We start from the raw sequence: 57,671 nt of genomic DNA, 5'->3' as shown, positions 1-57,671 counted from the left end.
CAGCGTTTAGCGCCAGCAGGTTGGTCTGCTGCGAGATGCTGGTGATCACTTCCAGAATCTGCCCGATGTTCACCGTGTTGCTGTTGAGGGTTTCGATGTTGCCGCAGGAGTCGCTGATTTTTGCCGACAACTGCTGCATCGCGTGGATGGTTTTATCCACAACCTGCTGGCCGTCGACCGCCAGGCTGCGCGCATCGCTGGAGTGCTGCGAAGCAAGGGCGGCGTTCTGAGCGATTTCCTGAGCGGCGGCACCGAGCTGGTTGATCGCCGCGGCCACGCTGTTGGTGCGGCTGGCCTGCTGGTCGGAGTTGTACATCGACGAGTTCGATGCGGCAACCACGCGCAGGGCGACTTCGTTGACCTGGCCGGTGGCCGAGGACACTTCGCGGATCGAGGTGTGAATACGCTCGACGAAGCGGTTGAACGACAGGCCCAGCGCGCCGAACTCGTCGTGGCCGTGGATCACCAAGCGCTTGGTCAGGTCGCCTTCGCCTTCGGCGATGTCATGCATGGCGCGACCCATGGTCAGCAGTGGCTGCATCAGCACTCGGATCAGCATGCCGAGCAGGGCGATGATGATCACCACCGCGATCACCATGGCGATCAGCGCCGAGGTGCGGAATTCGCTGAGCATCGAGAACGCGGTGTCTTTGTCCAGCACCAGCGCCACGTACCAGTCGGCCGATGGCACGCCGTTAACGCGGGTGAAGGAGATCAGTTGAGTCTTGCCGTCGAATTCGACTTCTTTCAGGCCCGGGCTGACTTTCGGTGCGCCGTTTGGATAAGCCTCGGCGAGGGTTTTCAGAACCAGTTTGCTGTCCGGGTGAATCAGAATCTTGCCATCGGCGCTGACGATGAACGCATGGCCGTGGCCACCAAAGTTGAGCGAGTTGATGATCGCGCTGACGCTGGTCAGGTCGATGTCCGCGCCGGCCACACCGATCATCTGACCCTGACGCTGCACCGGGGTGGCGACGGTGATCACCAGTTTGCCCGACGAGGCGGCGATGTAGGGTTCGGTGACGATGGTCTGTTGGGCGCTGTTGGCTGCCTTGTACCAGCCTCGGGCGCGCGGGTCGTAGTCCGGCGCGCGATTGCCGGCGGGTACCGAGAACATCACACCGTCAGCGCCGCCGAAGTAGCTGAGCTGGAAATTGCCGGTGTAGGCGGGCAGGTCGATGATGCGCTTGAGGCTGGCCGGGGCGCTGCCGTCGGCGGCGACCTGCTGCGACAGCGATTGCAGCAACTGGATGCGGCTTTCCAGCCAGGTCTGGATGTTGCTGGTGGTCAGGCTGCCCAGTTCCTGCATCGAGGCTTCGGTACTGCTGTTCAGGGCTTCGCGTTGTCGATAGTCGTTGAACAAAATGAAACAGGCGAACGCAACGGCCACCACGAGGGCGGCAGCCAACAAGATCTTGTGGCTGAATTTCATGTTTCTGGTCATCGAATGAACTACCGCGAAGGGGCTGGTCGAGAAAGGGCGGCAATTTGCCACACTCGGGGGCTTTGCGCTGCTCTTATTTCGACCGCCGCGCGCCAAAGATTAGGCGTCTTTGATGAAATGCGACGAAATGCTCAATAGCCGCACAAAGTGTCTGATTTACCGGTAAATGCCAGACGAGCGGAGCGATAAATAGCCCTTTCTGAAGGGAACCAGATGAGGGTTTTCTCTTCTAAGCTTCTGGTTGGCACCATGCCATCCCCCTTCCGCTCCAGGAGTTACTTCATGTCGCTGCGATCTATCGCCCTTCTGACTTTTTGCGTGCTGTTGGCCGCGTGCAGCAAGGTCAATCAGGAAAACTATTCCAAGCTTTCGGCCGGCATGGCCAAGGCCGAGGTTGAGACGCTGCTCGGCAAACCCACCGACTGTTCGGGCGCGCTCGGCATGTCCAGTTGCACCTGGGGCGACAAAAACAGCTTTATCAGCGTGCAGTACGCCGGTGACAAAGTGCTGATGTTTTCCGGCCAAGGCCTGAAGTAAACCGGGGCTATGCGCCCACGGGAGAAAAATAATGAAGCGGTTATTGTTCGTCCTTTTTGCCGGCCTGGTACTGGCCGGCTGCGCCACCCACGGTGAAGATCCGCTGGCGCCCAAGACGGCTCACAGTGTCAATCTCAAGCGTTATCAGGGCACCTGGTATGAACTGGCGCGCCTGCCGATGTACTTCCAGCGCAACTGCGCGCAGTCCGAAGCCCACTACTCGCTCAGACCCGACGGCAATGTCGATGTGCTCAATCGCTGCCTGACCTCCGACTGGCAGTGGGAAGAAGCCAAAGGCAAGGCCTATCCACAGGTGCCGGGCAAGACCGACAAGTTGTGGGTCGAGTTCGATACCTGGTTCTCGCGCTTGATTCCGGGTGTGGCGAAAGGCGAATACTGGGTGTTGTACGTCAGCGACGACTACAAGACCGCCATCGTCGGCGACCCGAGTCGCAAGTACATGTGGTTGCTGTCGCGCACGCCAACGGTCAATGGCGTAGTGCGCGAGGAGTTGCTGAGCAAGGCGCGGCAGCAGGGTTACGACACCACGCGACTGATCTGGCGGGCGTCGGATCGGCAGATGGCCAAGACTTCGAACTAAAGGTCACCACAAATCAAATGTGGGAGCGAGCCTGCTCGCGAAGAGGGCGTGTCAGTTAACAAAAATGTTGCTGATACACCGCTTTCGCGAGCAGGCTCGCTCCCACATTTTTGTTTTGTGTCAGCCTAAAAGTTCGCGCAGAACCTGGGTGAAGGCACGTGCGCTTTCCTCTTCGCCCGCATGCCGGCCATCGCGCACCACCCATTGGCCATTGACCAGCACATCGCGCACTTGGCGATCGCCGCCAGCGAACAGCCAGCGATTCAAGATCCCGTCGCCGCTGGCGGTCGCCAGATACGGATCATTGCCATCGAGCACGATCCAGTCCGCACGTTTGCCGACTTGCAGCGCACCAATCGGCTGTCCCAAAGCCTGGGCGCCGCCGTCCAGCGCCGCGTCATACAACGTGCGTCCGACCATCGGCTGATCCGCGCCATACAACCGGTTACGCCGCTGATCGCGCAGACGCTGGCCGTATTCCAGCCAGCGCAATTCCTCGACCACGCTGAGCGAGACATGGCTGTCGGAACCGATGCCCATGCGCCCACCCTGAGCGAGGAAATCCACGGCCGGGAAAATCCCGTCGCCCAGATTCGCTTCAGTGGTCAGGCACAGGCCGGCGATGGCGCGACTTTTGGCCATCAGCGTGACTTCTTCCGGGTTGGCGTGGGTCGCGTGAACCAGGCACCAGCGCTGATCGACCTCGGTGTTTTCGTAGAGCCATTGCAGCGGGCGACGGCCGCTCCAGCTCAGGCAGTCGTCGACCTCTTTCTGCTGTTCGGCGATGTGGATGTGCACCGGGCATTGTTTGTCGCTGGCCGCCAGAACTTCACTGATTTGCTGCGGGGTGACCGCGCGCAGCGAGTGGAAGCACAGACCCAGCGATTGCGCTTTTTGCTGAGCCAGCAGCGGTTGCAGGCGCGATTGCAGCTTCAGGTAGTTTTCGGTGCTGTTGATAAAGCGGCGCTGCCCATCATTGGGCGTTTGGCCGCCGAATCCGGAATGGCTGTACAGCACCGGCAACAGAGTCAGACCGATACCGCTTTCGCTCGCTGCCTGACTGATGCGCAGTGCCAACTCGGCCGGATCGGTATACGGCTGACCGTTGTTGTCGTGGTGCACATAGTGGAATTCAGCAACTGAGGTGTAACCGGCCTTGAGCATCTCGATGTACAGCTGACGGGCGATCACACCGAGCTGCTCCGGGCTGATTTTTCCGACGAGGCGATACATCAGGTCACGCCAGGTCCAGAAACTGTCGTTCGGATTACCGGCCACTTCGGCCAGCCCGGCCATCGCGCGCTGGAAGGCGTGGGAGTGCAGATTGGGCATGCCCGGCAGCAGCGGACCGCTCAGCCGTTCGGCGCCGTCTGCGGTGGAATCGGCCAGGATTTGGGTCAACACGCCATCGGCATTGACCTCAAGACGTACATTATTGGCCCATCCGTTAGGCAGCAGCGCGCGTTCGGCAAAGAAAGCGGACATGGTTCAGCACCCCATCGTGTGTTATTTGTATATACATATACAGACGTTTGCCTGCCCGGTAAACTCCGGCAAGCTAGCAACCTTCATCCAATGAACAGGGATCAACCGTGCCGACTCCGCCTCCAGTCTCTCCGTTGGCCGCGAACCTGGGCGACAGTCCGGCGCCCTTGTACGCCCGCGTCAAACAGATGATCACCCAGCAGATCGACAGCGGTAACTGGCCACCGCACTACCGCGTGCCATCGGAAAGCGAACTGGTCAGCCAGCTCGGTTTCAGCCGCATGACCATCAACCGCGCGCTGCGTGAAATGACCGCCGACGGCCTGCTCGTGCGCATGCAAGGTGTAGGCACGTTTGTCGCTGAACCGAAGAGCCAGTCCGCTCTGTTCGAAGTGCACAACATCGCCGACGAAATCGCCTCCCGTGGCCATCGCCACACCTGTCAGGTGATCACCCTCGAAGAAGAGGCCGCCGGCTCCGAGCGTGCGCTGGCACTGGACATGCGCGAAGGGCAGAAGGTCTTCCACTCGCTGATCGTGCATTACGAAAACGATATTCCGGTGCAAATCGAAGACCGCTTCGTCAACGCGCTGGTCGCCCCGGAATACCTCAAGCAGGACTTCACCTTGCAGACGCCTTACGCCTATCTCAATCAGGTCGCGCCACTGACCGAAGGCGAGCACGTCGTCGAGGCGATCCTCGCCGAGCCGTCCGAGTGCAAGTTGCTGCAGATCGAAAAAGGCGAGCCTTGCCTGCTGATCCGTCGCCGCACGTGGTCGGGGCGTCAGCCGGTGACCGCCGCGCGTTTGATTCACCCAGGTTCCCGTCATCGTCTGGAAGGACGCTTTCATAAATGAATGGTTTGAAGGTTTTACGCGCCGAGGGTTACCCGCGCATGCCGTGGAAAAACGGCGGCGGCAGCACCGAAGAGATTACCCGTGATGCGGGTGCCGGCCTCGATGGTTTCGGCTGGCGCCTGTCGATTGCCGACATTGCCGAGTCCGGTGGTTTCTCGACCTTTGCCGGTTACCAGCGGGTGATCACGGTATTGCAGGGCGATGGCATGACCCTGTGCGTCGATGGTGATGACACGCGGCCGCTGTTACCGCTGGACCCGTTTGCCTTCAGCGGCGAAAGCCAGGTGTCCTGCACTTTGCTCGGTGGTGCGATCCGCGACTTCAACCTGATCTACGCGCCGCAGCGGTACAGCGCGCGGTTGCAGTGGCTGGATGGCGAGCAGCGGTTTTTCAGCTCGGTGGCGACGGTGCTGGTGTTCAGTGTCAGTGAGCTGCTGCAAGTGCAGGTTGCTGACAACACTGCGCAACTCGGCCGCCATGATTGCCTGCAACTGGACGGTAACACCGGTCTGCTTGAAGTCGCGGTAAACGCCGCGTGCTGCGTTATTGAACTGACGGCACGCTGATCCAACTCTGGTAACACTCCTGTGGTGAGGGGATTTATCCCCGATGGCGGCGCAGCAGACCTTTTGGGACCGCTATGCGCTCCATCGGGGATAAATCCCCTCACCACAATTGCATTTCAATTCCTGTTTCCCTCGGCGCACCAACTTGTTACCGAACGCCCCAGCGTGGCGCAAAACCACGCTTTCGTAACAGCCGCACACTTCCTCCACTCACCCCCGCAAAAATTTTCATCCACGCCGCAACCCTTGTCTCAGGCGCTCTACAGCCCTGTCCGCAATTTTTCTTGAGCGCCCCTCCAGCAAGTTGGCCGCTTGATTGCATATGCTTGTATGTACAAGTAAAGACGTATGCGTATAAGTCCGCAGCGTCCACTGATTCGCTTGTCGCGCATTGAGGCGCGCAGGCTGCTTGCCCACTGCCAGGGTTGGTTTGAATTGATCGCTGAGGAGTCTTTTTCGTGACTGACAATAAGCCTACAACTGCCGTTTATACAAAGAGACGTGACGTCGAAATCCGTGCATCGCGCGGCAACAAGCTGACCGCCAAGAGCTGGCTGACCGAAGCGCCGCTGCGCATGCTGATGAACAACCTCGATCCGGAAGTGGCCGAGAACCCGAAAGAGCTGGTGGTCTACGGTGGCATCGGTCGCGCTGCGCGTAACTGGGAGTGCTACGACAAGATCGTCGAAAGCCTGACCAATCTGAACGACGACGAGACGCTGCTGGTGCAATCGGGCAAACCGGTCGGCGTGTTCAAGACCCACAGCAACGCCCCGCGCGTATTGATCGCCAACTCCAACCTGGTGCCGCACTGGGCGAGCTGGGAACACTTCAACGAACTCGACGCCAAAGGCCTGGCCATGTACGGCCAGATGACCGCCGGCAGCTGGATCTACATCGGCAGCCAGGGCATCGTTCAGGGCACCTACGAAACCTTCGTCGAAGCCGGTCGTCAGCACTACAACGACAACCTCAAGGGCAAGTGGGTGCTGACCGCCGGTCTTGGCGGCATGGGCGGTGCTCAGCCACTCGCTGCAACCCTGGCTGGCGCCTGCTCGCTGAATATCGAATGCCAGCAGGTGAGCATCGATTTCCGCTTGAAAAGCCGCTACGTCGACGAGCAGGCCAAAGATCTCGATGACGCCCTGGCGCGCATCGCCAAATACACCGCCGAAGGCAAGGCGATCTCCATCGCCCTGCTGGGCAACGCGGCAGAAATTCTGCCAGAACTGGTCAAGCGCGGCGTGCGCCCGGACATGGTCACCGACCAGACCAGCGCCCACGACCCACTCAACGGTTACCTGCCGGCTGGCTGGACCTGGGACGAATACCGCGCCCGCGCCAAGACCGAGCCGGCCGCTGTGATCAAAGCCGCCAAGCAGTCGATGGCTGTCCACGTCAAAGCGATGCTGGACTTCCAGAAGCAAGGCATTCCGACCTTCGACTACGGCAACAACATCCGTCAGATGGCGCAGGAAGAAGGCGTGGAAAACGCGTTCGACTTCCCGGGCTTCGTCCCTGCCTACATCCGCCCACTGTTCTGCCGTGGCATCGGCCCGTTCCGCTGGGCGGCGCTGTCGGGTGATCCGCAGGACATCTACAAAACCGACGCCAAAGTCAAAGAACTGATCCCGGACGACGCGCACCTGCACAACTGGCTGGACATGGCCCGCGAGCGCATCAGCTTTCAGGGTCTGCCGGCACGTATCTGCTGGGTCGGTCTGGGCCTGCGCGCCAAGCTCGGTCTGGCGTTCAACGAAATGGTGCGCAGCGGTGAGCTGTCAGCACCTATCGTGATCGGTCGCGACCACCTCGACTCCGGCTCCGTTGCCAGCCCGAACCGCGAAACCGAATCGATGCAGGACGGTTCCGACGCCGTGTCCGACTGGCCACTGCTCAACGCCCTGCTGAACACCGCGAGCGGCGCGACCTGGGTTTCCCTGCACCACGGCGGCGGCGTGGGCATGGGCTTCTCCCAGCACTCGGGCATGGTGATTGTCTGCGACGGTACTGACGAAGCGGCCGAGCGTATTGCGCGCGTGCTGCACAACGACCCGGCCACTGGCGTCATGCGTCACGCCGATGCCGGTTACCAGATCGCTATCGATTGTGCGAAGGAGCAGGGGCTGAACCTGCCGATGATTACCGGCGGCAAGTAACACAGATTCCTGTGGGAGCTGGCTTGCCAGCGATAGCGGTGGCACTGCCGGAATTGATGTTGAAGGTGCCGACGTCATCGCTGGCAAGCCAGCTCCCACAAGGGTTCGAGTAGGCTCGAGAGAACAATTAAAACAATCCACAGAGGTTGAATCATGGCTGTAACTCCCGATCGTGCAGGCAACAAACCGTTGATCGAAAGGCGTTCGATCGACTACATCCCGGAAGCGGAAAGACACGGTCGTCTGTTCAGCCAGTTCACCCTCTGGATGGGTGCGAATCTGCAAATCACTGCGATTGTCACCGGGGCTCTGGCCGTGGTGCTGGGCGGGGATGTGTTCTGGTCGTTGATCGGTCTGTTGATCGGTCAACTGCTGGGCGGCGGCGTAATGGCGCTGCACGCGGCGCAAGGGCCGAAGCTGGGTCTGCCGCAGATGATTTCCAGCCGCGTGCAATTTGGCGTGTATGGCGCGGCGATCCCGATCGTGCTGGTGTGCCTGATGTACCTGGGCTTCACCGCCACCGGTACGGTGCTGTCCGGCCAGGCGCTGGGCCAGTTGTTTGGCGTCAGCGACACCGTCGGCATTCTGTTGTTTGCCAGTGTCATCGTGGTGGTCACGGTGCTCGGTTATCGGGTGATCCACTGGATCGGCCGGGTTGCCAGTGTCATCGGCGTGATTGCCTTCGTGTATCTGTTCAGCCGTCTGCTGAGTCAGGTGGATGTGGGCGCACTGTTGCAGATCCGTCACTTCAGCTGGAGCAGCTTCCTGCTGGCGGTGTCGCTCGCGGCCTCCTGGCAGATCGCGTTCGGCCCTTATGTGGCTGACTATTCGCGTTACCTGCCGAGCAAGGTTTCCTCGGTGAAAACCTTCTTTGCCGCTGGCGCCGGTTCGGTCATCGGCGCGCAGGTGGCGATGGTCCTCGGCGTGTTCGCGGCAGCTTCGGCCAACGGCCAGTTTGCCGGTCACGAAGTGGCCTACATCGTCGGACTGGGCGGCACCGGTGCCACGGCGGCGCTGCTGTACTTCAGCATCGCGTTCGGCAAGGTGACCATCTCGACGCTGAACTCCTACGGCAGCTTCATGTGCATCGCCACCATCATCAGTGGTTTCAAAGGGCACCTGACCGTTACGCGTATGCAGCGTCTGGTGTTCGTGCTGGTGATCGTCGGCGCGGCAACCCTGATCGCCTTGCTCGGTCAGCATTCGTTCCTCGGTGCGTTCAAGTCGTTCATCCTGTTCCTGCTGGCGTTCTTCACGCCATGGAGCGCGATCAACCTGGTCGACTACTACTGCATCACCCGCGAGCGCTACGACGTGCCGGCGCTGGCCGATCCGAACGGTCGCTACGGGCGCTGGAACCTGCTCGGGATCAGCGTCTATGTGTTCGGCGTGCTGGTGCAACTGCCGTTCATCTCCACCAAGTTCTACACCGGCCCGCTGGTGGCCGCCCTCGGTGATGTGGATATCTCCTGGATCATCGGTCTGGTGCTGCCTGCTGCCCTCTACTACGTGTGCGCAAAAAAATGGCACGGCTCAGTGCCTGATCAACTGATTCTGCCGGTCGAGCAGAACAGCGTTGTACCACCTGAAAAAAGTGGGGCCGGGCGCGCTGCGGCGCAGGCCTGATTGGACGTGGACAGGGCTGGATGCCTCTTGACTGCCGTAAGCCAATTCATGATTAGGAGCGTCGCAACAATGAAATCGAACAAGACCCTGCTCACCACACTGTTGTCCATGGGCCTGCTGGCCAGTGCCGGTGCCACTCAGGCAGCCGGTTGGTGCGAGTCCGGTAAACCGGTGAAATTCGCCGGTCTGAACTGGGAAAGCGGCATGCTGCTGACCGACGTGCTGCAAGTGGTGCTGGAGAAAGGTTACGACTGCAAGACCGACAGCCTGCCGGGCAACTCCATCACCATGGAGAACGCCCTGAGCAGCAACGACATTCAAGTGTTCGCCGAAGAATGGGTCGGCCGCAGCGAAGTCTGGAACAAGGCCGAGAAGGCCGGCAAGGTCGTCGGTGTCGGCGCCCCGATCGTCGGCGCTATCGAAGGCTGGTACGTGCCGCGCTACGTGATCGAAGGCGACGCCAAACGCAAGATCGAGGCAAAAGCCCCGGAGCTGAAAAACATCGCCGACCTGGGCAAGTACGCGGCTGTTTTCAAAGACGCCGAAGAGCCGTCCAAGGGCCGTTTCTACAACTGCCCGGCGGGCTGGACCTGCGAGCTGGACAACAGCGAAATGCTCAAGAGCTACGGCCTGGAAAACACCTACACCAACTTCCGCCCGGGCACAGGACCTGCGCTGGATGCGGCGGTGCTGTCGAGCTACAAGCGTGGCGAGCCGATCCTGTTCTATTACTGGTCGCCAACCCCGCTAATGGGCCAGATCGACGCGGTCAAGCTTGAAGAAAAAACGGGCGTCGACAAGAGCGTGAGCATCAAGGTCGGCCTGTCGAAAACCTTCCACGAGCAGGCGCCAGAACTGGTGGCCGTGCTGGAAAAGGTCAATCTGCCGATCGACCTGCTGAACCAGAACCTGGGCCGCATGGCGAAGGAACGTATCGAGTCGCCAAAACTGGCGAAAATCTTCCTCAAGGAACATCCTGAGGTCTGGCACGCGTGGGTCAGTGACGACGCAGCCAAGAAAATCGACGCGGCGCTGTAGGTCGATACCTCCCGGTCAACCGTGAGGCTGGCCGGGAGATATGCCGTAAATCGCTTGATTGAGATTTCTGATTGAGAGCCGCTTATGTTTCCCGAAAGCTTTACCTTTTCCATCGCCGACTGGGTCAACGGTTGGGTCGATTCGCTGGTCACCAACTACGGTGATGTGTTCCGCCACATCTCGGACACCCTGCTGTGGGCCATCGTCAACCTCGAAGGCCTGCTGCGCGCGGCGCCGTGGTGGTTGATGCTGGCGATCGTCGGCGTCGTCGCCTGGCACGCCACGCGTAAAGTCGTGACCACCGCCGTCATCGTCGGTCTGCTGTTCCTCGTCGGTGCTGTCGGCCTGTGGGACAAGCTCATGCAGACCCTGGCGCTGATGATGGTCGCGACGATCATTTCGGTGCTGATCGGCATTCCGCTGGGGATCCTTTCGGCGCGCAGCAATCGCTTGCGTTCGGTGCTGATGCCGCTGCTCGACATCATGCAGACCATGCCCAGCTTCGTGTACCTGATTCCGGTGCTGATGCTGTTCGGTCTGGGCAAGGTCCCGGCGATTTTCGCCACGGTGATCTACGCCGCGCCGCCGCTGATTCGCCTGACCGATCTGGGCATCCGCCAGGTCGATGGTGAAGTGATGGAAGCGATCAACGCTTTCGGTGCCAACCGCTGGCAGCAACTGTTCGGCGTGCAACTGCCGCTGGCCCTGCCGAGCATCATGGCCGGGATCAACCAGACCACCATGATGGCCCTGTCGATGGTGGTGATCGCGTCGATGATCGGCGCCCGTGGTTTGGGTGAAGACGTGCTGGTGGGGATTCAGACCCTCAACGTCGGACGCGGCCTCGAAGCCGGTCTGGCGATCGTGATTCTCGCAGTGGTCATCGACCGCATTACTCAGGCGTACGGTCGGCCACGGCATGAGGTGAGCAAATGAAAAACGCAACCGTGAGCAAGATCGAAGTCAAAAACGTCTTCAAGATTTTCGGCAACCGCGCCAAGGACGCACTGGCGATGGTCGGCCAGGGCAAGACCAAGGATCAGGTGCTGAACGAAACCGGTTGCGTGGTCGGGGTCAACGACCTGTCGCTGAGCATCGGCACCGGTGAGATCTTCGTGATCATGGGCCTGTCCGGCTCCGGCAAATCGACCCTGGTGCGCCACTTCAATCGCCTGATCGACCCCACCAGCGGCGCGATCCTGGTCGACGGCGTGGACATCCTGCAATACGACATGGAAGCGCTGCGCGAATTTCGCCGGCACAAGATCAGCATGGTGTTCCAGAGCTTCGGCCTGCTGCCGCACAAGACCGTGATCGAGAACGTCGCCTACGGCCTGAAAGTGCGCGGCGAGAGCAAGCAACTGTGCGCTGAGCGCGCGTTGCACTGGATCAACACCGTGGGCCTCAAAGGCTACGAAAACAAATATCCGCACCAGCTCTCCGGCGGCATGCGCCAGCGCGTGGGCCTGGCCCGGGCACTGGCGGCGGACACCGACATCATCCTGATGGACGAAGCGTTCAGTGCGCTGGACCCGTTGATCCGCGCTGAGATGCAGGACCAGTTGCTGGAGCTGCAAAAGACCCTGCACAAGACCATCGTCTTCATCACTCACGACCTCGACGAGGCCGTGCGCATTGGCAACCGCATCGCGATTCTCAAGGACGGCCGCCTGATTCAGGTTGGCACCCCGAGAGAGATCCTGCATTCGCCGGCGGATGAGTATGTCGACCGGTTTGTGCAGCGGCGGGCGGCAGTAGTCTGATATGGATTGCCTTTGTGGCGAGGGGATTTATCCCCGATGGGTGGCGAAGCCGCCCCCAAACATTGCATGCGGCGCACCTGAAACATCCTGGCTGCAGGTTTTGGGGCTGCTGCGCAGCCCATCGGGGATAAATCCCCTCACCACAGGTTTTGTATCAAAGAATTGGTATGAGGTTTTAGATGTCCCAGGCTGAAAAAATCATCATCACCGGCAACCCCCTGCGTTGGCAGGACGTGGTCGCCGTCGCCCGTCACGGCGCGCAACTGGAGTTATCGAGCGAGACCTGGGCGCGCATCGAAAACGCTCAGGCCATCGTCCAGCGCATCGTCGAAAGCGGCGAGCGTGCCTATGGCGTCAACACCGGTCTGGGTGGTCTGTCCAACGTTTCGCTGAAGGACGAACAGCTCAGCCAGCTCTCACGCAACACCCTGCTCAGCCACGCCTGCGGCGTCGGCCCGGTGCTGCCTGATGAGCAAACCCGGGCAATCATTTGCGCCGCAATCCACAACTACAGCCACGGCAAATCCGGCATTCACCGGCGGGTGGTCGAAGCGTTGCTGGCGCTGCTCAATCGCGGCATCACCCCGCAGGTTCCGTCGCAAGGTTCGGTGGGTTACCTGACGCACATGGCGCACATCGGCATCGCGCTGCTGGGCGTGGGCAATGTCAGCTATCGCGGGCAGATCACTTCGGCGCAACAGGCGCTGGCCGAAGAAGGCCTGCAACCGGTGCAACTCGGCGCGAAAGACGGTCTGTGCCTGGTCAACGGTACGCCGTGCATGACCGGCCTCAGCTGCCTGGCGATTGCCGACGCGACGCGTCTGGTGCAATGGGCCGATGTGATCGGCGCCATGAGTTTCGAAGCGCAGCGCGGGCAGATCGCCGCGTTCGATGCCGAGATCATCGCGCTCAAGCCGCACCCCGGCATGCAGCAGGTCGGTAGCAACCTGCGCGCCTTGCTCGATGGCAGTGAAGTGATCGCGACCAGCAAAGGCATTCGCACTCAGGATGCGCTGAGCATCCGTTCGATCCCGCAGGTACACGGTGCGGCGCGCGACCAACTGGAGCACGCGATCAAACAGGTCGAGGCCGAGCTCAACGGTTGCACCGATAACCCGTTGCTGCTGGGCACGCCGTACAACTTCCGGGTGATGTCGCAGGCCAACCCGCACGGTCAGTCAGTGGCGATGGCAGCGGATCTGCTGGCGATTGCCATGGCTGAAATCGGCTCGATTGCCGAGCGCCGCCTCGATCGTCTGGTCAACCCACACGTCAGCGGTCTGCCGGCGTTTCTGGTGGCCAATCCGGGGGTGAACTCCGGAATGATGATCGTGCAATACGTCGCCGCTTCGCTATGTGCCGAGAATCGCCAACTGGCGCAACCGGCGGTGCTCGACAACTACGTCACCTCGGGCCTGCAGGAAGACCACCTGAGCATGGGCACCAGCGCTGCACTGAAGCTGCACCGCGCCCTGGAAAACTGCACGCAGATTCTCGCCATCGAGTACCTGCTGGCGGCGCAGGCCTTTGAATTCCTCAAGGAGCAGCGCTTTGGTGCTGGCACTGACCGGGCGTGGCGCCTGCTGCGCGAAACCGTCCCGGCCTACGATCAGGATCGCTGGCTGGCGCCGGATATCGCCGCCGCCGCGAGCGTTCTGAAACACCCGAATGCGCTGCACAACGTATTACCGAATCTGCACTGACAACTACCCATACCAGCGTGCCAAGGCGCGGATCGTCCACAAGACGAGAAACGACGGATAACGGAATGCTCCGGAGCGACTGGTAGTTAATAACAATGTTCAAAAGGAGCATTTTAATGACTGCGCTGAACCTGATTCCCGGCCAACTGAGCCTGGCCCAACTGCGTGATGTCTATCAGCAACCGGTCAAGCTGACCCTCGACCACAGTGCTGCGGCGCAGATCGAGGCCAGCGTCGCCTGCGTCGAGCAGATCCTCGCCGAGAACCGCACCGCCTACGGCATCAACACCGGCTTCGGCCTGCTGGCGTCGACCCGCATCGCCAGCGAAGACCTGGAAAACCTGCAGCGTTCGCTGGTGCTGTCGCACGCCGCCGGTGTCGGCCAGCCGATCAGCGATGAGCTGGTGCGCTTGATCATGGTGCTCAAGGTCAACAGCCTCAGCCGTGGTTTTTCCGGCATCCGCCGCGTGGTGATCGACGCGCTGATCGCGCTGATCAACGCCGAGGTTTATCCGCATATTCCGCTCAAGGGTTCGGTGGGTGCATCCGGTGACCTCGCGCCATTGGCGCACATGTCGCTGGTGCTGCTGGGCGAAGGCAAGGCGCGTTACAAGGGCGAGTGGATGGAAGCCACCGAAGCGCTGAAAGTCGCCGGTCTGACCCCGCTGACCCTGGCGGCGAAAGAAGGTCTGGCGCTGCTCAACGGTACTCAGGTGTCCACTGCATTTGCCCTACGCGGTCTGTTTGAAGGTGAAGACCTGTTTGCCGGTGCGCTGGCAATCGGCGGTCTGACGGTTGAGGCGGTGCTCGGTTCGCGCTCGCCGTTCGACGCACGTATTCACGCCGCTCGTGGCCAGAAAGGCCAGATCGATGCTGCAGTCGCATATCGCGATCTGCTCGGCGAGCGCAGCGAAGTGTCCGATTCGCACCAGAACTGCGAGAAGGTTCAGGACCCGTACTCCTTGCGTTGCCAGCCACAAGTCATGGGCGCCTGCCTGACCCAGTTCCGTCAGGCCGCCGATGTGCTGGTGGTCGAAGCCAACGCGGTGTCCGACAACCCGTTGGTGTTCGCCGCTGAAGGCGATGTGATTTCCGGTGGCAACTTCCACGCCGAGCCGGTGGCCATGGCCGCCGACAACATGGCCTTGGCCATCGCTGAAATCGGCTCGCTGAGCGAACGCCGTATCTCGCTGATGATGGACAAGCACATGTCGCAACTGCCGCCGTTCCTGGTGGCCAATGGCGGGGTCAACTCCGGCTTCATGATCGCTCAGGTGACCGCCGCAGCACTGGCCAGCGAGAACAAGGCGCTGTCCCATCCGCATTCGGTCGACAGCCTGCCGACCTCGGCCAACCAGGAAGACCACGTGTCGATGGCTCCGGCCGCCGGCAAGCGCCTGTGGGAAATGGCCGAGAACACCCGCGGGATTCTCGCGGTGGAATGGCTGGCGGCGGTGCAGGGGCTGGATCTGCGTAACGGTCTGAAGACTTCGGCCAAGCTGGAGCAGGCGCGGGCGATTCTGCGCAAGGAAGTGCCGTTCTATGAGAAGGACCGCTTCTTTGCGCCGGACATCAATGCGGCGACTGAGCTGTTGGCTTCGCGCTGCCTGACCGAGCTGGTTCCGGCGAAATTGCTGCCTAGCCTGTAATGGCCTCTTCGCGAGCAGGCTCGCTCCCACAGGAGAATGCATTTCAACTGTGGGAGCGAGCCTGCTCGCGAAATCGATTTTGAATACTGTGGAGACTAAGGGATGAAAACCCTCTGGCAACACTGCCACGTCGCAACCATGGCGCAAGGCGTCTACTCGATCATCGAGGATGCGGCCATCGTGACGTCCGGTGCGCACATCGAGTGGATCGGCCCGCGCAATCAATTGCCCTCTGGCGAATACCCGGCGGTCAACGACCTGCAAGGCGCGTGGGTCACCCCCGGCCTGATCGACTGCCACACACACACGGTGTTCGGTGGCAACCGCAGCGGCGAATTCGAGAAACGCCTGCAAGGCGTCAGCTACGCCGAGATCGCGGCGCAGGGCGGCGGTATCGCCAGCACTGTGCGCGCCACCCGTGAAGCGAGCGAAGACGAGCTGTTCGCCAGCGCCGCCAAGCGTTTGAAAAGCCTGATGCGCGACGGCGTGACCACGGTCGAGATGAAGTCCGGCTACGGTCTGGATCTGGCCAGTGAACGCAAGATCCTGCGGGTCATTCGCCGGCTCGCCGCGCAACTGCCGATCAGCGTGCGCAGCACCTGTCTGGCCGCCCACGCCTTGCCGCCGGAGTACAAGGATCGCGCTGACGACTACATCGAGCACATCTGCGCCGAGATGCTTCCCGCTTTGGCCGCCGAAGGTCTGATCGATGCCGTGGATGCGTTCTGCGAGTACCTGGCGTTCTCGCCGGAGCAGGTCGAGCGGGTGTTCATCACCGCGCAAAAGCTTGGTCTGCCGGTAAAGCTGCATGCCGAACAATTGTCGTCGCTGCATGGCTCCAGCCTGGCCGCGCGCTACAAGGCGTTGTCCGCCGATCATCTGGAGTTCATGGATGAAGACGACGCCATCGCCATGGCCAAAGCCGACACCGTCGCCGTGCTGTTGCCGGGCGCGTTCTATTTCCTTCGCGAAACCCGGTTGCCACCGATGGACGCCCTGCGCAAGCACAAGGTGAAAATCGCCATCGCCAGCGACCTCAACCCCGGCACCTCGCCGGCGCTGTCGTTGCGCCTGATGCTGAACATGGCCTGCACCTGCTTCCGCATGACCCCGGAAGAAGCCTTGGCGGGCGCGACCCTCCACGCGGCGCAAGCGCTGGGCATGGCTGACACCCACGGTTCGCTGGAAGTCGGCAAGGTCGCGGATTTTGTCGCCTGGCAGATCGACCGCCCGGCGGACCTGGCCTATTGGCTCGGGGGCGATCTGGACAAACGCGTCGTGCGTCACGGCGTTGAATCAAGTCTGTAGGAGAGCGGTTGTGGATAAGGTTCTGAACTTCAAACAAGGTCGCGTGCCGCTGCTGATCAGCATGCCTCACGCTGGCGTACGTCTGACCCCGGCGGTCGAAGCCGGGCTGATCGCGGACGCGAAAAGCCTGCCGGACACCGACTGGCACATTCCGCAGCTTTACGATTTTGCCGAGGCGTTGGGCGCCAGCACGTTGGCCGCCGAGTACTCGCGGTTTGTCATCGACCTGAACCGCCCGTCCGACGACAAACCGCTGTACGCCGGCGCCACCACCGGGCTGTACCCAGCGACGCTGTTCGATGGCATTCCGTTGTTCCGCGAAGGGCTCGAGCCCTCCAAAGCCGAGCGGGCGACCTATCTGGAACAGATCTGGACGCCCTATCACCGCACCCTGCAGCAAGAGCTGGCGCGGCTGAAGGCCGAGTTCGGCTATGCGCTGCTGTTCGACGCGCATTCGATCCGTTCGATCATCCCGCACCTGTTCGACGGCAAACTGCCGGATTTCAACCTTGGCACCTTCAACGGCGCCAGTTGCGATCCACAATTGGCGACGCAACTGGAAGCCATCTGCGCCCGTCACGATCATTACAGCCACGTGCTCAACGGACGCTTCAAGGGCGGCCACATCACCCGCCATTACGGCAACCCCGCCGAGAACATCCACGCCGTGCAACTGGAGTTGTGCCAGAGCACCTACATGGAAGAGTTCGAACCGTTCCGCTACCGCGCCGATCTGGCAGAGCCGACGCGGGTGGTGCTCAAGGAGTTGCTGCAGGGCCTGCTGGCCTGGGCAAAGTCGCACTACACCGCATAACCCACTGTGGGAGCGGGCTTGCTCGCGAAGGCGTCCGTTCAGCCAGCATCTACGTTGAATGGCACACCGCATTCGCGAGCAGGCTCGCTCCCACAGGATGGTGGATAGCCTGCGAAGTTTACGGCTGACAAACGCTGACTGCTCTGGAGCATGCTCATTGACGTAAATCGGGTTTATGATGCCGAACGGCAGAATAATAGAAGTCCCCCCAGGGATGACCTCGACCCCTTACGGAGCGCGCAATGCAGACATTGTTTCCGCAGATCAAACCCCACGCCCGGCACGATCTGGCTGTCGATGACACCCACACGCTGTACGTCGATGAAAGCGGCTCGCCGGAAGGCTTGCCGGTGGTGTTCATCCACGGCGGCCCGGGTGCCGGTTGCGACGCGCAGAGCCGTCGCTATTTCGATCCGAACCTGTACCGCATTGTCACCTTCGACCAGCGCGGCTGCGGACGCTCCACCCCGCACGCCAGCCTGGAAAACAACACCACCTGGGATCTGGTCGCCGACCTCGAGCGTATCCGCAAGCACCTGGGCATCGATAAATGGGTGCTGTTCGGCGGTTCGTGGGGTTCGACCTTGGCGCTGGCCTACGCGCAAACCCACCCGGAGCGCGTACACGGTCTGATCCTGCGAGGGATCTTTCTCTGCCGCCCGCAGGAAATCGAGTGGTTCTATCAGGCCGGTGCCAGCCGTCTGTTTCCCGATTACTGGCAGGACTACATTGCGCCGATCCCGCTGGACGAGCGCGACGATCTGCTCAGCGCTTTCCACAAGCGCCTCGTCGGCAACGACCAGATTGCCCAGATGCACGCGGCCAAGGCCTGGTCGACGTGGGAAGGGCGCACCGCGACCCTGCGCCCGAACCCGCTGGTGGTCGACCGTTTCTCCGAGCCGCAGCGCGCCCTGTCGATTGCGCGGATCGAGTGTCACTACTTCACCAATAACGCGTTCCTCGAGCCAAATCAGCTGATCCGCGACATGGGCAAGATCGCCCACCTGCCGGGGGTGATCATTCACGGTCGCTACGACGTGATCTGCCCGTTGGACAACGCCTGGGAACTGCATCAGGCCTGGCCGAACAGCGAGCTGCAGGTGATTCGCGACGCCGGTCACGCCGCCTCCGAGCCGGGCATCACCGATGCGCTGGTGCGAGCCGCGAGCAACATGGCCCGGCGCCTGCTCGACCTGCCGCCCGAAGAAGCATGAAGGGGCTGTTACAGCGCGTGCGCGGTGCACGGGTCGAAGTCGCTGGAGAGATAGTCGGCGCGGTGGATCAGGGTTTGCTGGTGCTGGTGGCGGTCGAACCCGACGACACGCGTACCAGTGCCGACAAACTTTTGCATAAGCTGCTTAACTATCGGGTATTCAGTGACGCCGAGGGCAAGATGAATCTGTCCCTGGCGGATGTGGGCGGCGGGTTGCTGCTGGTCTCTCAGTTCACCCTGGCTGCCGACACCAGGAGCGGGTTGCGTCCGAGTTTCTCGACCGCGGCCCCTCCGGCATTGGGCGAGGAATTGTTCGACTATCTATTCAGCAAAGCGAAACAGATGCATGGCACTGTGGCATCAGGTAGATTCGGCGCGGATATGCAGGTGCACCTGGTCAACGATGGCCCGGTAACCTTCCTGTTACAGACATGAAAGCGCTTGAAACATCTTTTCAAGGGCTTTTCGACTGAAAACAGGCGTTTTTCGCGATAAATACTTTGTTACCCCTGATGCGTTGTCACGCGGGCTACTAGATAATCGCGCGCTATGGGGATCAGCGTTCGCTGTTCCATTTTTGACTTAGGTAGAGACTTGTCTGGATCCGATTGGGGAATCATTTTGCCCCAGCGGAGTCGGAACAATGCTCGCCAACCTGGCATATAGATAGCTGGCCGTTGGTTTTTTGATCTGTTTTCGGCGAGGGTTGCTCGTGATTGTTAGTCCCTGTAATGCAGCAAAAATGTCTGCCAAACGCATGCGAAGTGCCCTGGTAGCCGGCTCGGCGCTCCTGTGCCTGCTCAGCGCCGGCCAGCTTTGGGCGTTCAATCTTGACGATGTATCAGCCAAGGCTAAAGAGCTGGCCGGGCAGAAGTTCGAAGCCCCGCGCAGCAACCTGCCGAACGAATTCCGTGACATGAAGTTCGCGGATTATCAGAAAATCCGCTTCCTCACCGAAAAGGCTGAGTGGGCCGATCAGAAGACACCTTTCAAGCTGTCCTTCTATCACCAGGGCATGCACTTCGATACGCCGGTGAAAATCAACGAAATCACGGCGAACACCGTCGAAGAGATCAAATACGATCCGACCCGCTTCGATTTCGGCGACCTCAAGTTCGATCCGAAAGCCACTGAGCAACTGGGCTACGCCGGTTTCCGTGTGCTGTACCCGATCAACAAGGCCGACAAACAAGACGAAATCATGACCATGCTCGGCGCGAGCTACTTCCGCGTCGTCGGCAAGGGTCACACTTACGGTCTGTCGGCCCGTGGTCTGGCGATCGACACCGCACTGCCGTCGGGCGAAGAATTCCCGCGTTTCCGCGAGTTCTGGATTCAGCAGCCGAAGCCGGGTGACAAGCATCTGGTGATCTTCGCCCTGCTTGATTCGCCGCGCGCCACCGGTGCCTATCGCCTGATCCTGCGTCCGGGCAGCGACACCATTGTCGACGTCAAGGCGCAGATGTTCCTGCGTGACAAGGTCGGCAAACTGGGCATCGCACCGTTGACCAGCATGTTCCTGTTCGGCGCCAACCAGCCGTCGAAAGTCCTCAACTACCGTCGTGAACTGCACGACTCCAGCGGTCTGTCGATCCATGCCGGCAACGGCGAGTGGATCTGGCGTCCGCTGAACAACCCGAAACACCTGGCCGTGAGCAACTTCAGCGTCGAGAACCCGCGTGGTTTCGGTCTGCTGCAGCGTGGCCGCGACTTCAGCCACTACGAAGACCTCGACGACCGCTATGACAAGCGCCCAAGCGCCTGGATCGAGCCGAAGGGCGAGTGGGGCAAGGGCACCGTTGATCTGGTAGAGATTCCGACTGCCGACGAAACCAACGACAACATCGTTGCGTTCTGGAGCCCGGAAACCATGCCGGAGCCAGGCAAGCCGCTGGACTTCGCCTACCGCCTGCACTGGACCATGGACGAAGCGGCGATTCACGCCCCCGACAGCGCCTGGGTCAAGCAGACCCTGCGTTCGACCGGTGACGTCAAGCAGTCGAACCTGATCCGTCAACCGGATGGCAGCGTAGCCTACCTGGTCGACTTCGAAGGTCCATCGCTGGCGGCTCTGGCCCCGGATGCCGATGTGCGCAGTCAGGTCAGCGTTGGCGATAACGCCGAACTGGTCGAGAACAGCGTGCGTTACAACCCGGAAACCAAGGGCTGGCGCCTGACCCTGCGCATGAAGATCAAGGACGCGAGCAAGTCCACCGAGATGCGGGCCGCCCTGGTACAGCCAGTGGTCACCGCTGATCTGGCCAAGTCTTCGGTACCGGCGTCGAACTCGTCGGTGGCCAAGGCGGACAAGGTCGCGGCCAAGCAACAAGAGAAAGACGAGAAGGAAGCCAAGGCAGCCGAGGCCAAACAGGCCGACGCCAAGCCAGCCGCAGATGCCAAGGACAAGGCCAACAAAGACGCCAAGCAGCCAGCGGCTGCGAACGCGGCCCCAGCCACACCGGAATCGGCACCGACTGAAGAAGTCCTGACCGAGACCTGGAGCTATCAGTTGCCTGCCGATGAGTAACTCTCAAGTACAGCCAGAGACTCTGTCCGAGTATCTGGCGCATCTGCCGATGACCGACGAGCAGCGCGCGGAACTCGCGGGCTGCCAGTCCTTCAGCGAACTGCACCAGCGTCTGTCGTCGCCGACGTTCGACGCGCCTGCCGAAGCCGCCCAGGCTTCGGTGGGCAAGCGCCTGACCCTGAGCACCGCCGAGGAGCTGGAAGAGGCGGAAATGCTGGTGCTCGACGCCAGCGGTCGGGTCAGCATGAAGGCGACTCCGCCGATCCGTCGGACCAAAGTCGTGCCGGAGCCTTGGCGCACCAATATTCTGGTGCGTGGCTGGCGCCGCCTGACCGGGCGCACCAACCCGCCGCAGCCGCCGAAGGACGAAAACGTCTTGCCGGCAGCGCGCTGGCGCACGGTTGGTTCGATTCGACGTTACATTCTGTTGCTGCTGATGCTCGGTCAGACCATCGTTGCCGGCTGGTACATGAAAGGCATCATGCCGTACCAGGGCTGGTCGTTCGTCGATCTGGACGAAGTGCTGCACCAGCCGCTGCTGCAAACCGCCACGCAAGTGCTGCCGTATGCGCTGCAGACCAGCATCCTGATCCTGTTCGGGATTCTGTTCTGCTGGGTCTCGGCCGGTTTCTGGACGGCACTGATGGGCTTCCTCGAGTTGCTCACCGGTCACGATAAATACCGTATCTCCGGCAAAAGCGCCGGCAACGAGCCGATTCCGAAAGACGCCCGTACTGCGCTGGTAATGCCGATCTGCAACGAAGACGTGCCTCGGGTATTCGCCGGTCTGCGCGCCACCTTCGAGTCGGTCGCCGCTACCGGTGATCTGGATCGCTTCGACTTCTTCGTCCTCAGCGACAGTAACGACACCGATATCTGCGTCGCCGAGCAGCAAGCCTGGCTGGACGTCTGCCGTGAAGCCAAGGGCTTCGGCAAGATCTTCTATCGCCGCCGTCGTCGCCGTGTGAAACGCAAGAGCGGCAACCTCGACGACTTCTGCCGTCGCTGGGGTGGTGACTACAAGTACATGGTCGTGCTCGACGCCGACTCGGTGATGAGCGGCGAGTGCCTGACCAGTCTGGTGCGTCTGATGGAAGCCACGCCGGACGCCGGGATCATCCAGACCGCGCCGCGAGCGTCGGGCATGGACACCCTGTATGCGCGCATGCAGCAGTTCGCTACCCGCGTGTACGGTCCGCTGTTCACCGCCGGTCTGCACTTCTGGCAGTTGGGTGAATCCCACTACTGGGGTCACAACGCGATCATCCGCATGAAGCCGTTCATCGACCACTGCGCCCTGGCGCCGTTGCCGGGTAAAGGTGCGTTCTCCGGTGCAATCCTGTCTCACGACTTCGTTGAAGCTGCGCTGATGCGCCGTGCCGGCTGGGGCGTGTGGATTGCCTACGATCTGCCGGGCAGCTACGAAGAACTGCCGCCGAACCTGCTCGACGAGCTCAAGCGTGACCGTCGCTGGTGCCACGGCAACCTGATGAACTTCCGCCTGTTCCTGGTCAAAGGTATGCACCCGGTGCACCGCGCAGTGTTCCTCACCGGCGTGATGTCGTACCTGTCGGCGCCGTTGTGGTTCTTCTTCCTGGTGCTGTCGACCGCGCTGCTGGCGGTGAACACACTGATGGAGCCGCAGTACTTCCTGGAACCGCGTCAGCTTTATCCGCTGTGGCCACAATGGCACCCGGACAAGGCGATCGCGCTGTTCTCGACCACTATCGTGCTGCTGTTCCTGCCGAAGCTTTTGAGCATCATCCTCATCTGGGCCAAGGGCGCGAAAGAGTTCGGCGGCAAGTTCAAGGTGACCCTGTCGATGCTGCTGGAGATGCTGTTCTCCATGCTGCTGGCGCCGGTACGGATGATTTTCCACACCCGCTTCGTCCTCGCCGCGTTCCTCGGCTGGGCCGCGACCTGGAACTCGCCGCAACGTGACGACGACTCGACGCCATGGAGCGAGGCGGTCAAGCGCCACGGTCCGCAGACCTTGCTGGGTTTCTGCTGGGCACTGCTGGTGATCTGGCTGAACCCGAGCTTCCTCTGGTGGCTGGTGCCGATCGTCGGTTCGCTGATGCTGTCGATCCCGGTGTCGGTGATTTCCAGCCGTGTCGGTCTGGGCCTCAAATCCCGTGACGAGAGCCTGTTCCTCATCCCAGAGGAATACAATCCGCCACAGGCGCTGCTGGCGACCGATCAGTACACCCACGAGAACCGCTGGCACGCGCTGAACGACGGCTTCATCCGCGCCGTGGTCGATCCGCAGCAGAACGCCCTGGCGTGCTCGCTGGCGACCTCGCGTCACGGTCAGGCCGAGCCGATCGAGTGGCTGCGTCAGGAGCGTGTACGTCACGCGATCAAGGTCGGCCCGACCGGGCTGAACAACCATGATCGTCTGCAACTGCTGAGCGATCCGGTGGCCCTGGCCCGTCTGCACGAACTGGTCTGGGCCGAAGGCCACAACGAGTGGCTGGATGCCTGGCGCGCTTCGGTGAAAGCCGATCCGCATGCGCCGCTGCTGCCGCTCAAGCCTGTGAGTCTGCAGGCGCAACCGGCCTGATGAAGAAACCCCGCGAAAGCGGGGTTTTTTTTGTCCTGACGACAGCGGGCGCTGATCTGCAATCGATCAAAAAACCTTGTGCAAACGAACGAGTGCGTTAGCATCCGTCCCCGAATTGGCGCGCCCGGACGATCTTGTCCATTTCAGTCGGTTTTCGCGCCGCAATTGCAATGGTTTTGGGGACTTGAAGATGAAGAAGTATCTGTCGATGCTGCTGGTCGGCGTCACGGCACTGGTTGCAGTCAATGCGGCGCACGCCGGTGCAATCGATGACGCGGTCAAGCGCGGCACGTTGAAAGTCGGTATGGATCCGACCTACATGCCGTTCGAAATGACCAACAAGCGCGGCGAGATCATCGGCTTCGAAGTCGACATCCTCAAAGCCATGTCCAAGGCCATGGGCGTCAAGCTCGAGCTGGTGTCCACCGGTTACGACGGGATCATTCCGGCCCTGATGACCGACAAGTTCGACATGATCGGCAGCGGCATGACCCTGACTCAGGAGCGCAACCTGCGCCTGAACTTCAGCGAACCGTTCATCGTGGTCGGCCAGACCCTGCTGATCCGCAAGGAACTGGAAGGCACCATCAAGTCCTATAAAGACCTGAACACCGCCGACTATCGCATCACCTCCAAGCTCGGCACCACCGGTGAAATGGTTGCCAAGAAGCTGATCGCCAAGGCCAAGTACCACGGCTACGACAACGAGCAGGAAGCCGTGCTCGACGTGGTCAACGGCAAGGCCGACGCCTTCATCTACGACGCGCCGTACAACGTGGTCGCGGTGAACAAGGTCGGCGCCGGCAAACTGGTGTTCCTCGACAAGCCGTTCACCTACGAGCCGCTGGCCTTCGGTCTGAAGAAGGGTGATTACGACAGCATCAACTTCATCAACAACTTCCTGCACCAGATCCACGAAGACGGCACCTACGATCGCATCCATGACAAGTGGTTCAAGAGCACCGAGTGGCTCAAGGACATGGAATAACACTGGGTCAGTCAGACCGAGTCGCCCCATTCGCGAGCAGGCTCGCTCCCACATTGGAATGCATTTCCCTGTGGGAGCGAGCCTGCTCGCGAAGAGGCCCTCCATAGCAACAAAAATCCGGAACCTGCAATGAAACAGAAAAAAGCCCAATGGCCCTGGCACGTCCTGACCGTGCTGGTGCTGGTCGGCCTGGCGGGCGCGTTGTATTACGCCACGTCGCTGATGTCCTACGAATGGCGCTGGAACCGCGTGCCGCAGTACTTCGCCTATCAGGCCGAAGAATCCCAGCGTGCCACCGATATCTCCACCGTCACCGAGCTGGTGCGCAAGGGCGGTAGCGCGCAGGTCACCCTGCGCAACGACGCCGGTGACGAGCAGCACCTGACCGTCGACGAAAACAGCCTGCAATTCGCTCAGGGCGACGATGTGGCGGAAGGCGACGTCGTGGGCGTGACCCGGCATTGGGCGGCAGGGCCGCTGCTGTGGGGCCTTTGGACCACGCTGTGGCTGTCGGTAGTGTCCGGCGTACTCGGTCTGCTGATCGGTCTGGTCACCGGACTGTGCCGCCTGTCGAGCAACCCGACCCTGCGCGACCTGTCGAGCATCTACGTCGAGCTGGTGCGCGGTACGCCGCTGCTGGTGCAGATTTTCATTTTCTACTTCTTCATCGGCACGGTGATGAACCTGTCCCGCGAGTTCGCCGGGATCGCCGCGCTGTCGCTGTTTACCGGCGCCTACGTGGCCGAGATCATCCGTTCCGGCGTGCAGTCGATTGCTCGCGGGCAGAACGAAGCGGCGCGTTCGCTGGGTCTGAGTGCTGGCCAGTCGATGCGCCACGTAGTACTGCCGCAGGCGTTCAAGCGCGTGCTGCCGCCGCTGGCCGGGCAGTTCATCAGCCTGGTCAAGGACACCTCGCTGGTGTCGGTGATTGCGATTACCGAGCTGCTGAAAAGTGGTCGTGAAGTCATCACCACCTCGTTCTCGCCGTTCGAAATCCTGTTCTGTGTCGCCGGCCTGTACCTGTTGATCAACCTGCCGCTGTCGAAAATCGCCAGCCGGCTTGAGCGGAGGCTCGCGCAAAGTGATTGAAGTCCGCGAACTGGTAAAAGTCTTCGACACCCGTGGCCAGGTAGTCCGGGCTGTGGATAACGTCAGCACCACGGTGGCCAAGGGCGAAGTGCTGGTGGTGATCGGCCCGTCGGGTTCGGGCAAATCGACCTTCCTGCGCTGCCTCAATGGCCTGGAAGAATTCGACTCGGGTTCTGTGAGCATCGACGGCCTGCAACTGGCAGACCCGAAAACCGACGTCAACGCTTACCGCCGCGAAGTCGGCATGGTCTTTCAGCATTTCAACCTGTTCCCGCACATGACCGTGCTGGAAAACCTCTGTCTGGCGCAGAAAGTCGTGCGCAAGCGTGGGCAAAAGGAAAGCGAGGCCAAGGCCCTGGCGTTGCTGGAAAAGGTTGGTATTGCGCAGAAGGCCCGGGAATACCCGTCACGTTTGTCCGGCGGCCAGCAACAGCGCGTGGCGATTGCCCGGGCGCTGGCGATGGACCCGAAAGTGATGTTGTTCGACGAACCGACTTCGGCCCTCGACCCGGAAATGGTCGGTGAAGTGCTGGACGTGATGAAGAACCTGGCCGTGGAAGGCATGACCATGGTTTGCGTCACCCACGAAATGGGTTTCGCCCGGGAAGTGGCGGATCGGGTGCTGTTCTTCGATCACGGCAAACTGCTGGAAGATGCCTCCCCAGCGGAGTTTTTTGATGCGCCGAAGGATCCGCGGGCACAGGCCTTTCTGCGTCAGGTCTTGTAATTTCAGCGTCTCTCAGGACGCCTTCGCGAGCAGGCTCGCTCCCACAGTTGACCGAGTTGTCCAGGCGGACGCGGTCCAATGTGGGAGCGAGCCTGCTCGCGAAAGCATCACCTCGGTTCAGAGCGAACCGAGGTTTTCGGGTCACCTCAAACCTTGAACCGCCCCACCAGCATCTGCAGATGCGTCCCCAACCGCGCCAGCTCAACACTCGACGCCGCGGTCTCTTCACTCGCCGCCGACGTCTGATCCGACACATCCCGCACATTCAGCACGCTACGGTTGATCTCCTCGGCCACGGCACTCTGCTGCTCGGCTGCCGCTGCAATCTGCTGGTTCATCGCCTGAATCGCCGAGACGGTGCGGGTGATGCTTTCCAGTGAGCCACCGGCGCGGCGGGTCAGTTCGACGCTGCTGTCGGTCAGGCTGCGGCTGTTGTCCATGATCGTTGCCACTTGCTGGGTGCCGTTCTGCAGGCCGACGATCAGTTCCTCGATCTCTTCGGTGGACTTCTGCGTGCGCTGGGCGAGGCTGCGCACTTCATCGGCAACCACCGCAAAACCACGCCCGGCCTCACCGGCACGCGCTGCTTCGATCGCGGCGTTTAGCGCCAGCAGGTTGGTTTGCTGGGCCACGGACTTGATCACGTCGAGCACGCTGCCGATCTTGTCGCTCTCGCGCTTGAGTTCGCCCATGGCTTCGGTGGAGTGGCCGACTTCGACGGCCAGACGCTCGATCTGCGCAATGGCTTCACCAACCACCTTGTCACCTTCGCGGGCTTGCTGGTCGGCGGCCACGGCGGCTTCGGAAGCCTCCTCGGCGTTGCGTGCGACTTCCTGCACGGTGGCGGCCATTTCGTTCATGGCGGTGGCGACCTGGTCGGTCTCGACTTTCTGATTGTTGACCCCGGCGCTGGTCTGCTCGGTGACCGCCGACAGCTCTTCGGCGGCGCTGGCGATCTGCCTGACGCCGTCGCTGATGCCACCGATCAACTCGCGCAGGCCTTGGGTCATGCTCTGCATCGAACGTTGCAACTGGCCGAGTTCGTCGCGACGCTGAGACACCAGGTTGTGGGTCAAGTCGCCGGCAGCCACACGTTCGGCGACCTTCAGGGTCTGGTTCAGTGGAATGATGATCTGCCGGGTGATCGCCCACGCGGCCAGCAAACCGAAGGCCACGGCCAGCAGGGTGGCGATGATCAGCATGTTCTTGGCGTGCGCGGCATCGGTATCGCGCACCACGGTTTGTGATTCGGTGAGCTTCTTGCTGAGGTCGAGGAGGATGTCGCCCTGCGCCGTCATGGTTGCCCCGGCCTTGGCATTGTTCACCTGCGAGTCGCGGAACTGAGCGACCGCCGCGCGATAAGCCTTGATCGAGTCGGTGGCCTGTTGCAGGTTGGCGATGTGCTGTTCGGGCAGTTTCGCCGGCAGGCTGTCGAGGTTTTTCAGTGCATTGTCGATGGCGTCCAGCGCGGGCTGCTCCGCCTCGGCCTTGCCGCTGTAGGTGTAGCCGCGCACCTGATAGCGCGCTTGCTGCAACAGTTTGCTCAGTTCGATCACGCTGTTGAATTGCGCGACGCTGTCACCTTGCAGCATGGATTTCTCGACTTCCGAGACTTTGGCCACGGCATTGTCGGCACTGGCGCCGAGCTTGCTGCGCGCGTCCTCACGCTGCACGGTGGCCTGTGTCATGTCGGCGAAGGCACGTTTGTACTCGGCGACAGCGGCCAGTTGCTGATCGACCATGGCCGCATCTGAGGGCTGCTCGATCAGGCCGCGCGCGGTTTGCAAGCCGCTGGCGAGTTTGGCCAGTAACTCGTTGACCGCGCCCGCGCCTTGTTCGCCGCGACGCGCTTCATAGTCCAGACGCGCCAGGCGCAGGTCCTTGGTCAGCTCGTTGAGGCTGGAGATGAAACCGAGCTTGTCGCCACGGCTGATGATGCCGCTCATGCCGGTCCAGCCGGTAAAGGTAATCAGCAGGGTGAGCAACAGCACCAGGCCGAAACCGATGCCCAGCTTGCGTTTGACGCTGACGTTCCCAAGATTCTCGGCTAACCAACGGTACATGCGACGACTCCCCTCGGACCACTAATTGGACTTATGGGGACTGTATCGGCTGGGTGATGGCAATCTGTAACCCGATTTGTCCGACACCGCCACTCTGTAGGAGCTGCCGCAGGGGAGCGGCATGTCAGAACAGGCGGGCGAGCAGGGCGGTGACGGCGGTTTCGACGCGCAGGATACGTTCGCCCAGTTGCACCGGTTGCAGGCCGGATTTGCCCAGCAGGTCGATTTCGTAGGGAATCCAGCCACCTTCGGGGCCGATCGCCAGGGTCACCGGTTCGCTCAACGCATGTGGGCACGGCGGGTAATTGCCGGGATGGCCGACCAGGCCGAAGGTGCCTTCGCTGATCGCTGGCAGACGATCTTCGACGAACGGTTTGAAGCGCTTCTCGATGATGACTTCCGGCAGCACGGTATCGCGGGCCTGTTCGAGGCCGAGAATCAGATTCTCGCGAATCGCTTCCGGCTCGAGAAGCGGCGTCTGCCAGAAGCTCTTCTCGACCCGGTAGCTGTTGAGCAGAATCACCTTCGACACGCCCATGGTCGCCACGGTCTGGAACACCCGTCGCAGCATTTTCGGGCGGGGCAGGGCCAATACCAGCGTCAATGGCAGCTTGGCCGGTGGTGATTGATCGAGGGTGACACGCAACTCGGCTTCACCGGCCTCAAGGCGCAGCAGCTCAGCCGAGCCCATCAAGCCATTGATCCGTCCCACGCGCAGGCTGTCACCGACTTCCGAGCGGTGCACTTCCTGCATGTGGGTCAGGCGCCGGTCACGCAGCACGACGCGGTCGGCCGCGATGAAGTCGGCCTCTTCGAGCAACAGCAGGTTCATGCCTGGGTCGCTGGCGGCTGGTCGTTGTGATCGTCGGCCGGTGTTTCGTCCGGGCGTTCGCGCTTGCTGATCAGGCCGCCGAACAGAATGCCGATTTCAAACAGCATCCACATCGGTACCGCCAGCAGGGTCTGCGAGAAGATGTCCGGCGGGGTGAGGATCATGCCGACCACGAAGCAGCCGATGATCACGTACGGGCGGATCTTCTTCAGGTATTTGACGTCGACCACGCCGATCCACACCAGCAGCACCACGGCCACCGGAATTTCGAACGCGACGCCAAAGGCGAAGAACAGCGTCATCACGAAGTCGAGGTAACTGGTGATGTCGGTCATCATTTCCACGCCGGCCGGGGTGGCGGCGGCGAAGAACTTGAAGATCAGCGGGAACACGAAGTAATAGGCGAACGCCATGCCGGTGTAGAACAGCAGGATGCTGGACACCAGCAGCGGCACGGCGATGCGCTTCTCATGCTTGTACAGGCCCGGCGCGATGAAGCCCCAGATCTGATGCAGGATCACCGGAATCGCGAGGAACAGCGAGACCATCATCGTCAGCTTCAGTGGCGTCAGGAACGGCGACGACACATCCGTGGCGATCATCGTCGCGCCGACCGGCAGGTACTGGCGCAGCGGCGTCGAGACGAAGGTGTAGATCTGCTGGGTGAACGCGAACAACCCGGCGAAGATGATGAACACCGCCGCCACACAACGCAGCAGGCGGGTGCGCAACTCGGTGAGGTGCGATACCAGCGGCATGTGCTGGTCGTTTTCGGGGAGATCGCTCATGGGGCTCGCGGCGGCAGAGTGGTGTCGTGAGGAGCTGGCGCAATAGGCGCAGCCGCAGGTGCAACGGGTTCGACAGGCTTCATGATCGGCGCAGCTTCAGCGGCTGCGGCAGAGACGTGTTCGACGCTCGCCGGCTGCTCCGCAACGGGAGCCGCAGGCGTCTGCTCTGCCACTGGCTGCACGGGCGTAGGCTCCTGCTGAACCGGCGTGAAAATCTTCCGCGCCTCCTGCTCCAGCGACAGGATGTGCTCGTTGTGCAGTTGCCGACGGATCTCGTCGGCACCGATTTCACGTTCAACTTCCTGTTTGATCGCGTTGAAGCTGCGCTTCAGCCGGCCGACCCACAGGCCAGCGGTGCGCGCAGCGCCCGGCAGACGCTCGGGGCCCAGCACCAGCAGGGCGACGAGGCCGACGAGCAGCAGTTCAGAGAAGCTGATACCAAACATTAGTCAGTGCTCACACGTCTTTGCGGATCGGCTCTTCGACTTTCTGCGCCTGCACGTCGATGGTGTGCGGCGGGTTGGCCTGAGCGGTGGCTTGCGGCTGCACCGGTGGTACTGGCTGCGCAGGCGTCACGGTCGGATCGGCGGCCGGCTTTTCGTCATCGTTCATGGCTTTGCGAAAGCCCTTGATCGACTCGCCGACGTCGGTGCCGAGGTTTTTCAGTTTCTTGGTGCCGAACACCAGCACCACGACTACCAGAATGACGATCCAGTGTTTCCAGTCAAAAATGCCCATGTTGCTGTTCCTCTCTAAAAATTGTTCAGGCGGACGGACGCGAGGCTTTCTCGACGTGTCCGGACAGACCGAAGCGACGATCCAGTTCATCCAGCACGGCCTGCGGATGCTGCCCCAACTGGGCGAGCATGACCATGCTGTGGAACCACAGGTCGGCAGTCTCGTAGATCACATCGCTGCAGTCACCGCTGATGGCGGCGTCCTTGGCGGCAATAATGGTTTCGACCGACTCTTCGCCGACTTTCTCCAGAATCTTGTTCAGGCCCTTGTGATACAGACTAGCTACATATGAGCTGTCGGCCGCTGCGCCTTTGCGCTCTTCAAGTACCTGAGCGAGGCGGGTCAGGGTGTCACTCATGTTTGTGTCCTGCGGAATAGATTGCGTGCGGGTCTTTCAAGACAGGGTCGACCGTTTTCCAGTCGCCGTTTTCGAAGACGCGGTAAAAGCAGCTTTGACGGCCGGTATGGCAAGCGATGTCGCCGATCTGTTCGACCATCAGGATGATCACGTCGGCGTCACAGTCCAGACGCATTTCATGCAGGGTCTGTACATGGCCGGACTCTTCGCCCTTGCGCCACAGCTTGCCACGGGAACGTGACCAGTAGATTGCACGGTTTTCCGCAGCGGTCAGTTCCAGCGCTTCGCGGTTCATCCAGGCCATCATCAGTACGCGTCCGGTCTTGTGATCCTGGGCAATCGCCGGCACCAGGCCATCTGCGTCCCACTTGATCTCGTCCAGCCAGTTTTTCATCTTCGACTCCGACAGCGAACCCGTACTTCGATAGTCGGGTTCAGGCGTTGAAACAGTGTGCCAGCCGATCAGCAAACTGGCTATCGGCGAACGACCAGATACAAGCCGACTGCCACCATGATGCCCGCCGGCCAATGCCCCAGTTCGTGCAACGGGCCGCCGGCGGCGAGGATCGTCCCGCCCGCCAAATGCGCGCAACCGAGCAGGCGCAGGAACCAGTCGTCCTTGCGTTTGTGCCACGGTGGTGGCGGGTCGTAGGCGTGCGGTTGCGACATGCGTTCGAGCAGGTCGCGGGCCATGTTGGCCAGGTGCGGCAGCTGTTCGAACTGGCTCTGCACGTTGCCGAGCAAGGCTTTCGGGCTGACGCGCTCGCGCATCCAGCGCTCGAGGAACGGCTGCGCGGTGTTCCACAGATCCAGATCCGGGTACAGCTGACGACCGAGGCCTTCGATGTTCAACAGAGTCTTCTGCAGCAGAACCAGTTGCGGCTGCACTTCCATGTTGAAGCGCCGCGCAGTCTGGAACAGGCGCATCAGCACCTGGCCAAATGAAATATCTTTTAACGGTTTTTCGAAGATCGGTTCGCATACGGTGCGGATCGCCGCTTCGAATTCGTTGAGTTTGGTTTCCGCCGGCACCCAGCCCGAATCGATATGCAACTGCGCCACACGGCGGTAATCGCGCTTGAAGAAAGCGAACAGGTTGCGTGCCAGGTAGTCCTGGTCTTCCGGGGTCAGGCTGCCGACGATGCCGCAGTCGATCGCGATGTACTGCGGGCTCCACGGGTTGACGGTGCTGACGAAGATGTTGCCCGGGTGCATGTCGGCGTGGAAGAAACTGTCGCGGAACACCTGGGTGAAAAAGATCTCCACGCCGCGCTCGGCGAGCATTTTCATGTCGGTGCGCTGGTCGGCGAGGGTCGCCAGATCCGTCACCTGAATCCCGTAGATGCGCTCCATCACCAGCACTTTCGGCCGGCACCAGTCCCAATAGACTTGCGGCACATAGAGCAGCGGCGAGCCTTCGAAGTTGCGCTTCAACTGGCTGGCGTTGGCCGCCTCGCGCAGCAGGTCGAGCTCGTCGTAGATGGTTTTTTCGTAGTCCTGCACCACGTCCACCGGGTGCAGCAGGCGGGCGTCGGCGGAGACCTTTTCGGCGGCGCGGGCGAGGATGAACAGCCATGCCAGATCCTGGGCGATCACCGGTTTCAGGCCCGGGCGGATCACCTTGACCACCACTTCTTCGCCGGTCTTCAGTTGCGCGGCGTGCACCTGTGCCACCGAGGCCGAGGCCAGCGGCTCGACGTCGAAACGGCTGAACACTTCGCTGATCTTCTTGCCCAGCTGTTCTTCGATCAGCTTGATCGACAGCTGCGAATCGAACGGCGGCACGCGGTCCTGCAGCAGCATCAACTCATCGGCGATGTCTTCCGGCAGCAGGTCGCGGCGGGTCGAAAGAATCTGCCCGAACTTGATGAAAATCGGCCCCAGATCCTGCAGCGCCAGGCGCAGACGCGCACCACGGCTCAGCTCCAGCGGCTTGCGCGGCAACCAGCGCCACGGCAGCACGTAACGCAGCGCCAGGAGAAACCAGGGCAGCGGCAGCTCGAACAGCAGGTCATCGAGGCGGTAGCGGATCACGACGCGCTGGATGCGCAACAGACGGCGGACGGCAAGCAGCTTCATGCGTTATCGCTTGGGTCGAGGGATCGGGAAAGGCGCTCGAAACGCGCCTCGAGACGTTCCAGATCAAGTTTGATCCGGTCCAGTTCGCTGAATCGCGCTTCGGCTTCGCGCTGCCCGACGAGGGTGCGCGATTCTTCGGCGAGGTATTCGGCGAGGTTCTGGTTGAGGCTGGCAAATCCTTGTTGATACCAGCGTGCGCGGCTGCGCAGGTGACCGCCAATCAGTTGCGTGGCGACCGGGCCGAGCCAGCGCGAGAGTTCGTACTCCCAGTCCAGCTCGAGGTCCTGCAGCACGCCGGCCAGTTCCAGCAGCACGCCGCTGTCACCGTCGAGCTCGACTTCCGGGGCATGCAGCACCGCGGTCTTGTCTTTGCTCACGGCCAGTTTCACCAGGCTCGATGCCGGGGCGCGCAGCGTGCAGTCGACACCGGTTTCCCAGTGCGAGGCGAGCATCAGGCCCTCATCGCTGGGCAGGATGAACAGTTGCAGCGCCGGGCTGCGGCAATCGACGGCAATCACTTTGCCAGTCAGATGCGCCAGCCGCGGCAGCGCCGTGCTGTCGAGACGCAGCACCCGGTTCAGACCGAGTTCGACGCTGGCGAGCAGCCCGGTGAGCAACATCAGGGCTTGATGCCGCGGTGCAGGGCGACGATGCCTGCGGTCATGTTGTGATAGGTCACGCGGTCGAAACCGGCGTCGACCATCATCGACTTCAGGGTTTCCTGATTCGGGTGCATGCGGATCGATTCGGCCAGGTAGCGATAGCTTTCCGAATCGTTGGTGATCAGCTTGCCCATCAGCGGCATGAAGGCGAACGAGTAAGCGTCGTAGGCTTTCGACATCAGCGCGTTGGTCGGCTTGGAGAATTCCAGCACCAGCAGGCGGCCGCCGGGCTTGAGCACGCGCAGCATCGAGCGCAGGGCGTCTTCTTTATGCGTCACGTTGCGCAGGCCGAAGGCGATGGTCACGCAGTCGAAATGGTTGTCCGGGAACGGCAGTTTTTCCGCATCCGCCTGAACGAATTCGACGTTGCCCGACACACCCAGATCCAGCAGGCGGTCACGGCCGACCTTGAGCATCGATTCGTTGATGTCGGCCAATACCACCTGACCGGTCGGGCCAACCAGGTGCGAGAATTTTTTGGTCAGGTCACCGGTGCCGCCGGCGATGTCGAGCACGCGGTTGCCTGCACGCACACCGGACAGTTCGATCGCGAAACGCTTCCACAGACGGTGCATGCCGCCCGACAGAAGGTCGTTCATCAGGTCGTACTTCGCGGCTACGGAGTGGAACACCTCAGCGACTTTTTCCGCTTTCTGGCTTTCCGGAACGTTTTTGAAGCCGAAGTGAGTGGTGGGTTCGGCATCGCTGCCTTTGCGCTGATCAGTCATATCGCTGTCACCAAAAGAGAATGCGCGACATTCTAATCCCCAAGCCATGCTTTGTCTTGGAATGGCTAAAGGTAAGATGGGCGACCTTCGGGACGATTTGCCGCAGACGCGGTCAAGATTTACCGTCACCTATTCATCAAGCAGGAGTCATTCGATGGCCAAAATCAGTGTTGAGCGTGCCCACAGCCTGGGCAAGGAAGCCGCCCGCGAGAAGGCCGACAAGCTGGCGCAGAAACTCTCCGATCAATATGGCCTGGAGCCGCAGTGGTCGGGCGACACCCTGAACCTCAAGCGCTCGGGCGTGAAAGGCGCGGTGCATGTGGCCGACGACTCGATCCGTGTCGACGTGGAACTGGGCATCATGATGTCGGCCATGAGCGGCATGATCAAAGCCGAGATCGAGAAGGCGCTGGACAAAGCGCTGGTCTGATCGCGATTCTTCGGTAACCCGAGATCCCTTGTGGGAGCGAGCCTGCTCGCGAAAGCGGTGTGTTAGTCGACTCGAATATTGACTGATACACCGTATTCGCGAGCAGGCTCGCTCCCACATTTGTTTGGTGGTGCCCCTGCTGTTTATGTCAGTTGTTAGGGTGCCGTTTCTAATTTTTCTCCCTACTTTGTGCCTGAGCCCGACACTTTTGCGGGCAGTTCCTCAAACCTTCTGCGCGTGAGGTGCACCATGGCCAAAGTCATTCTGAAGAAAAAAATCGACGCTTCGACTTCTGCTCTGAGCGACGTCAAATCCTATGCCCGCAAGATCTGGCTGGCAGGCCTGGGTGCCTACACCAAGGTCGGCCAGGAGGGCAGCGACTACTTTCAAGAGCTGATCAAGGCTGGTCAAACTGTTGAAAAGAAAGGCAAAAGAGTCGTCACCGAAAAACTCGAAGCCGCCAATGCCGAGATCGACGAAGCCAAGGATGAAGTCAGCTCGTTCAAAGGTCGCGTCGAAGTTCAGCTCGACAAGGTCGAGAAGGCGTTCGACTCCCGTGTAGCAAGCGCCTTGAATCGTATCGGCATTCCGTCTAAACATGACGTTGAGACACTCTCTGCTAAGCTCGATGAGCTGACGGCATTGCTCGAACGCGTCGCGCGTAAATCTTAAGGAGAACGGGATGGCTGGTAAAAAGAACACCGATAAAGAAGGCAGCTCGTGGATTGGGAAAGTCGAAGACTACTCCCGCAAAATCTGGCTGGCTGGTTTAGGCGTGTACTCGAAGATCGACACTGACGGCAGCAAGCTCTTCGATACATTGGTCAAAGACGGCGAGAAAGCCGAGAAGCTCACCAAGTCTGCAGTCGGCAAGAAAGTCGATGCCGCCAAGGATTCCGCTTCTTCGGCCAAATCGCGCATCAGCGGCGTGAAAGATCGCGCACTGGGCAAGTGGGACGAGCTGGAAGGGGCTTTCGACAAGCGCCTGAACAGCGCGATTTCGCGCCTGGGTGTGCCTAGCCGCAATGAAGTCAAAGCGCTGCACAGCAAGGTCGAGACCTTGACCAAGCAGATCGAGAAACTCACCGGTCTGAAAACCCAACCGGTCGCGGCGAAAACCGCAGCGGCCAAACCGGCAGCCAAAACCGCCGCCAAGCCACTGGCTAAAGCGGCTGCGAAACCAGCTGCCAAAGCTGCGGCCAAGCCAGCGGCAAAAACCGCTGCCGCCAAGCCTGCTGCTAAAACGGCCGCTGCCAAACCAGCCGCCAAGGCTGCCGCGAAACCGGTTGCTGCCAAAGCCGCTGCGAAACCTGCGGCCAAGTCCGCGGCCAAACCAGCCGCCAAGCCAGCAGCGAAAACCGCTGCCGCGAAACCGGCTGCCAAACCTGCGGCCAAACCGGCTGCGGCGAAAAAACCGGCAGTGAAAAAACCGGCCGCGCCGAAGGCCGCTGCGCCGAAGCCAGCTGCACCCGCAGCAGCCAAGCCAGCCACCCCGGCAACCCCGGCCAGCGCGTCGAACTCCGCCGCTGCACCGACTCCGGCAGCCACCCCGACTGCTGCATCGACCCCGTCGACGCCAACCAGTCAGTCCTGATTTTTCAGGGCAAAACAAAACGCCCGGCCTGTGAAGGTCGGGCGTTTTTGTTTGTGCTTTTTAAAAGCTTACCCTCACCCCAGCCCTCTCCCCGAGGGAGAGGGGGCCGATTCGGGGATGCTTCAGCCTTACACCGACCTGAAAGTGTCGTATTGAATCCATAATCGACTGGATTTTTCAGGTCGCCGTATCGCGTAAGACAATAAGGTCAGTCCCCTCTCCCTCTGGGAGAGGGTTAGGGTGAGGGGCTCTTGATTTCATTCGTGATCTTCGAGGTATTGCAGGGCCATCCGCTCCGTCGCCACTTTCACCGGCGGCAGCAGATGCGGCGCCACCAGCATCATGATCTGGTACACCACCAGTTTGACCTCGCCTTCACGATCGAGAATCCGCTGATAGTCCAGCGAGAACAGCAGGGTCAGGGTGATCTGCTCCACCAGTTGCCCCAACGCCTGGGTGTCACTGACCAGTTGCCCCGAAGCCTTCAACCGCGCCAGCAAGGACGCCAGCGTACGCTTGAGCGCGTTGAGCAGGTTGCGAATGCCCTTGGCCAGTTTCGGCAGGCGCCCGGCGAGGTTCGACAGGTCCTGGAACAGAAACCGGTACTGCGCCAGGCGCTCGACGATCAGGTGCAGAAACAGCCAGTAATCCTCCGGCGCCAGCTCGGCATCCGATGGCGGATCGAGCAGCGGCGCCAGTTCGTTCTGGAAGCGTTCGAACAGGCCGAGAATCAACGGCTCCTTGCCGTGAAAGTGGTAGTAGAGATTGCCGGGGCTGATCCCCATTTCGTTGGCAACTTCCATGGTGGAGACGTTGGGCTCACCCTTTTCGTTGAATAGTTGCAGGGCACATTCGAGAATCCGGTCGCGGGTTTTCATCCAGTCTTCTTAGAAAAGTTCGGTTAAGCGTCAGCGCACATGCACGTAGGTGCCGGGTGCTGCCTCCATCGGTGGATAATTCGGGTTGCCGAGGGTAAACGTGGTTTCGTGCTGCGTGCCGGAGCGCTGCTGTATCCACTCCAGCCACTGCGGCCACCAACTGCCGTCGACGCGCTTGGCGTCGTAGTACCAGGCGCGCGGATCGCTGCTCAGCTTGCCGTTCTCGACGTAATTGGCTTTCGGGTTGCTCGGCGGGTTGAGGATGCTCTGCACGTGCCCACTGTTGGACAGTACGAAACGCCGCTCGCCACCGAGCAGCAGGGTCGAGCGGTACACCGCGTCCCACGGCGTGATGTGGTCGTTCATGCCGGCCACGCTGAAGCTGTCGACGGTGACTTTCTGCAGATCGATCGGCGTACCGCAGACTTCCAGGCCACCCGGGTGGGTCAGCGGGTTGTGTTTGAAGAAGTCCAGCAGGTCGCCGTGGAACGCGGCGGGCAGGCGAGTGTTATCGTTGTTCCAGTAGAGAATGTCGAAGGCCGGTGGCTCTTTGCCGAGCAGGTAGTTATTGACGAAGTAGCTCCAGATCAAATCGTTGGGCCGCATCCAGGCAAACACCTTGGCCATGTCGCGACCGTCGAGCACGCCTCGCTGGTAGGAGCGGCGTTTGGCCGCTTCGATGGTCTGTTCGTCGGCGAACAGGGTGGTCGGGGTTTCGATCTCGCTGTCGAGCAGGCTGACCAGATAGGTCGCACTGGAGATCCTCCGCAGTTGCCGTTTGGCCTGCAGATGCCCCTGTAGCGCAGCGATGGTCAGGCCGCCGGCGCAGGCGCCCATCAGGTTGACCTCGCGCGCGCCGGTGATCGCCCGGCAGATGTTCATCGCTTCCTCCACCGCTTCGACGTAGGTCGACAGGCCCCATTCACGGTGGCGCACGTCCGGGTTGCGCCAGCTGATCATGAAGGTCTGCAGACCGTTTTTCAGCGCGTACTGGACAAAGCTGTTCTGCGGGCTGAGGTCGAAAATGTAGTACTTGTTAATTTGCGGCGGCACCACCAGCAGCGGCTTGGCGTACTGTTTTTCGCTCATCGGCTTGTACTGGATCAGCTCGAGCATCTCGTTGCGAAACACCACCGCACCGGGGGTGGTCGCGACGGTCTTGCCAACTTCGAACGCCTGCTTGGTAACCTGGCGTGGCAGGCCATCGTTGTGCAGCAGATCATCAAACAGATGGCTCAGGCCGCGCACCAGACTCTGGCCGCCGGAATTGAACAGTTCCTTGACCGCCAGCGGATTGAGCAAGGTATTGGAGGGCGCGACGGCATCGTTGAGCAGGGTGAACGCGAAGTGCGCGCGAGCGCGATCGTCCTCGCTCATGCTGCTTTCATCGATCCAGCTCTTGACCTGTTTCTGCCAGGCCAGATACGCCTGCAGGCTGCGCCGGTAGAACGGATTGAGGCTCCACGCCGGATCGGCGAACCGCGCGTCCTGCGGGTTGGTCGGGTGCAGGGTTTCACCGAGCAGCACGCGACCGAGCTGGCCGCCGAGTTTCAAGGCGTGTTTCGCACTGTGGAGCGGGTTGCGCAGACCGTGGGCGGCGACGCTGCGCAAGGTCGAGAGCAAGTCCCGCCCACGCAGGCCGGTCATTGCACTTTGTGCATTGATGAACACGGCGGGACTGGGCACTACGCCCGTCGCAGGTTTGTCGCGCATGACTCAACACTCCTTCGTCTTCAGGTCAAAAACAAACTCACCGAACCAGAACACCATAGTCGCTGTTACGGGTTGCTGCCTGCGCGGCGTCCTGCCGCGCACTTTGTTCAAAACCCTGCATAAAGCCTGCCGCGGTGATTTATCCGCCCAGCGGGGTCGGGTGCGGGTGCATCACGGCGCGCTGTCGTTCCTCCTCAAGGAATTTCATGATGATCGGCGCCACGGCTTCGGCGCGGGTGATCAGGAACAAATGACCGTCGTCGATGATGTGCAGTTGGGCGTTGGGAATCCGCCAGGCGAGCATGCGCATGTTGATCAGCGGGATCAGTGGATCGTCGTCGCCGGCCAGCACCAGGGTCGGCTGATGGATCTTGTGCAGCCAGTGAATGCTGGTCCAGCCGAGGCCGGCGAACAGCTGCCAGTAGTAACCGAGCTTGCCCGCCGAACGCACTTTCGCCGCATGGCTGGCAGCCAGGGTCGGGTCGCGGCGGAACGAGCCGCCGTAGATCAACGGCGCAATGCGGATCACGTGGGACGGCTGGATGTAGCGCCGGGGACTGGCCATCATCCACAGCACTTTCGGCTTGCCCGGCACCATGAAGGCGCCGGCCGCGGTCGCCGCCAGCACCAGTTTCTTGCAGCGCTCGGGGTAGTCGTGGGCGAATTGCTGCGCCAGCGCGCCGCCCCACGACACGCCGATCACATTGACCTGGCCGTAGTCGAGGTAGTCGAGCATCCGCGCCGTCAGCTTCGCCAGCCCGGGAAAGCGATAAGGCCGGTTGGGCGTCGACGAGCCGCCGACACCGGGCACGTCGAAGGCGATCACTTCCAGATCCGGGTCCAGCGCCGCGACAAACGGAAACACCAGCTCCAGGTTGGCGCCGATGCCGTTGAAAATCAGCAAGGGCGTCAAATGAGGCTTGCCGGGGCGTACCGCGGTGCGGAGGGTCTGCCCATCCAGATCGACGGTACGGAAAATGAACGGTTGCGGCATGCTTCAGGCCCTGTGGGTCAATCTCAATATCACCTCCAATCCCTTGTGGGAGCGGGCATTGTGGCGAGGGGATTTATCCCCGATCGACTGCGAAGCAGTCGCACACCCTCAACGCGGAGAATCATAGTTGCCGCGATTGCAGGTTTTGGGGCCGCTGCGCGACCCATCGGGGATGAATCCCCTCACCACAAGCCCGCTCCCACAGGGGAATGAGGTGTGTCAGTTACCGCTCATGAACGTAAGTGCCCGGCGATGCTTCTCCTGGCGCGTACGCCTTGTTGCCGAGTTTGGTTGGTGCTTTTTTCAGATTACCCGAGCGCTCGGCCTGCCACGCCTGCCAGTACAGCCACCAGGAATCGGTGTGCTTGGTCGAGTTCTCTTGCCATTCGTCGGCATTGGCGGCCATGCCTTCGCTGGTCATGTAGCGCGATTTCGGGTTGCCCGGCGGGTTCAGGATGCTCTGGATGTGCCCGCTGCTCGACAGCACGAACTCGACCTTGCCGCCAAACAGCTGCGCCGACTTGTAGCAGGACTTCCACGGGGTGATGTGGTCGTTGGTACCGGCCAGCGAGAAGATGTCGGCGGTGACCTGCTTGAGGTCGATCGGCGTGCCGCACACTTCCAGTGCATTGGGGCGGATCAGTGGGTTGTTTTTGAACATCTCGATCAGGTCGCCGTGAAACGCGGCCGGCAACCGGGTGGTGTCGTTGTTCCAGAACAGGATGTCGAACACCGGCGGCTCGTTACCGAGCAGGTAGTTGTTGACCCAGTAGTTCCAGATCAGGTCGTTGGGGCGCATCCACGCGAAGACCTTGGCCATGTCTTTGCCTTCGAGCACGCCGGCCTGATATGAGTGACGCTTGGCGGTCTCGAGGGTCTGCTCGTCGACGAACAGGGCGACGTCGCTGTCCAGGGTGGTGTCGAGGACGCTGACCAGCAGGGTCAGGGCGTTGACCTTCTTTTCGCCGAGGGCGGCATAGTGGCCGAGCAGAGCGGTGCAGGTGATGCCGCCGGAGCAGGCACCGAGCATGTTCACGTCTTTGCTGCCGGTGATGGCGGTGACCACGTCGACTGCTTCCTTGAGCGCATCGATGTAGGTCGACAGGCCCCACTCGCGCTGGGCCTTGGTCGGGTTACGCCAACTGACAATGAAGGTCTGCACGTTATTACGCAGGCAGAAGCGCGCCAGACTCTTGTCCGGGCTCAGGTCGAAAACGTAGAACTTGTTGATCTGTGGCGGCACCACAAGCAATGGCCGCTCATGGACCTGTTCGGTGATCGGCTTGTACTGGATCAGCTCCAGCACGTCGTTGCGAAACACCACCGCGCCTTCGGTCACGCCAAGGCTCTTGCCGACCTCGAACGCGCCCATGTTGACCTGGCTCGGCATGCCGCCGTTGTGCACCAGATCCTTGGCCAGATGCGAGAGGCCGTCGAGCAGGCTTTTGCCGCCGGTCTCGAAGAAGCGTTTGACCGCCGCCGGGTTGGCGGCGGTGTTGGTCGGGGCCATGGCTTCGGTCATCAGGTTGATCACGAAGTGGCCGCGCGCGATGTCTTTGGGTGACAGGCTGCTGTCGTCGATCCAGGAATGGAGCTCCTTGCGCCACGCCAGGTAAGTTTGCAGATAACGTTTGTAGAGCGGGTTCTGACTCCACGCCGGATCAGCGAAGCGACGGTCATCGCTGGCCGGTTGCAGTTCGGATTTGCCGAACAGCACGTTCTTCAGTTCAAGACCGAAATGGGTCACGTGCTTGACGCTATGGATCGGTTGTTTGATGGCCTGGGTCAGCACCATTCGAGCAGAGGCCAGCAGATCCTTTCCGCGCAGCCCAACGACGGGATTAAGCCCCAGGGTGTTTTCCGAGGCTTGGTACTTCAGGTCATCGTTATTCTTGTTACTCATCTACGACGCTCCATTGTCCTGAGACGAGTACCCGTTTTCTGCTGTGCAGTTCCACAGCGAATGCCAGGTACTACTGCTCGGGTGACCGTTAATTCTGCATAGCTGCTTTACAGTCGTAGAGCACTGCAGGGAACTTGCCAGCTCCATTGGTTACCCGAGTTTAATTTTTTTCGCAAGCAGGCCGATCCTCGGCCACACAGCAGAGCATTCAAACAGATGAATTTAGAAAATGCCCTCTAAAGAGCAAGAGTCTCGGACTAGAGCATCAGCTTGACGATTGACTGGTCCGGATCGCGGGTTTTCCCGGCCGCTTTGAGCTCGGCCAGATAATCGGCCCAGAGTGCGTCATGACGTCGCCCCAGCTCGTAGAGATAATCCCAGGTGAACAGGCCGCTGTCGTGACCGTCGTCGAAGGTCAGTTTCAGTGCGTACTGACCGGCCGGTTCCAGGCCGCTGAGGCCGACATTGAGCTTGCCGAATTGCAGGATCGGTTTGCCGTGGCCCTGGACCTCGGCGGAGGGGGAGTGCACGCGCAGGAATTCGGCGGGCAGGGTGTACTCCTCGCCGGACGCGTATTTGAGCGTCAGGGTTTTCGAGGCTTTGTGCAGTTTGATGTCGGTGGGGATCATGAGCAGGTTTCCGTCTTGTGCGGAACCTTGTGGGAGCGAGCCTGCTCGCGAATGCGGTGGTTCAGTCAACGCAACGGTTGAATGTACTGCCGTCTTCGCGAGCAGGCTCGCTCCCACAGTTCCATTACATCTGTAAGAGTGACCTACAGGATATAACGGGACAGATCTTCGTTCTGCGCCAATTCGCCCAGATGGCTGTTGACGTACGCAGCGTCGATCAGGATCGGCTTGTCGTCATGCGCGCTGGCCAGGTCGCCGGCACTGAACGACACCTCTTCCAGCAGACGCTCGAGCAGCGTGTGCAGGCGACGGGCACCGATGTTCTCGGTCTTCTCGTTGACCTGCCAGGCGATCTCCGCCAGACGCTTGATGCCTTCCGGCTGGAACTGGATGTTCAGGCCTTCGGTTTTCAGCAGCGCGCAATATTGCTCGGTGAGCGAAGCGTGCGGCTCGCTGAGGATGCGCTCGAAGTCTTCCGGGCTCAGGGCTTTGAGTTCGACGCGGATCGGCAGACGGCCTTGCAGCTCAGGCACCAGATCGCTCGGCTTGCTCAGGTGGAACGCACCGGAGGCGATGAACAGGATATGGTCGGTCTTGACCATGCCCAGCTTGGTGTTGACGGTGCAGCCCTCGATCAACGGCAGCAGGTCGCGCTGTACGCCTTCACGGGAGACATCGGCGCCGCCGACATTACCGCGCTTGGCGACCTTGTCGATTTCGTCGATGAACACGATGCCGTGTTGCTCGACCGCTTCCAGGGCCTTGGCCTTCAGCTCTTCTTCGTTGACCAGGCGCCCGGCCTCTTCGTCGCGCACCAGTTTCAGCGCTTCTTTGACCTTGAGCTTGCGCGCTTTCTTCTTGCCCTTGCCCATGTTGGCGAACAGGTTCTGCAACTGGCTGGTCATCTCTTCCATGCCAGGCGGCGTGGCGATTTCGATGCCGGCCACTTCGGCGACTTCGATCTCGATTTCCTTGTCGTCCAACTGGCCTTCGCGCAGGCGCTTGCGGAACAGCTGACGGGTGTTGGAATCGCTGCTCGGTGCTTCTTCATTGCTAAAGCCCATGCGCGCCGGTGGCAGCAGTGCGTCGAGGATACGGTCCTCGGCAGCGTCTTCGGCACGGTGACGCACGCGGGTCATTTCCTGCTCGCGGAGCATCTTGATCGCGGCGTCGGCCAGATCACGGATGATCGATTCGACGTCACGGCCAACGTAGCCGACTTCGGTGAATTTGGTCGCTTCGACCTTGATGAACGGCGCGTTGGCCAGTTTCGCCAGGCGACGGGCGATTTCGGTTTTACCGACACCGGTCGGGCCGATCATCAGGATGTTTTTCGGGGTCACTTCAACGCGCAGCTCTTCAGGCAGCTGCATGCGGCGCCAGCGGTTGCGCAGGGCAATCGCGACGGCGCGCTTGGCATCGTCCTGGCCGATGATATGGCGGTTGAGTTCGTGGACGATTTCGCGGGGAGTCATGGACATAGTAATTGACGGTCCTCAAGCAGAAACAAGCCGTGGCACTTAGGCCGCGTCAGGCTTATTCAGCGAGATCCTGCTCCTCAATGGTCTGGGTGTGGTTGGTGAATACACAGATGTCGCCGGCGATACCGAGGGCAGTTTCGACGATCTCACGGGCCGACAGGTCGGTCTTTTTCAACAGCGCGCTGGCTGCGGCTTGCGCGTAGGCACCGCCGGAACCCATGGCGATCAGGCCGTCTTCGGGTTCGACCACGTCACCGTTGCCGGTGATGATCAGCGAGGCGTCCTTGTTGGCGACCGCGAGCATGGCTTCGAGGCGGCTCAGGGAGCGGTCGGTGCGCCATTCTTTGGCGAGTTCGACAGCGGCGCGGATCAGGTGGCCCTGATGTTTCTCGAGCTGGCCTTCGAAACGTTCGAACAGGGTGAAGGCGTCGGCGGTGGCACCGGCGAAACCGGCGATGACCTGGCCGTGGTACAGGCGACGAACTTTCTTCGCGTTGCCTTTCATCACGGTGTTGCCGAGAGAAACCTGGCCGTCGCCGCCCATGACGACTTTGCCGTGGCGGCGGACTGAAACGATGGTGGTCAAGGGAAGAGTCTCCACGCAGCGGGGCGAAAATGCCTTATGCCCATTCATATGGGGGTGCTGGATAGGATTTCAACCGGGGAGGGCGCAGGGGGACGAACGGCTGAGGACAGACCGGGAATATGTTGTGCCGGTTATGACGCCTTCGCGAGCAGGCTCGCTCCCACAGGGACTGCGTGATTCCTGTGGGAGCGAGCCTGCTCGCGAATGAACGATGACGCGATGCGACTGACGGAATCAGCGGCTCTGGCGTTGTTGTAACAACAGGTTGCTGAAGCCGCTGCCGGCCAGTTGTTTTTGCGCAGTCGTCAGCTGTTCGCGGTTGCTGAACGGGCCGACCAATACGCGGTACCAGGTTTCATCCTTCACCGTGCCCGACTCAACCGAAACAGCCTGGCCGAGCAGAATGATCTGCGCTCGCACCTTGTCCGCGTCCGCCTCTTTGCGGAACGAACCGGCCTGGAGGAAGAACTTGGTCACCGGCGCCGCTTTCGCCACCGGTGGCGCTGGCGGCGGGGTAATACCTGACAGCGCAGCCTGCGCCCGCGCGGTGTCGATCTTCGCCGCTTCCGCCGGGGTGACCGGCGTGGTCGGCACTTGTGGCGTCGGCAGGGTTTTCTCCGGCACGGCATCCGGCGGCACGATCACTTCCGATTCCGGCAGCAAGGTGTAGAAGTCGTACTTCGGCTTCACCGGTTGCGTCGGGCTCGGCGGGGTCTTGTTGGCCTCGGCGATCTTCGACGCTTTCTGCTGTTGCGCCTGCTCGACTTTCTCGCGCTTGACCGTGTCGCTGCCCTTGCCAGGCTCCAGTTTCATCAGAAACACGATGAACGCACCGACCGTCAGGCCGATGGCCATCCACAGCCAGCCCGGGATCGGTTGCTTTGCAGGAGCTTGGTAACGGCTGGCGCCACGCTTGGGTGCAGGTTTTTTCTTGGCAGCCAACTTACATGCGCTCCAGAGTTTCCAGGCCCAACAGTTCCAGGCCTTGCTTGAGAGTACGACCGGTCAGCGCGGCCAGACGCAGACGGCTCTGCATCTGGACCGGCGTCTCGGCGGCGAGGATCGGGCAGTTCTCGTAGAAGCTGGAGAACAGACCGGCGACGTCATACAGATAGGTGCAGAGGATGTGCGGTGTGCCTTTTTCCGCGACGTTGTTCAGCACTTCGCCGAACTGCGCCAGCTTCGCCGCCAGCTCTTGCTCGTGCGCGGCTTCGAGGACGATCCGGCCATCGACTTGGCTGAAGTCCTTGCCCAGTTTGCGGAACACCCCGGCCACACGGGTGTAGGCGTACAACAGGTACGGCGCGGTGTTGCCTTCGAAATTCAGCATCAGGTCGAAGTTGAAGCTGTAGTCGCTGGTGCGGTGCTTGGACAGGTCGGCGTATTTCACCGCACCGATGCCGACAACCTTGGCGATGTTGCGCAGTTCGTCTTCGGCCAGTGTCGGGTTTTTCTCTTTGACCAGGTTGTAGGCACGTTCCTGGGCTTCGGTCAGCAAATCGATCAGCTTCACGGTGCCGCCATCACGGGTCTTGAACGGACGGCCGTCGGCGCCGTTCATGGTGCCGAAGCCCATGTGCTCCATTTCCATCGGATGGGTCACGAAACCGGCCTTGCGCGCCACGGCGAACACTTGCTGGAAGTGCAGGGCCTGACGCTGGTCGACGAAGTACAGCGCGCGATCAGCTTTCAGCTTGCCACTGCGATAGCGCACGGCTGCCAGGTCAGTGGTGGCGTACAGGTAACCGCCGTCAGCCTTGACGATGATCACTGGCAGCGGATCGCCGTCGGCGTTCTTGAACTCGTCGAGGAACACGCACTGGGCGCCGTTGCTCTCGACCAGCATGCCGGCGGCCTTCAGGTCGTTGACCACGTTGATCAGGTCGTCGTTGTAGGCGCTTTCGCCCATCACGTCGGCCATGGTCAGTTTGACGTTGAGCAGTTCGTAGATCTTCTGGCAGTGCGACAGCGAGATGTCCTTGAACCTGGTCCACAGCGCCAGGCACTCGGCATCGCCGGCCTGCAGCTTGACCACCAGACCACGGGCGCGGTCGGCGAATTCTTCGGATTCGTCGAAACGCTGCTTGGCGGTGCGGTAGAAGTTTTCCAGATCGGACAGCTCGTCGCTGGTGATCGGGTTTTCCTGCAGATACGCCATCAGCATGCCGAACTGGGTGCCCCAGTCGCCCACGTGGTTCTGGCGGATCACTTCGTCGCCGAGGAACTCGAGAACACGGGCCACGCCGTCGCCGATGATCGTCGAGCGCAGGTGGCCGACGTGCATCTCTTTGGCCAGGTTCGGTGCCGACAGGTCGACCACGGTGCGCTGCGCCGGGCCGGCCTTGCGCACGCCAACGTTAGCGTCGGCCAGAGCGGCGTCGAGGCGCGAGGCGAGGGCCTGGGTGTTCTGGAAGAAATTGATGAAGCCTGGACCGGCGATTTCGGCCTTGGTGACGTTCTCGTCGGCCGGCAGCGCAGCGATGATTTTCTCCGCCAGATCGCGCGGCTTCATGCCCGCAGGCTTGGCCAGCATCATGGCGATGTTGCTGGCGAAGTCGCCGTGGGTTTTGTCGCGGGCGTTCTCCACCTGAATCGCCGGCGACAGGCCTTCAGGCAACACACCTTCGTTGACGAGTTGGGTGAGGGCTTGTTGGATCAGCTGGCGAATGGTGTCTTTCATGGTCTTCTCTTTCGACCGCAAGCGCGGCGGCGCATCGATGCGCGGGTGGAAAAACTGGGCATTATCCGTTGCGAAGACGGGCTTGCCAACCTTAGCAGGCAGCTTATGGATATGTGGTGACAATTCGGGCCTCTTCGCGAGCAAGCCCGCTCCCACAATGGATCAGCGGCGTTCATTTGTCTGGCTCATACCCTGTGGGAGCGAGCTTGCTCGCGAAGGCGATTTTCAGATCAATACAGATCCACGGGATCGACATCCAGCGACCAGCGCACCGCGCGCCCGCTCGGCATCTGCTCCAGCTCCAGCAACCAGCCGGCGAGCAACCGATGCAGCGGGGCCCGGGCTGCCGCCTGCACCAACAACTGTGCACGATAGCGACCGGCTCGGCGCTCCATCGGCGCCGGCACCGGCCCGAGCAATTCGATGCCGCTCAGATTCTGCTCGACCAGCAAGCGTTCGGCCGCGCTGCATGCCTCATCGAGAAAACCTTCGGCCTGCCCCGGTTTGTGCGCTTCGGCACGCAACAGGGCCAAGTGTGAAAACGGCGGCAGTCCGGCAGCCCGGCGCTCGCTCAAGGCCTGCTCGGCGAAAGCGAAGTAACCCTGTTCGGTCAGTTGCACTAATAAAGGATGGTCGGCCAGGTGGGTCTGGATGATCACTTTGCCCGGCTCCTCAGCCCGCCCGGCGCGCCCGGCGACCTGCACGATCAATTGCGCCATGCGCTCGCTGGCACGGAAGTCGCCGGAGAACAGTCCGCCGTCGGCATCCAGAATCGACACCAGCGTAACCCGGGGGAAGTGGTGTCCCTTGGCCAGCATTTGCGTGCCGACCAGAATGCACGGCTGGCCTTTCTGAATCGTCGCGAACAGTTGATTCATCGCGTCCTTGCGCGAAGTGCTGTCGCGGTCGACGCGCAGCACCGGGTAGTCCGGGAACAGAATCGCCAGGCGCTCTTCGGCGCGTTCGGTGCCGGCGCCCACCGGCCGCAGATCGACTTTGTTGCACTTGGGGCATTGGCGCGGCGTGCGCTCGACGTTGCCACAGTGGTGGCAGCGCAGTTCGCCGTAGCGCTGGTGCACGGTCATTCGCGCATCGCAGCGTGAGCACTCGGACATCCAGCCGCAATCGTGGCACAGCAACGTCGGCGCAAAGCCGCGCCGGTTGAGAAACACCAGCACCTGCTGGCCCGCCGCGAGGGTCTGGCCGATGGCTTGCTGCATCGGCCCGGAAATGCCGCTGTCCAGCGGGCGGCTTTTCACGTCCAGGCGCAGGAAACGTGGTTGCTTGGCGCCGCCGGCCCGCTCGTTGAGGCGCAGCAGGCCATAACGACCGGTGTAGGCGTTGTGCAGGCTTTCCAGCGAAGGCGTGGCAGAGCCGAGGACGATCGGGATGTTTTCCTGTCGCGCGCGCACCAGTGCCAGATCCCGGGCGTGGTAGCGCAGGCCTTCCTGCTGTTTATAGGAGCCGTCGTGTTCTTCGTCGATGATGATCAGACCCGGGTTCTTCATCGGGGTGAACAGCGCCGAGCGAGTGCCGATAATAATGTCGGCCTCGCCGTCACGGGCGGCGAGCCACGCATCGAGACGCTCACGGTCGTTGACCGCCGAATGCAGCAGGGCGATGCGCGCATTGAAGCGCTGCTCGAAACGCGCCAGGGTCTGCGGGCCGAGGTTGATCTCCGGGATCAGCACCAGTGCCTGCTTGCCGGCTTCGAGGGTTTCGCGGATCAGTTGCAAATAGACTTCGGTCTTGCCGCTGCCCGTGACCCCGGCCAGCAGAAACGCGTGATAACTGTCGAACCCGGCACGGATCGCTTCGTAAGCGGCGCGTTGTTCGGTGTTCAGCGGCAACTCCGGTTGCGCCAACCAATGTTCATGGCGCACGCCAGGGGCGTGCCGACGAATCTCCACTTGCACCAGACCCTTGGCCAGCAGCAGGTCGAGGCTGTCCTTGCTCAGCATCAGCTTGCTCAACAACTGATGGGCCACGCCGTGCGGGTGCTGCGCCAGCGTCGCCAGCGCTTCACGCTGGCGCGGGGCGCGGGCGACGCGCGGATCATCGAGGCTGGCGCCGGGGGCGACTGACCAGAAGCGCTCCTGTCGCGCCTCGGCCAGTTCGCCCTGACGCAGCAGCACCGGCAGCGCCCAGCTCAAGGTGTCGCCGAGACTGTGCTGGTAATACTGCGACGTCCACAGGCACAGCTTGAACAGTGCGGGCGGCAACGGCGGTTCGACATCGAGCAGGGCCAGCGCCGGCTTGAGTTTTTCCAGCGGCACGTCGCTGGTGTCGGTGATCTCGACCAGAATCCCGATCATTTCCCGTCGCCCGAACGGCACCCGCAGGCGCATGCCCGGCTGCAACTGGGCGCGCAGCACCCCGGCCGGCGCCCGATAATCGAACAGACGGCGCAGGGGCGAAGGCAGGGCGAGGCGCAGAATGGCGTCGGGCACGCGGGGGGATCTCGATCAGCAGGCGATTAAAAGGACTGCGTATATAACCTGTGGGAGCGAGCCTGCTCGCGAAAGCGGTGTATCAGGCGGCTGATATGCTGGCTGATAGATCGTCTTCGCGAGCAGGCTCGCTCCCACAGGGACAGCGCAATGGGCCGGGAGCCTAGCAGACGGTCGGTCTCAGGGACAGCTTGCGCGATTGACATTGTCTGGTAGAATCCGCGGCCTAATTACGTGCGGTATTCAACAATAGTGTTGGGTGGCGGCACGCTAGCTGAGGAAGACATCATGAAAGCTGATATCCACCCGAATTACCCAGAAGTTGCAGTAACCTGCAGCTGCGGCAACAAGTTCGAAACCCGTTCGACCTTCGGCAAAGCCCTGGCGATCGACGTTTGCAACGAGTGCCACCCGTTCTACACCGGTAAGCAGAAGACTCTGGACACCGGTGGCCGCGTTCAGAAGTTCGCCGACCGTTTCGGTGCCTTCGGCGCCAAGAAGTAAGATTGGTCATTCTGGAAAACTTCGACGGTTTCTCCAGGCTGATGAAAAAGGCGTCCCTTGTGGGCGCCTTTTTTGTGTCCGCGATTTGGCTGTCCGCTGCCCAGGCATTTTGCCCCACGCCTGCGGGCCTGAGCAGCGTCAGCGTCCAGCGCGTGGTCGATGGCGACACGCTACGCCTGAGCGATGGGCGCAGTGTGCGGATGATCGGTCTCAACACGCCGGAGCTGGGCAAGCAGGGCCGCAGTGACGAACCCTTCGCCGTGGCGGCGCGCAAACGTCTTGAAGCACTGGTGGCGGACAGCCAGGGTCGGGTCGGTCTGCTCCCCGGCAAGCAGGCCAAAGACCATTTCGGTCGCACCCTCGCGCATGTCTACAGCACCAACGGCACCAATCTTGAAGCGCAAATGCTCGCCGACGGCCTCGGTTTTCAGGTGGCGGTGGCACCGAATGTCGATCTTGTTGCCTGTCAGCAGGCGGCCGAACGCAGCGCCCGTCAGGCCGGTCGAGGCCTCTGGCGCCAGTCGCCTGTACTGAAAGCGGAGCAGATCCGCACTTCGGGTTTCGCCGTGGTCAGTGGGCGTGTGAGCAAGGTTCAGCGCAATCGCGGCGGAATCTGGATCGAGTTACAGGACTCGGTTGTACTGCGCGTTGCACCCAATCTGGTCGGACAATTCGACAGCGCTCGGTTGCAAACGCTGAAGGGCAGACAGATCGAGGCTCGCGGGTGGGTTGTCGATCGTTCGCGGCGTGGCGGGCTGAAACCGGGTCAGCCGCGTTGGCTGCTGCCATTGACCGATCCGTCGATGCTGCAAAGCGCTCGCTGAAGAAAAATTGTAGACATTTTTTCTATCGATTGTGAACAGTCAAGCCCTTGTGCGCCGTGGCTCTTGGCCCAAAGTCGTAGGACAGGGCGCTTGACAGGGGTGACCGCTCAGTCTTGTGGGGACTTTGCGAGGCGCGTATCCTCGCTGACCAGTCTGTCCAACAGTAAAAAGCGGAATGCCAAAATGTCTGATCTGAAAACTGCCGCTCTCGAATATCATGCCAATCCTCGTCCAGGGAAGCTGAGTGTCGAGCTCACCAAGGCCACTGCTACCGCCCGCGACCTGTCGCTGGCCTACAGCCCCGGCGTAGCTGAACCAGTGCGTGAGATCGCCCGCGATCCTGAACTGGCCTACAAATACACCGGCAAGGGCAACCTGGTTGCAGTCATTTCCGATGGCACCGCGATTTTGGGCCTGGGTAACCTCGGCCCACTGGCCTCCAAGCCAGTGATGGAAGGTAAAGGCGTACTGTTCAAGCGCTTCGCCGGCATCGACGTGTTCGACATCGAAGTCGATTCCGAAAGCCCGCAAGCCTTCATCGACACCGTAAAACGCATCTCCATCACCTTCGGTGGCATCAACCTGGAAGACATCAAGGCGCCTGAGTGCTTTGAGATCGAACGTGCTCTGATCGAGCAGTGCGACATTCCGGTATTCCACGATGACCAGCACGGCACCGCGATCGTGACCGCTGCGGGCATGATCAACGCCCTGGAAATCGCCGGCAAAACCCTGCCGGAAGCCAAGATCGTCTGCCTCGGCGCCGGCGCTGCGGCCATCTCCTGCATGAAGTTGCTGGTGAGCATGGGCGCCAAAATCGAAAACATCTTCATGGTTGACCGTACCGGCGTGATCCACTCCGGCCGTGATGACCTGAACCAGTACAAAGCCGTGTTCGCTCACGCCACTGACAAGCGCAGCCTGGCTGACGCTCTGCAAGGCGCTGACGTGTTCGTCGGTCTGTCCGGCCCGAATCTGCTAAGCGCTGAAGGCCTGCTGTCGATGGCGGCCAACCCGATCGTCTTCGCCTGCTCGAACCCGGATCCGGAAATCTCCCCGGAACTGGCGCACGCCACCCGCAGCGACGTGATCATGGCCACCGGTCGTTCCGACTACCCGAACCAGGTCAACAACGTTCTGGGCTTCCCGTTCATCTTCCGTGGTGCCCTGGACGTTCGCGCCAAGCGCATCAACGAAGAAATGAAGGTGGCTGCGGCCAACGCCCTGCGCGAACTGGCCAAACTGCCAGTGCCACAGGACGTGTGCGACGCCTACGGTGGTGCGCCTCTGGAATTCGGTCGTGAGTACATCATTCCGAAGCCAATGGACAAGCGCCTGATCACCCTGATCTCTGACGCTGTGGCCAAGGCCGCGATCGAGACCGGTGTGGCGACCCTGCCGTATCCGAAGAACTACCCGCTGAAAAGCGTGGATGACGTGTTCAACGGCTAAGCCGTTGTAGCGCTTCAACGAAAGCCTCGGCTTGTGAGAGTCGGGGCTTTTTTGTGCCTGTGTGATTTGTGGTGTTCTTCAGTGCCTCTTCGCGAGCAAGCCCGCTCCCACAGGTTTTGTGGCTACAACTCGCTCACTGTGGGAGCGGGCTTGCTCGCGAAGAGGCCGGCCCAGACAACATAAAATCACAGCCATAAAAAAAGCCCCGCACTTCAATCGAAGGCGGGGCTTTTCAATGAGGCTCGATCAGAACAGATCGATCGGTGCCTGCTCATCCGCCGGCAGCGGACTGCCCGGTACGGCGCCGTTGCCCAGCTCATTCACCGAGGGCGGCGTGTCTTCGGACTTGAACAGCTCGAAGTAGGCGCCCGGGGTGCTCGGCGTCGCCGCGCGACCGCTGACCGGATCCACCCGCAGGCTGAGAATGCCTTCCGGCTCAGGCTGCACGTGCGGCGGCTTGTCCTTGAGCGCGGCAGACATGTAGTTCATCCAGATCGGCAACGCCACGGTGCCGCCGAACTCGCGGCGACCGAGACTTTCCGGCTGGTCGAAGCCGGTCCACACGGTGGTCACGTAATCGGCGTTGTAACCGGAGAACCATGCATCCTTCGATTCGTTGGTGGTACCGGTCTTGCCCGCGATATCGCTGCGACCCATGGCCAGTGCGCGGCGCCCGGTGCCGAGCTTGATCACGTCCTGCAGCATGCTGTTGAGGATGTACGTGGTGCGGCCATCGACGATCCGCTCAGCCACGGCCGGCGCTTGTGGCGCGGCGGCAGCGCCCGGTGCTTCACCCGGAACCGGAGCGGCGTTGACGGTGATCGGCTGAGACTCCGGCGCGGCAAGGCCATCGGTCGCCGAGCCACCCTGTGGCACGGTCGGCGGGTTGGCGACGAACAGCGTGTCACCGTTGCGGCTTTCGATCTTGTCGATGATGTACGGGGTGATCTTGTAGCCGCCGTTGGCGAAGGTGCTCCAGCCGGTAGCGATCTCCATCGGGGTCAGGGTCGCGGTGCCCAGCGCCAGCGACAGGTTCGGCGGCAGGTCCTGCTTGTTGAAGCCGAAACGGGTGATGTAGTCGATGGTCTTGCCCACACCCATCGCCTGCAGCAAGCGGATCGACACCAGGTTACGCGACTTGTACAGCGCTTCGCGCAGACGGATCGGGCCGAGGAAGGTGTTGGTGTCGTTCTTCGGCCGCCAGACCTTGTCCAGGTACTCGTCGACGAACACGATCGGCGCATCGTTGACCAGCGTCGCGGCGGTATAACCGCTGTCCAGTGCAGCACTGTAGACGAACGGCTTGAAGCTCGAACCCGGCTGACGCTTGGCCTGCAGGGCGCGGTTGTAGTTGCTCTGCTCGAACGCAAAGCCGCCGACCAGCGAGCGAATCGCGCCGTTCTGCGGATCCAGCGACACCAGCGCGCCTTGCGCCTGCGGGATCTGGCTGAATTTCAGCGAATTGTTCGGCTGACGCTGCACGCGAATCAGGTCGCCGACCTGCGCCACATCCGACGGCTGGCGCGGTGCGGCGCCCATGCTGTTGGTGTTGAGGAACGGCCGCGCCCATTTCATGGTGTCCCAGGCGACGTGTTCTTCGCCGGTACGGGTCAGCACCTGCAAGCCATTCTTGTCGACCTGGGTAACGATGGCCGGCTCCAGGCTGCTGATGGTGCGCTGCTTGGTCAGCTCTGTCGCCCAGGCTTCGTGAGTCTTGCCCGGCAGGCGCGACTCGGGTCCGCGGTAGCCATGGCGCTGATCGTAGGTCATCAAGCCTTCGTGCAGCGCGGTGTTGGCCATTTCCTGCAGGTTGCTCGGCACCGTGGTGGTGACGCGGAAACCTTCGGTGTAAGCGTCGCTGCCATAGCGACCGACCATTTCGGCACGGGCCATCTCGGCGATGTACGGCGCGTTCACTTCCGGGGTCGGCACGTGATAGCTGGCGTTCAGCGGCTCGTTGATCGCGGCGGTGTAGTCAGCCTCGGAAATCTTTCCGAGCTTGTACATGCGTCCGAGAATCCAGTCGCGGCGCTCCTTGCTGCGCGCCGGGTTGGCCAGCGGGTTGAAGCGCGACGGGGCTTTCGGCAGGCCGGCGATCATCGCCATCTGCGCCAGGCTGACGTCGCGGATCGACTTGCCGTAATAGACCTGGGCCGCCGCCTCGATGCCGTAGGCGCGGTTACCCAGATAAATTTTGTTCACGTACAGCTCGAGGATCTCGTCCTTGGTCAGCTGCCGCTCGATCTGCAGGGCCAGAAGAATCTCGGTGGTTTTGCGCGAGAAGCTGCGTTCGCTGGTCAGGAAGAAGTTCTTCGCCACCTGCATGGTGATGGTGCTGCCGCCGGACTGAATGTGCCCGCTTTTGACCAGTTGGGTCGCGGCGCGCATCAGGCTGCTCGGATCGACGCCATAGTGGTTGGCGAAATTGTCGTCTTCAGCACTTAGTAACGCATTAATGAAATTGGGTGGAATGTCGGCGAAACGGATCGGAGTACGGCGCATTTCGCCAAATTCTGCGATCAACTTGTTGTCGCTGCTGTAGACCCGGAGCGGAATCTGCAACTGAATGCTTCTCAGCGCCTCCACAGACGGCAAACCCGGACTAAGGTAAAGAAACGCGCCGCTGAGACCTAAAAGCAGTCCGCAGAAAACGGCGACGATGGACCAACCGAAAAATTTCAGCAGACGAATCAAGGCTTTTGAACATCCAGGGCAAAGAATGAATTGAGCGACAGGGTTCCGGTAACACACAGAACAGCCTGGGCCGGCAGTAAAAAGCGGAAAAAAACGCTGGGCATTATAAGCACTTTTCTGCTGGGGGCGTCATTTGCGCTTCTGTCAAGACGGGGTGAAGGAACGCAATGCGTATTACAGAGTCCGTAACTCACGGAAAGTCATAGGGAATTGGTAGTGCTGGGACTCTTCAAGAAAAAGACCAATACGTTACTGGGGATCGACATCAGCTCCACTTCGGTGAAGCTGCTGGAGTTGAGCCGTCAGGGCGATCGCTACCGGGTCGAAGCCTACGCGGTCGAGCCGCTGCCGCCCAATGCCGTTGTCGAAAAGAACATCGCCGAGCTCGAAGGCGTGGGTCATGCCTTGTCCCGGGTGCTGGTCAAGGCGCGCACCGGGCTCAAGAGCGTGGCGGTGGCGGTGGCCGGTTCTGCGGTGATCACCAAGATCATCGAGATGGACGCCGGGCTGACCGATGACGAGCTGGAAAACCAGCTGAAGATCGAAGCCGACCAATACATTCCCTATCCACTGGACGAAGTCGCCATCGATTTCGAAGTTCAGGGCGTGTCGCCGCGCAACCCGGAGCGGGTCAGCGTGCTGCTGGCCGCCTGTCGCAAGGAAAACGTCGAAGTCCGCGAGGCGGCGCTGGCGCTGGCCGGGCTGACCGCGCGCGTGGTCGATGTCGAGGCCTATGCGCTGGAGCGCTCGTTCGGCCTGCTCGCCACTCAACTGGCAGCCTCGCAGGAACGCCTGACCGTGGCGGTGGTGGACATCGGCGCGACCATGACCACCCTCAGCGTCCTGCACAACGGCCGCATCATCTATACCCGCGAGCAGCTGTTCGGTGGCCGGCAACTGACCGAGGAAATCCAGCGCCGCTACGGCCTGACTGTCGAGCAGGCCGGGCTGGCGAAAAAGCAGGGCGGTCTGCCGGACGACTATGTCAGCGAGGTATTGCAACCGTTCCGTGATGCTCTGGTGCAGCAGGTCTCGCGCTCGTTGCAGTTCTTCTTTGCCTCCGGGCAGTACAACGCCGTCGATCACATCCTGTTGGCCGGCGGCACCGCCTCGGTGCCGGGGCTGGATCGGCTGATCGAACAGCGTCTGGGCACCCCGACCCAGGTCGCCAACCCGTTTTCCGACATGGCCTTGAGCAGCAAGGTCAACGCCGGGGCCCTGGCCAGTGACGCGCCGGCCCTGATGATTGCCTGCGGGCTCGCGCTCAGGAGTTTCGACTGATGGCGCGGATCAACCTTCTCCCCTGGCGTGAGGAACGCCGCGAAGAGCGGCGCAAACGCTTTCTGCTGATCCTGATCGGGGTGTTCGTCGGTTCGGTGGGCGCAGTGTTCATCGCCGATCAGATCTTCAGTACCGCCATCGAGCGGCAGGCAGCACGCAATGCCTACATCGGCAAACAGATCGCCGTGGTGGACGAGCGGATCAAGCAGATCAGCGAGCTCAGGGCGCGGCGCCAGCAACTGGTCGAGCGCATGCGCATCATCCAGGACCTGCAGGGCAACCGGCAGATCAGCGGGCGGATTTTCGATCAGCTGGCGCGCACGCTGCCGGACGGGGTGTATTTCACCAGCGTGAAATTGCTCGGCAAGACACTGTCGATCAGCGGCGCGGCGGAGTCGAACAACCGCGTTTCGGAGCTGATGCGCAATCTGGATGCTTCCGACTGGTTCGATGCGCCGAGTCTTAATGAAGTGAAAGCGACGACTGCCGGTCAGGTGGATCAGGCCAACGTCTTTCAGCTGACCGTGCGTCAGACCCAGCCAGCCGCGACGGAGGGCGACAAATGAAGCCGTCCGAATGGCTGCAAAGTCTGCGCAACATCGACTTCAACGATCTGGATACCAGCAACATCGGCTCCTGGCCGGCCGCGGTGAAAACTATCGCGGGAGCATTG

At 61.3% G+C, this 57,671-nt stretch carries 52 protein-coding genes and 2 pseudogenes (2 of these 54 cut by a window edge); 29 read left to right on the top strand and 25 right to left on the bottom strand.

What is annotated here, in order from left to right; translation table 11 throughout:
- Together HDC30_RS29565 and HDC30_RS29560 are read right to left on the bottom strand one after the other, a co-directional pair.
- On the bottom strand, positions 1-316 hold the 5' portion of the coding sequence (locus HDC30_RS29565; RefSeq protein ID WP_371260421.1) for a methyl-accepting chemotaxis protein. Its footprint begins 449 nt before the window's first position; 316 of the gene's 765 nt are visible here — the first part of the coding sequence; its start codon is at positions 314-316; its stop codon lies off the left edge, out of view.
- A gap of 93 nt (positions 317-409) precedes the next feature.
- A pseudogene (locus HDC30_RS29560) lies at positions 410-1,432 on the bottom strand (sensor histidine kinase); the annotation flags it as partial.
- Positions 1,433-1,726: 294 nt separating this feature from the next.
- On the opposite strand from HDC30_RS29560, the gene HDC30_RS15175 reads away from it, so the two are divergent.
- Both HDC30_RS15175 and HDC30_RS15170 read left to right on the top strand, forming a co-directional pair.
- Positions 1,727-1,981: a hypothetical protein gene (locus HDC30_RS15175; RefSeq protein WP_003220802.1), complete on the top strand. Its 255-nt coding sequence runs from the start codon at positions 1,727-1,729 to the stop codon at positions 1,979-1,981.
- Positions 1,982-2,012: 31 nt separating this feature from the next.
- A complete protein-coding gene (locus tag HDC30_RS15170) occupies positions 2,013-2,582 on the top strand; it encodes a lipocalin family protein (RefSeq protein WP_096794672.1) in 570 nt (189 codons plus the stop codon).
- Positions 2,583-2,702: 120 nt separating this feature from the next.
- Here the strand turns inward: HDC30_RS15170 and HDC30_RS15165 are convergent, their stop codons facing one another.
- Complete coding sequence (locus HDC30_RS15165) at positions 2,703-4,067, bottom strand: formimidoylglutamate deiminase (RefSeq protein ID WP_183783824.1); 1,365 nt, start codon at positions 4,065-4,067, stop codon at positions 2,703-2,705.
- 188 nt (positions 4,068-4,255) lie between these two features.
- Here HDC30_RS15165 and hutC point away from each other — a divergent pair, with 188 nt between their 5' ends.
- The 18 genes from hutC (at position 4,256) to HDC30_RS15075 (ending at position 26,657) form a co-directional block, all read left to right on the top strand.
- On the top strand, positions 4,256-4,924 hold the full coding sequence (gene hutC / locus HDC30_RS15160) for a histidine utilization repressor (RefSeq protein WP_230679353.1): 669 nt from the start codon (positions 4,256-4,258) through the stop codon (positions 4,922-4,924).
- Entirely contained in the window at positions 4,921-5,490 is a 570-nt protein-coding gene (locus HDC30_RS15155) for a HutD family protein (RefSeq protein ID WP_183783821.1), read from the top strand. The genes hutC and HDC30_RS15155 overlap by 4 nt, the downstream gene beginning before the upstream one ends.
- A 458-nt stretch (positions 5,491-5,948) precedes the next feature.
- Entirely contained in the window at positions 5,949-7,649 is a 1,701-nt protein-coding gene (gene hutU / locus HDC30_RS15150) for a urocanate hydratase (protein WP_183783819.1), read from the top strand.
- 153 nt (positions 7,650-7,802) lie between these two features.
- Positions 7,803-9,275, top strand: a complete 1,473-nt coding sequence (locus HDC30_RS15145) for a cytosine permease (RefSeq protein ID WP_183783817.1) — start codon at positions 7,803-7,805, stop codon at positions 9,273-9,275.
- Positions 9,276-9,344: 69 nt separating this feature from the next.
- Positions 9,345-10,313: an ABC transporter substrate-binding protein gene (locus tag HDC30_RS15140; RefSeq protein WP_183783815.1), complete on the top strand. Its 969-nt coding sequence runs from the start codon at positions 9,345-9,347 to the stop codon at positions 10,311-10,313.
- Between the two features lie 84 nt (positions 10,314-10,397).
- On the top strand, positions 10,398-11,249 hold the full coding sequence (locus HDC30_RS15135; RefSeq protein ID WP_007949591.1) for a proline/glycine betaine ABC transporter permease: 852 nt from the start codon (positions 10,398-10,400) through the stop codon (positions 11,247-11,249).
- Entirely contained in the window at positions 11,246-12,076 is an 831-nt protein-coding gene (locus HDC30_RS15130) for a glycine betaine/L-proline ABC transporter ATP-binding protein (RefSeq protein ID WP_183783813.1), read from the top strand. The genes HDC30_RS15135 and HDC30_RS15130 overlap by 4 nt, the downstream gene beginning before the upstream one ends.
- 179 nt (positions 12,077-12,255) lie before the next feature.
- Entirely contained in the window at positions 12,256-13,779 is a 1,524-nt protein-coding gene (gene hutH, locus HDC30_RS15125) for a histidine ammonia-lyase (RefSeq protein ID WP_183783811.1), read from the top strand.
- 116 nt (positions 13,780-13,895) lie between these two features.
- Positions 13,896-15,428, top strand: a complete 1,533-nt coding sequence (gene hutH, locus HDC30_RS15120) for a histidine ammonia-lyase (RefSeq protein ID WP_097086987.1) — start codon at positions 13,896-13,898, stop codon at positions 15,426-15,428.
- A 102-nt stretch (positions 15,429-15,530) separates the two neighbouring features.
- Entirely contained in the window at positions 15,531-16,736 is a 1,206-nt protein-coding gene (gene hutI, locus HDC30_RS15115; protein WP_183783809.1) for an imidazolonepropionase, read from the top strand.
- Positions 16,737-16,746: 10 nt separating this feature from the next.
- Positions 16,747-17,550, top strand: coding sequence for an N-formylglutamate deformylase (gene hutG, locus HDC30_RS15110; RefSeq protein ID WP_183783807.1), 804 nt, complete (start codon positions 16,747-16,749; stop codon positions 17,548-17,550).
- A 242-nt stretch (positions 17,551-17,792) separates the two neighbouring features.
- On the top strand, positions 17,793-18,764 hold the full coding sequence (gene pip / locus HDC30_RS15105; RefSeq protein ID WP_003220824.1) for a prolyl aminopeptidase: 972 nt from the start codon (positions 17,793-17,795) through the stop codon (positions 18,762-18,764).
- Positions 18,761-19,198: a D-aminoacyl-tRNA deacylase gene (gene dtd / locus HDC30_RS15100; RefSeq protein ID WP_183783804.1), complete on the top strand. Its 438-nt coding sequence runs from the start codon at positions 18,761-18,763 to the stop codon at positions 19,196-19,198. The genes pip and dtd overlap by 4 nt, the downstream gene beginning before the upstream one ends.
- 307 nt (positions 19,199-19,505) lie before the next feature.
- Positions 19,506-21,290, top strand: a complete 1,785-nt coding sequence (locus HDC30_RS15095; RefSeq protein WP_167734086.1) for a glucan biosynthesis protein G — start codon at positions 19,506-19,508, stop codon at positions 21,288-21,290.
- A complete protein-coding gene (mdoH, locus tag HDC30_RS15090; RefSeq protein ID WP_183783802.1) occupies positions 21,283-23,853 on the top strand; it encodes a glucans biosynthesis glucosyltransferase MdoH in 2,571 nt (856 codons plus the stop codon). The genes HDC30_RS15095 and mdoH overlap by 8 nt, the downstream gene beginning before the upstream one ends.
- Before the next feature lie 190 nt (positions 23,854-24,043).
- Positions 24,044-24,841 carry a transporter substrate-binding domain-containing protein gene (locus HDC30_RS15085; RefSeq protein WP_003220833.1) on the top strand — a complete coding sequence of 266 codons (798 nt, stop codon included), beginning with the start codon at positions 24,044-24,046 and terminating at the stop codon, positions 24,839-24,841.
- 129 nt (positions 24,842-24,970) lie between these two features.
- Entirely contained in the window at positions 24,971-25,930 is a 960-nt protein-coding gene (locus HDC30_RS15080; protein WP_027611292.1) for an amino acid ABC transporter permease, read from the top strand.
- Positions 25,923-26,657, top strand: a complete 735-nt coding sequence (locus tag HDC30_RS15075; protein ID WP_097086999.1) for an amino acid ABC transporter ATP-binding protein — start codon at positions 25,923-25,925, stop codon at positions 26,655-26,657. The genes HDC30_RS15080 and HDC30_RS15075 overlap by 8 nt, the downstream gene beginning before the upstream one ends.
- A gap of 146 nt (positions 26,658-26,803) precedes the next feature.
- Here the strand turns inward: HDC30_RS15075 and HDC30_RS29555 are convergent, their stop codons facing one another.
- The 11 genes and pseudogenes from HDC30_RS29555 to ubiE all read right to left on the bottom strand — a co-directional run bounded on the left by HDC30_RS29555 (position 26,804) and on the right by ubiE (position 34,905).
- Positions 26,804-27,517: a methyl-accepting chemotaxis protein gene (locus HDC30_RS29555; protein ID WP_371262571.1), complete on the bottom strand. Its 714-nt coding sequence runs from the start codon at positions 27,515-27,517 to the stop codon at positions 26,804-26,806.
- Positions 27,518-27,658: 141 nt separating this feature from the next.
- Positions 27,659-28,603: pseudogene (locus HDC30_RS29550) on the bottom strand (methyl-accepting chemotaxis protein); the annotation flags it as partial.
- Positions 28,604-28,844: 241 nt separating this feature from the next.
- On the bottom strand, positions 28,845-29,552 hold the full coding sequence (locus HDC30_RS15065; protein ID WP_183783798.1) for a 16S rRNA (uracil(1498)-N(3))-methyltransferase: 708 nt from the start codon (positions 29,550-29,552) through the stop codon (positions 28,845-28,847).
- Positions 29,549-30,340, bottom strand: a complete 792-nt coding sequence (gene tatC, locus HDC30_RS15060; protein WP_027611295.1) for a twin-arginine translocase subunit TatC — start codon at positions 30,338-30,340, stop codon at positions 29,549-29,551. Before tatC ends, HDC30_RS15065 begins: the two co-directional genes overlap by 4 nt.
- Positions 30,337-30,786 (bottom strand): Sec-independent protein translocase protein TatB, encoded by a 450-nt coding sequence (tatB, locus tag HDC30_RS15055; RefSeq protein WP_097087004.1) that lies wholly within the window; start codon positions 30,784-30,786, stop codon positions 30,337-30,339. Before tatB ends, tatC begins: the two co-directional genes overlap by 4 nt.
- A 10-nt stretch (positions 30,787-30,796) precedes the next feature.
- On the bottom strand, positions 30,797-31,078 hold the full coding sequence (locus HDC30_RS15050; protein WP_003220847.1) for a twin-arginine translocase TatA/TatE family subunit: 282 nt from the start codon (positions 31,076-31,078) through the stop codon (positions 30,797-30,799).
- Between the two features lie 25 nt (positions 31,079-31,103).
- Complete coding sequence (locus HDC30_RS15045) at positions 31,104-31,436, bottom strand: phosphoribosyl-ATP diphosphatase (protein WP_003220849.1); 333 nt, start codon at positions 31,434-31,436, stop codon at positions 31,104-31,106.
- Entirely contained in the window at positions 31,429-31,830 is a 402-nt protein-coding gene (gene hisI / locus HDC30_RS15040; RefSeq protein WP_007909357.1) for a phosphoribosyl-AMP cyclohydrolase, read from the bottom strand. Before hisI ends, HDC30_RS15045 begins: the two co-directional genes overlap by 8 nt.
- Before the next feature lie 80 nt (positions 31,831-31,910).
- Complete coding sequence (ubiB, locus tag HDC30_RS15035; RefSeq protein WP_027611297.1) at positions 31,911-33,515, bottom strand: ubiquinone biosynthesis regulatory protein kinase UbiB; 1,605 nt, start codon at positions 33,513-33,515, stop codon at positions 31,911-31,913.
- The gene (locus HDC30_RS15030; protein WP_003220855.1) at positions 33,512-34,135 is read right to left on the bottom strand and encodes an SCP2 domain-containing protein; all 624 of its coding nucleotides are present in this window, start codon (positions 34,133-34,135) and stop codon (positions 33,512-33,514) included. Before HDC30_RS15030 ends, ubiB begins: the two co-directional genes overlap by 4 nt.
- A complete protein-coding gene (gene ubiE / locus HDC30_RS15025) occupies positions 34,135-34,905 on the bottom strand; it encodes a bifunctional demethylmenaquinone methyltransferase/2-methoxy-6-polyprenyl-1,4-benzoquinol methylase UbiE (RefSeq protein WP_007961779.1) in 771 nt (256 codons plus the stop codon). The genes HDC30_RS15030 and ubiE overlap by 1 nt, the downstream gene beginning before the upstream one ends.
- Positions 34,906-35,059: 154 nt before the next feature.
- On the opposite strand from ubiE, the gene HDC30_RS15020 reads away from it, so the two are divergent.
- From HDC30_RS15020 to HDC30_RS15010, 3 genes are all read left to right on the top strand, one after another.
- Complete coding sequence (locus HDC30_RS15020; RefSeq protein WP_003220859.1) at positions 35,060-35,335, top strand: polyhydroxyalkanoic acid system family protein; 276 nt, start codon at positions 35,060-35,062, stop codon at positions 35,333-35,335.
- Positions 35,336-35,584: 249 nt separating this feature from the next.
- The gene (locus HDC30_RS15015) at positions 35,585-36,007 is read left to right on the top strand and encodes a phasin family protein (protein WP_027611299.1); all 423 of its coding nucleotides are present in this window, start codon (positions 35,585-35,587) and stop codon (positions 36,005-36,007) included.
- A 10-nt stretch (positions 36,008-36,017) separates the two neighbouring features.
- A complete protein-coding gene (locus HDC30_RS15010; RefSeq protein ID WP_183783796.1) occupies positions 36,018-36,929 on the top strand; it encodes a phasin family protein in 912 nt (303 codons plus the stop codon).
- A gap of 257 nt (positions 36,930-37,186) precedes the next feature.
- Here the strand turns inward: HDC30_RS15010 and HDC30_RS15005 are convergent, their stop codons facing one another.
- The 10 genes from HDC30_RS15005 to HDC30_RS14960 form a co-directional block, all read right to left on the bottom strand.
- Positions 37,187-37,807, bottom strand: a complete 621-nt coding sequence (locus HDC30_RS15005; protein ID WP_027611301.1) for a TetR/AcrR family transcriptional regulator — start codon at positions 37,805-37,807, stop codon at positions 37,187-37,189.
- Between the two features lie 30 nt (positions 37,808-37,837).
- Positions 37,838-39,520, bottom strand: coding sequence for a class II poly(R)-hydroxyalkanoic acid synthase (gene phaC / locus HDC30_RS15000; protein ID WP_183783795.1), 1,683 nt, complete (start codon positions 39,518-39,520; stop codon positions 37,838-37,840).
- Positions 39,521-39,659: 139 nt separating this feature from the next.
- Positions 39,660-40,514: a poly(3-hydroxyalkanoate) depolymerase gene (phaZ, locus tag HDC30_RS14995; RefSeq protein WP_027611303.1), complete on the bottom strand. Its 855-nt coding sequence runs from the start codon at positions 40,512-40,514 to the stop codon at positions 39,660-39,662.
- A gap of 223 nt (positions 40,515-40,737) precedes the next feature.
- The gene (gene phaC / locus HDC30_RS14990) at positions 40,738-42,417 is read right to left on the bottom strand and encodes a class II poly(R)-hydroxyalkanoic acid synthase (protein ID WP_027611304.1); all 1,680 of its coding nucleotides are present in this window, start codon (positions 42,415-42,417) and stop codon (positions 40,738-40,740) included.
- 257 nt (positions 42,418-42,674) lie between these two features.
- On the bottom strand, positions 42,675-43,046 hold the full coding sequence (locus tag HDC30_RS14985; protein WP_177408978.1) for a gamma-butyrobetaine hydroxylase-like domain-containing protein: 372 nt from the start codon (positions 43,044-43,046) through the stop codon (positions 42,675-42,677).
- Between the two features lie 143 nt (positions 43,047-43,189).
- Positions 43,190-44,527: an ATP-dependent protease ATPase subunit HslU gene (gene hslU, locus HDC30_RS14980; RefSeq protein ID WP_007968354.1), complete on the bottom strand. Its 1,338-nt coding sequence runs from the start codon at positions 44,525-44,527 to the stop codon at positions 43,190-43,192.
- Between the two features lie 55 nt (positions 44,528-44,582).
- A complete protein-coding gene (hslV, locus tag HDC30_RS14975) occupies positions 44,583-45,113 on the bottom strand; it encodes an ATP-dependent protease subunit HslV (protein ID WP_007968352.1) in 531 nt (176 codons plus the stop codon).
- A gap of 234 nt (positions 45,114-45,347) precedes the next feature.
- On the bottom strand, positions 45,348-46,055 hold the full coding sequence (locus tag HDC30_RS14970) for an SPOR domain-containing protein (RefSeq protein ID WP_041074932.1): 708 nt from the start codon (positions 46,053-46,055) through the stop codon (positions 45,348-45,350).
- A 1-nt stretch (position 46,056) separates the two neighbouring features.
- Positions 46,057-47,793, bottom strand: a complete 1,737-nt coding sequence (gene argS, locus HDC30_RS14965) for an arginine--tRNA ligase (RefSeq protein ID WP_183783793.1) — start codon at positions 47,791-47,793, stop codon at positions 46,057-46,059.
- 230 nt (positions 47,794-48,023) lie between these two features.
- Positions 48,024-50,243, bottom strand: coding sequence for a primosomal protein N' (locus HDC30_RS14960; RefSeq protein ID WP_183783791.1), 2,220 nt, complete (start codon positions 50,241-50,243; stop codon positions 48,024-48,026).
- A gap of 288 nt (positions 50,244-50,531) precedes the next feature.
- On the opposite strand from HDC30_RS14960, the gene rpmE reads away from it, so the two are divergent.
- The 3 genes from rpmE to HDC30_RS14945 all read left to right on the top strand — a co-directional run bounded on the left by rpmE (position 50,532) and on the right by HDC30_RS14945 (position 53,023).
- A complete protein-coding gene (gene rpmE, locus HDC30_RS14955) occupies positions 50,532-50,747 on the top strand; it encodes a 50S ribosomal protein L31 (protein ID WP_007968345.1) in 216 nt (71 codons plus the stop codon).
- A gap of 41 nt (positions 50,748-50,788) precedes the next feature.
- Entirely contained in the window at positions 50,789-51,571 is a 783-nt protein-coding gene (locus tag HDC30_RS14950; RefSeq protein WP_115990448.1) for a thermonuclease family protein, read from the top strand.
- Between the two features lie 183 nt (positions 51,572-51,754).
- Entirely contained in the window at positions 51,755-53,023 is a 1,269-nt protein-coding gene (locus HDC30_RS14945; protein ID WP_041074924.1) for a malic enzyme-like NAD(P)-binding protein, read from the top strand.
- 246 nt (positions 53,024-53,269) lie between these two features.
- Here HDC30_RS14945 and HDC30_RS14940 read toward each other — a convergent pair whose 3' ends face one another.
- Complete coding sequence (locus HDC30_RS14940) at positions 53,270-55,714, bottom strand: penicillin-binding protein 1A (RefSeq protein WP_409347913.1); 2,445 nt, start codon at positions 55,712-55,714, stop codon at positions 53,270-53,272.
- 219 nt (positions 55,715-55,933) lie between these two features.
- Here HDC30_RS14940 and HDC30_RS14935 point away from each other — a divergent pair, with 219 nt between their 5' ends.
- The 3 genes in view from HDC30_RS14935 to pilO are tightly spaced (each overlapping or abutting the next) and all read left to right on the top strand, a layout consistent with a single transcriptional unit that may run on beyond the window.
- Entirely contained in the window at positions 55,934-56,998 is a 1,065-nt protein-coding gene (locus HDC30_RS14935; RefSeq protein ID WP_096794691.1) for a pilus assembly protein PilM, read from the top strand.
- On the top strand, positions 56,998-57,564 hold the full coding sequence (locus HDC30_RS14930; RefSeq protein ID WP_115988378.1) for a PilN domain-containing protein: 567 nt from the start codon (positions 56,998-57,000) through the stop codon (positions 57,562-57,564). The genes HDC30_RS14935 and HDC30_RS14930 overlap by 1 nt, the downstream gene beginning before the upstream one ends.
- Positions 57,561-57,671 carry the beginning of a type 4a pilus biogenesis protein PilO gene (gene pilO, locus HDC30_RS14925; RefSeq protein WP_027611313.1) on the top strand. The gene runs 513 nt beyond the window's last position, so the window shows 111 of its 624 coding nt (coding positions 1-111); its start codon is at positions 57,561-57,563; its stop codon lies off the right edge, out of view. The genes HDC30_RS14930 and pilO overlap by 4 nt, the downstream gene beginning before the upstream one ends.

Source organism: Pseudomonas sp. JAI115 (genome assembly GCF_014200835.1).
In the GTDB taxonomy this organism is placed as follows: domain Bacteria; phylum Pseudomonadota; class Gammaproteobacteria; order Pseudomonadales; family Pseudomonadaceae; genus Aquipseudomonas; species Aquipseudomonas putida_A.
The sequence above is the reverse complement of the archived record's forward strand: the minus strand, read 5'-3'. Positions and strand labels throughout refer to the sequence as shown.

Bases quoted from the DNA above. Each gene is read 5' to 3' on its own strand.
- HDC30_RS15175 (WP_003220802.1), top strand. From the start codon at position 1,727: ATGTCGCTGCGATCTATCGCCCTTCTGACTTTTTGCGTGCTGTTGGCC.
- HDC30_RS15170 (WP_096794672.1), top strand. From the start codon at position 2,013: ATGAAGCGGTTATTGTTCGTCCTTTTTGCCGGCCTGGTACTGGCCGGC.
- HDC30_RS15165 (WP_183783824.1), bottom strand. From the start codon at position 4,067: ATGTCCGCTTTCTTTGCCGAACGCGCGCTGCTGCCTAACGGATGGGCC.
- hutC (WP_230679353.1), top strand. From the start codon at position 4,256: ATGATCACCCAGCAGATCGACAGCGGTAACTGGCCACCGCACTACCGC.
- HDC30_RS15155 (WP_183783821.1), top strand. From the start codon at position 4,921: ATGAATGGTTTGAAGGTTTTACGCGCCGAGGGTTACCCGCGCATGCCG.
- HDC30_RS15145 (WP_183783817.1), top strand. From the start codon at position 7,803: ATGGCTGTAACTCCCGATCGTGCAGGCAACAAACCGTTGATCGAAAGG.
- HDC30_RS15140 (WP_183783815.1), top strand. From the start codon at position 9,345: ATGAAATCGAACAAGACCCTGCTCACCACACTGTTGTCCATGGGCCTG.
- HDC30_RS15135 (WP_007949591.1), top strand. From the start codon at position 10,398: ATGTTTCCCGAAAGCTTTACCTTTTCCATCGCCGACTGGGTCAACGGT.
- HDC30_RS15130 (WP_183783813.1), top strand. From the start codon at position 11,246: ATGAAAAACGCAACCGTGAGCAAGATCGAAGTCAAAAACGTCTTCAAG.
- hutH (WP_183783811.1), top strand. From the start codon at position 12,256: ATGTCCCAGGCTGAAAAAATCATCATCACCGGCAACCCCCTGCGTTGG.
- hutH (WP_097086987.1), top strand. From the start codon at position 13,896: ATGACTGCGCTGAACCTGATTCCCGGCCAACTGAGCCTGGCCCAACTG.
- hutI (WP_183783809.1), top strand. From the start codon at position 15,531: ATGAAAACCCTCTGGCAACACTGCCACGTCGCAACCATGGCGCAAGGC.
- pip (WP_003220824.1), top strand. From the start codon at position 17,793: ATGCAGACATTGTTTCCGCAGATCAAACCCCACGCCCGGCACGATCTG.
- dtd (WP_183783804.1), top strand. From the start codon at position 18,761: ATGAAGGGGCTGTTACAGCGCGTGCGCGGTGCACGGGTCGAAGTCGCT.
- HDC30_RS15095 (WP_167734086.1), top strand. From the start codon at position 19,506: ATGTCTGCCAAACGCATGCGAAGTGCCCTGGTAGCCGGCTCGGCGCTC.
- mdoH (WP_183783802.1), top strand. From the start codon at position 21,283: ATGAGTAACTCTCAAGTACAGCCAGAGACTCTGTCCGAGTATCTGGCG.
- HDC30_RS15085 (WP_003220833.1), top strand. From the start codon at position 24,044: ATGAAGAAGTATCTGTCGATGCTGCTGGTCGGCGTCACGGCACTGGTT.
- HDC30_RS15080 (WP_027611292.1), top strand. From the start codon at position 24,971: ATGAAACAGAAAAAAGCCCAATGGCCCTGGCACGTCCTGACCGTGCTG.
- HDC30_RS29555 (WP_371262571.1), bottom strand. From the start codon at position 27,517: ATGAACGAAATGGCCGCCACCGTGCAGGAAGTCGCACGCAACGCCGAG.
- HDC30_RS15065 (WP_183783798.1), bottom strand. From the start codon at position 29,552: ATGAACCTGCTGTTGCTCGAAGAGGCCGACTTCATCGCGGCCGACCGC.
- tatC (WP_027611295.1), bottom strand. From the start codon at position 30,340: ATGAGCGATCTCCCCGAAAACGACCAGCACATGCCGCTGGTATCGCAC.
- tatB (WP_097087004.1), bottom strand. From the start codon at position 30,786: ATGTTTGGTATCAGCTTCTCTGAACTGCTGCTCGTCGGCCTCGTCGCC.
- HDC30_RS15050 (WP_003220847.1), bottom strand. From the start codon at position 31,078: ATGGGCATTTTTGACTGGAAACACTGGATCGTCATTCTGGTAGTCGTG.
- HDC30_RS15045 (WP_003220849.1), bottom strand. From the start codon at position 31,436: ATGAGTGACACCCTGACCCGCCTCGCTCAGGTACTTGAAGAGCGCAAA.
- hisI (WP_007909357.1), bottom strand. From the start codon at position 31,830: ATGAAAAACTGGCTGGACGAGATCAAGTGGGACGCAGATGGCCTGGTG.
- ubiB (WP_027611297.1), bottom strand. From the start codon at position 33,515: ATGAAGCTGCTTGCCGTCCGCCGTCTGTTGCGCATCCAGCGCGTCGTG.
- HDC30_RS15030 (WP_003220855.1), bottom strand. From the start codon at position 34,135: ATGTTGCTCACCGGGCTGCTCGCCAGCGTCGAACTCGGTCTGAACCGG.
- ubiE (WP_007961779.1), bottom strand. From the start codon at position 34,905: ATGACTGATCAGCGCAAAGGCAGCGATGCCGAACCCACCACTCACTTC.
- HDC30_RS15020 (WP_003220859.1), top strand. From the start codon at position 35,060: ATGGCCAAAATCAGTGTTGAGCGTGCCCACAGCCTGGGCAAGGAAGCC.
- HDC30_RS15015 (WP_027611299.1), top strand. From the start codon at position 35,585: ATGGCCAAAGTCATTCTGAAGAAAAAAATCGACGCTTCGACTTCTGCT.
- HDC30_RS15010 (WP_183783796.1), top strand. From the start codon at position 36,018: ATGGCTGGTAAAAAGAACACCGATAAAGAAGGCAGCTCGTGGATTGGG.
- HDC30_RS15005 (WP_027611301.1), bottom strand. From the start codon at position 37,807: ATGAAAACCCGCGACCGGATTCTCGAATGTGCCCTGCAACTATTCAAC.
- phaC (WP_183783795.1), bottom strand. From the start codon at position 39,520: ATGCGCGACAAACCTGCGACGGGCGTAGTGCCCAGTCCCGCCGTGTTC.
- phaZ (WP_027611303.1), bottom strand. From the start codon at position 40,514: ATGCCGCAACCGTTCATTTTCCGTACCGTCGATCTGGATGGGCAGACC.
- phaC (WP_027611304.1), bottom strand. From the start codon at position 42,417: ATGAGTAACAAGAATAACGATGACCTGAAGTACCAAGCCTCGGAAAAC.
- HDC30_RS14985 (WP_177408978.1), bottom strand. From the start codon at position 43,046: ATGATCCCCACCGACATCAAACTGCACAAAGCCTCGAAAACCCTGACG.
- hslU (WP_007968354.1), bottom strand. From the start codon at position 44,527: ATGTCCATGACTCCCCGCGAAATCGTCCACGAACTCAACCGCCATATC.
- argS (WP_183783793.1), bottom strand. From the start codon at position 47,793: ATGAAAGACACCATTCGCCAGCTGATCCAACAAGCCCTCACCCAACTC.
- rpmE (WP_007968345.1), top strand. From the start codon at position 50,532: ATGAAAGCTGATATCCACCCGAATTACCCAGAAGTTGCAGTAACCTGC.
- HDC30_RS14950 (WP_115990448.1), top strand. From the start codon at position 50,789: ATGAAAAAGGCGTCCCTTGTGGGCGCCTTTTTTGTGTCCGCGATTTGG.
- HDC30_RS14945 (WP_041074924.1), top strand. From the start codon at position 51,755: ATGTCTGATCTGAAAACTGCCGCTCTCGAATATCATGCCAATCCTCGT.
- HDC30_RS14930 (WP_115988378.1), top strand. From the start codon at position 56,998: ATGGCGCGGATCAACCTTCTCCCCTGGCGTGAGGAACGCCGCGAAGAG.